General features: G+C 40.8%; 51 protein-coding genes (1 of these 51 only partly in view). 9 read left to right on the forward strand and 42 right to left on the reverse strand.

What is annotated here, in order from left to right:
- Window positions 1–549, forward strand: partial view of a gephyrin-like molybdotransferase Glp gene (glp, locus tag SULAR_RS09955; protein ID WP_008245628.1) — the end only. 669 nt of this gene lie to the left of the window's left edge; only the last 549 of its 1218 coding nucleotides appear in the window; its start codon lies off the left edge, out of view; it ends in the stop codon at window positions 547–549.
- Window positions 550–577: 28 nt separating this feature from the next.
- Here glp and SULAR_RS11385 read toward each other — a convergent pair whose 3' ends face one another.
- From SULAR_RS11385 to mnmG, 8 genes are all read right to left on the reverse strand, one after another.
- A complete protein-coding gene (locus SULAR_RS11385) occupies window positions 578–1138 on the reverse strand; it encodes a c-type cytochrome (protein WP_008245630.1) in 561 nt (186 codons plus the stop codon).
- Window positions 1139–1191: 53 nt separating this feature from the next.
- A complete protein-coding gene (locus SULAR_RS09965) occupies window positions 1192–1773 on the reverse strand; it encodes a 6-carboxytetrahydropterin synthase (RefSeq protein WP_008245631.1) in 582 nt (193 codons plus the stop codon).
- Between the two features lie 60 nt (window positions 1774–1833).
- Entirely contained in the window at window positions 1834–2592 is a 759-nt protein-coding gene (locus SULAR_RS09970; RefSeq protein ID WP_008245633.1) for a 7-carboxy-7-deazaguanine synthase QueE, read from the reverse strand.
- Window positions 2592–3569: a GTP 3',8-cyclase MoaA gene (moaA, locus tag SULAR_RS09975; protein ID WP_008245635.1), complete on the reverse strand. Its 978-nt coding sequence runs from the start codon at window positions 3567–3569 to the stop codon at window positions 2592–2594. The genes SULAR_RS09970 and moaA overlap by 1 nt, the downstream gene beginning before the upstream one ends.
- A 130-nt stretch (window positions 3570–3699) precedes the next feature.
- Window positions 3700–4686 carry a c-type cytochrome gene (locus SULAR_RS09980; protein ID WP_008245637.1) on the reverse strand — a complete coding sequence of 329 codons (987 nt, stop codon included), beginning with the start codon at window positions 4684–4686 and terminating at the stop codon, window positions 3700–3702.
- A 1-nt stretch (window position 4687) separates the two neighbouring features.
- Entirely contained in the window at window positions 4688–5917 is a 1230-nt protein-coding gene (locus SULAR_RS09985) for a cytochrome bc complex cytochrome b subunit (RefSeq protein WP_008245639.1), read from the reverse strand.
- Window positions 5918–5930: 13 nt separating this feature from the next.
- Complete coding sequence (locus tag SULAR_RS09990) at window positions 5931–6443, reverse strand: Rieske 2Fe-2S domain-containing protein (RefSeq protein ID WP_008245641.1); 513 nt, start codon at window positions 6441–6443, stop codon at window positions 5931–5933.
- A gap of 340 nt (window positions 6444–6783) precedes the next feature.
- Window positions 6784–8658, reverse strand: a complete 1875-nt coding sequence (gene mnmG / locus SULAR_RS09995; RefSeq protein WP_008245643.1) for a tRNA uridine-5-carboxymethylaminomethyl(34) synthesis enzyme MnmG — start codon at window positions 8656–8658, stop codon at window positions 6784–6786.
- 99 nt (window positions 8659–8757) lie between these two features.
- Here mnmG and ribE point away from each other — a divergent pair, with 99 nt between their 5' ends.
- Window positions 8758–9375: a riboflavin synthase gene (gene ribE, locus SULAR_RS10000; protein WP_008245645.1), complete on the forward strand. Its 618-nt coding sequence runs from the start codon at window positions 8758–8760 to the stop codon at window positions 9373–9375.
- The gene (locus SULAR_RS10005) at window positions 9375–9668 is read left to right on the forward strand and encodes a cupin domain-containing protein (protein WP_008245647.1); all 294 of its coding nucleotides are present in this window, start codon (window positions 9375–9377) and stop codon (window positions 9666–9668) included. Before ribE ends, SULAR_RS10005 begins: the two co-directional genes overlap by 1 nt.
- Here the strand turns inward: SULAR_RS10005 and SULAR_RS10010 are convergent.
- Genes SULAR_RS10010 through SULAR_RS10040 form a run of 7 tightly spaced genes read right to left on the reverse strand, consistent with a single transcriptional unit; the run spans window position 9648 to window position 17741 of the window.
- Window positions 9648–10430, reverse strand: coding sequence for a tRNA (5-methylaminomethyl-2-thiouridine)(34)-methyltransferase MnmD (locus SULAR_RS10010; RefSeq protein WP_008245648.1), 783 nt, complete (start codon window positions 10428–10430; stop codon window positions 9648–9650). The two genes, SULAR_RS10005 and SULAR_RS10010, sit on opposite strands and share 21 nt — an antisense overlap.
- 30 nt (window positions 10431–10460) lie before the next feature.
- On the reverse strand, window positions 10461–10976 hold the full coding sequence (luxS, locus tag SULAR_RS10015) for an S-ribosylhomocysteine lyase (protein ID WP_008245649.1): 516 nt from the start codon (window positions 10974–10976) through the stop codon (window positions 10461–10463).
- Window positions 10977–11023: 47 nt separating this feature from the next.
- Complete coding sequence (locus SULAR_RS10020; protein WP_008245651.1) at window positions 11024–11656, reverse strand: HAD family hydrolase; 633 nt, start codon at window positions 11654–11656, stop codon at window positions 11024–11026.
- Complete coding sequence (locus tag SULAR_RS10025; RefSeq protein WP_008245653.1) at window positions 11640–13262, reverse strand: ABC transporter ATP-binding protein; 1623 nt, start codon at window positions 13260–13262, stop codon at window positions 11640–11642. The genes SULAR_RS10020 and SULAR_RS10025 overlap by 17 nt, the downstream gene beginning before the upstream one ends.
- Window positions 13259–14629, reverse strand: a complete 1371-nt coding sequence (locus SULAR_RS10030; RefSeq protein ID WP_008245654.1) for an ABC transporter permease — start codon at window positions 14627–14629, stop codon at window positions 13259–13261. Before SULAR_RS10030 ends, SULAR_RS10025 begins: the two co-directional genes overlap by 4 nt.
- Entirely contained in the window at window positions 14626–15603 is a 978-nt protein-coding gene (locus tag SULAR_RS10035) for an ABC transporter permease (RefSeq protein ID WP_008245657.1), read from the reverse strand. Before SULAR_RS10035 ends, SULAR_RS10030 begins: the two co-directional genes overlap by 4 nt.
- Window positions 15597–17741, reverse strand: coding sequence for an ABC transporter substrate-binding protein (locus SULAR_RS10040; protein WP_008245661.1), 2145 nt, complete (start codon window positions 17739–17741; stop codon window positions 15597–15599). Before SULAR_RS10040 ends, SULAR_RS10035 begins: the two co-directional genes overlap by 7 nt.
- Window positions 17742–18016: 275 nt before the next feature.
- Here SULAR_RS10040 and SULAR_RS10045 point away from each other — a divergent pair, with 275 nt between their 5' ends.
- Both SULAR_RS10045 and SULAR_RS11270 read left to right on the forward strand, forming a co-directional pair.
- Window positions 18017–19489 carry an NAD(P)/FAD-dependent oxidoreductase gene (locus SULAR_RS10045; protein ID WP_008245662.1) on the forward strand — a complete coding sequence of 491 codons (1473 nt, stop codon included), beginning with the start codon at window positions 18017–18019 and terminating at the stop codon, window positions 19487–19489.
- A 47-nt stretch (window positions 19490–19536) separates the two neighbouring features.
- The gene (locus SULAR_RS11270) at window positions 19537–19695 is read left to right on the forward strand and encodes a hypothetical protein (protein ID WP_008245664.1); all 159 of its coding nucleotides are present in this window, start codon (window positions 19537–19539) and stop codon (window positions 19693–19695) included.
- Window positions 19696–19872: 177 nt separating this feature from the next.
- On the opposite strand, the gene rpsI is transcribed toward SULAR_RS11270, so the two are convergent.
- From rpsI to rdgB, 27 genes are all read right to left on the reverse strand, one after another.
- On the reverse strand, window positions 19873–20262 hold the full coding sequence (gene rpsI, locus SULAR_RS10050) for a 30S ribosomal protein S9 (protein WP_008245665.1): 390 nt from the start codon (window positions 20260–20262) through the stop codon (window positions 19873–19875).
- 2 nt (window positions 20263–20264) lie between these two features.
- The gene (gene rplM, locus SULAR_RS10055) at window positions 20265–20690 is read right to left on the reverse strand and encodes a 50S ribosomal protein L13 (protein ID WP_038000538.1); all 426 of its coding nucleotides are present in this window, start codon (window positions 20688–20690) and stop codon (window positions 20265–20267) included.
- Window positions 20691–20785: 95 nt separating this feature from the next.
- Complete coding sequence (locus SULAR_RS10060; RefSeq protein ID WP_008245669.1) at window positions 20786–23518, reverse strand: RecB-like helicase; 2733 nt, start codon at window positions 23516–23518, stop codon at window positions 20786–20788.
- A complete protein-coding gene (locus SULAR_RS10065; RefSeq protein WP_051002508.1) occupies window positions 23515–25872 on the reverse strand; it encodes a PD-(D/E)XK nuclease family protein in 2358 nt (785 codons plus the stop codon). Before SULAR_RS10065 ends, SULAR_RS10060 begins: the two co-directional genes overlap by 4 nt.
- 101 nt (window positions 25873–25973) lie before the next feature.
- Window positions 25974–26522: a FixH family protein gene (locus tag SULAR_RS10070; RefSeq protein ID WP_008245674.1), complete on the reverse strand. Its 549-nt coding sequence runs from the start codon at window positions 26520–26522 to the stop codon at window positions 25974–25976.
- A complete protein-coding gene (locus SULAR_RS10075; RefSeq protein WP_008245677.1) occupies window positions 26509–27138 on the reverse strand; it encodes a hypothetical protein in 630 nt (209 codons plus the stop codon). Before SULAR_RS10075 ends, SULAR_RS10070 begins: the two co-directional genes overlap by 14 nt.
- Window positions 27139–27245: 107 nt before the next feature.
- Window positions 27246–27482 (reverse strand): DUF4006 family protein, encoded by a 237-nt coding sequence (locus tag SULAR_RS10080; protein ID WP_008245678.1) that lies wholly within the window; start codon window positions 27480–27482, stop codon window positions 27246–27248.
- A gap of 10 nt (window positions 27483–27492) precedes the next feature.
- On the reverse strand, window positions 27493–28383 hold the full coding sequence (locus SULAR_RS10085; protein ID WP_008245680.1) for a c-type cytochrome: 891 nt from the start codon (window positions 28381–28383) through the stop codon (window positions 27493–27495).
- Window positions 28380–28598, reverse strand: coding sequence for a cytochrome c oxidase, cbb3-type, CcoQ subunit (locus tag SULAR_RS10090; RefSeq protein ID WP_008245682.1), 219 nt, complete (start codon window positions 28596–28598; stop codon window positions 28380–28382). The genes SULAR_RS10085 and SULAR_RS10090 overlap by 4 nt, the downstream gene beginning before the upstream one ends.
- Before the next feature lie 10 nt (window positions 28599–28608).
- On the reverse strand, window positions 28609–29277 hold the full coding sequence (gene ccoO, locus SULAR_RS10095) for a cytochrome-c oxidase, cbb3-type subunit II (protein WP_008245684.1): 669 nt from the start codon (window positions 29275–29277) through the stop codon (window positions 28609–28611).
- A 15-nt stretch (window positions 29278–29292) separates the two neighbouring features.
- Complete coding sequence (ccoN, locus tag SULAR_RS10100; protein WP_008245686.1) at window positions 29293–30759, reverse strand: cytochrome-c oxidase, cbb3-type subunit I; 1467 nt, start codon at window positions 30757–30759, stop codon at window positions 29293–29295.
- 249 nt (window positions 30760–31008) lie between these two features.
- Window positions 31009–31623, reverse strand: a complete 615-nt coding sequence (locus tag SULAR_RS10105; protein WP_008245688.1) for a tetratricopeptide repeat protein — start codon at window positions 31621–31623, stop codon at window positions 31009–31011.
- Between the two features lies 1 nt (window position 31624).
- Window positions 31625–32158 carry a hypothetical protein gene (locus SULAR_RS10110; RefSeq protein WP_008245690.1) on the reverse strand — a complete coding sequence of 178 codons (534 nt, stop codon included), beginning with the start codon at window positions 32156–32158 and terminating at the stop codon, window positions 31625–31627.
- Window positions 32159–32248: 90 nt separating this feature from the next.
- Complete coding sequence (locus SULAR_RS10115; RefSeq protein ID WP_008245692.1) at window positions 32249–33112, reverse strand: protoheme IX farnesyltransferase; 864 nt, start codon at window positions 33110–33112, stop codon at window positions 32249–32251.
- Entirely contained in the window at window positions 33109–34320 is a 1212-nt protein-coding gene (coxB, locus tag SULAR_RS11390; RefSeq protein ID WP_008245694.1) for a cytochrome c oxidase subunit II, read from the reverse strand. Before coxB ends, SULAR_RS10115 begins: the two co-directional genes overlap by 4 nt.
- 15 nt (window positions 34321–34335) lie before the next feature.
- Window positions 34336–34692, reverse strand: coding sequence for a cytochrome C oxidase subunit IV family protein (locus SULAR_RS10125; RefSeq protein ID WP_008245698.1), 357 nt, complete (start codon window positions 34690–34692; stop codon window positions 34336–34338).
- Window positions 34679–35407, reverse strand: coding sequence for a cytochrome c oxidase subunit 3 (locus tag SULAR_RS10130; protein WP_008245704.1), 729 nt, complete (start codon window positions 35405–35407; stop codon window positions 34679–34681). Before SULAR_RS10130 ends, SULAR_RS10125 begins: the two co-directional genes overlap by 14 nt.
- Window positions 35407–37062 (reverse strand): cbb3-type cytochrome c oxidase subunit I, encoded by a 1656-nt coding sequence (locus SULAR_RS10135; protein WP_008245706.1) that lies wholly within the window; start codon window positions 37060–37062, stop codon window positions 35407–35409. The genes SULAR_RS10130 and SULAR_RS10135 overlap by 1 nt, the downstream gene beginning before the upstream one ends.
- Window positions 37055–37849: an SCO family protein gene (locus tag SULAR_RS10140; RefSeq protein WP_008245707.1), complete on the reverse strand. Its 795-nt coding sequence runs from the start codon at window positions 37847–37849 to the stop codon at window positions 37055–37057. The genes SULAR_RS10135 and SULAR_RS10140 overlap by 8 nt, the downstream gene beginning before the upstream one ends.
- A gap of 286 nt (window positions 37850–38135) precedes the next feature.
- On the reverse strand, window positions 38136–39176 hold the full coding sequence (locus SULAR_RS10145; protein ID WP_008245709.1) for a D-alanine--D-alanine ligase: 1041 nt from the start codon (window positions 39174–39176) through the stop codon (window positions 38136–38138).
- Window positions 39177–39185: 9 nt separating this feature from the next.
- Window positions 39186–40304, reverse strand: coding sequence for a glutamine-hydrolyzing carbamoyl-phosphate synthase small subunit (gene carA / locus SULAR_RS10150; RefSeq protein WP_008245711.1), 1119 nt, complete (start codon window positions 40302–40304; stop codon window positions 39186–39188).
- Window positions 40304–40855 (reverse strand): DUF507 family protein, encoded by a 552-nt coding sequence (locus SULAR_RS10155; protein ID WP_008245712.1) that lies wholly within the window; start codon window positions 40853–40855, stop codon window positions 40304–40306. Before SULAR_RS10155 ends, carA begins: the two co-directional genes overlap by 1 nt.
- A 12-nt stretch (window positions 40856–40867) precedes the next feature.
- Window positions 40868–42118, reverse strand: a complete 1251-nt coding sequence (locus SULAR_RS10160) for an adenylosuccinate synthase (protein ID WP_008245714.1) — start codon at window positions 42116–42118, stop codon at window positions 40868–40870.
- Window positions 42119–42123: 5 nt separating this feature from the next.
- Window positions 42124–42969, reverse strand: coding sequence for an ATP phosphoribosyltransferase regulatory subunit (locus SULAR_RS10165; protein ID WP_008245716.1), 846 nt, complete (start codon window positions 42967–42969; stop codon window positions 42124–42126).
- Window positions 42970–44079 (reverse strand): alanine--glyoxylate aminotransferase family protein, encoded by a 1110-nt coding sequence (locus SULAR_RS10170; RefSeq protein ID WP_008245723.1) that lies wholly within the window; start codon window positions 44077–44079, stop codon window positions 42970–42972.
- Between the two features lie 130 nt (window positions 44080–44209).
- Entirely contained in the window at window positions 44210–46045 is a 1836-nt protein-coding gene (ciaB, locus tag SULAR_RS10175) for an invasion protein CiaB (RefSeq protein WP_008245724.1), read from the reverse strand.
- Window positions 46042–46635 (reverse strand): RdgB/HAM1 family non-canonical purine NTP pyrophosphatase, encoded by a 594-nt coding sequence (gene rdgB / locus SULAR_RS10180; RefSeq protein ID WP_008245725.1) that lies wholly within the window; start codon window positions 46633–46635, stop codon window positions 46042–46044. The genes ciaB and rdgB overlap by 4 nt, the downstream gene beginning before the upstream one ends.
- A 153-nt stretch (window positions 46636–46788) precedes the next feature.
- Here rdgB and SULAR_RS10185 point away from each other — a divergent pair, with 153 nt between their 5' ends.
- The 4 genes from SULAR_RS10185 to SULAR_RS10200 form a co-directional block, all read left to right on the forward strand.
- A complete protein-coding gene (locus SULAR_RS10185) occupies window positions 46789–48120 on the forward strand; it encodes an MFS transporter (RefSeq protein WP_008245726.1) in 1332 nt (443 codons plus the stop codon).
- Window positions 48120–48797: a hypothetical protein gene (locus SULAR_RS10190; protein WP_008245727.1), complete on the forward strand. Its 678-nt coding sequence runs from the start codon at window positions 48120–48122 to the stop codon at window positions 48795–48797. The genes SULAR_RS10185 and SULAR_RS10190 overlap by 1 nt, the downstream gene beginning before the upstream one ends.
- A gap of 234 nt (window positions 48798–49031) precedes the next feature.
- Entirely contained in the window at window positions 49032–50816 is a 1785-nt protein-coding gene (locus tag SULAR_RS10195) for a TonB-dependent receptor (RefSeq protein ID WP_008245728.1), read from the forward strand.
- A gap of 62 nt (window positions 50817–50878) precedes the next feature.
- A partial coding sequence (locus SULAR_RS10200; RefSeq protein WP_188084897.1) for a response regulator occupies window positions 50879–51154 on the forward strand: 276 nt, incomplete at its 3' end.

Genomic DNA, 51154 nt, shown 5'->3' on the forward strand with positions numbered 1-51154 from the left:
TCTTTGACAGCTGCTATCAGATCTGCGTTGAACGCGGATATCATTATCACATCCGGCGGTATCAGTATGGGGGACAGAGACTTTACCAAAGAAGCTTTTACAAACCTGGGTATGACACTGCACTTTGACAAAGTAGATATCAAACCGGGGAAACCAACTGCGTTTGGGACCATAGGAGAGACTGTTGTGATCAACCTGCCCGGGAACCCACTTGCATCGATGGTAAATTATGAGATGTTCGTACGTGCTGCCATACGTAAAATGTCAGGTATGAAGGCCCATTATCACCATACGATATCCACACAAATGAGAGATGACTTCACACTAAGGGCAGGTAAACATACCGTACGTCTAGGTATCTTTGACGGAGAGACATTTATGCCGTTCACAAAACAGCTTCCCGGAATGATCTCCCCCTTGGAACAGGCCAATGCCATGCTCATCACCACACCGGAGATCTCGGTGCTTGAAAAAGGCAGAATGGTGAAGATACTACCGATCAATTGGGAATTGACCGCTTCACAAAAGGAAGACTTTTTTACCTCTTAATGGCAAAAAGGGACTTGCCCTCTATAAGCTATTTGATTTGTGAAAGATACTCCGCTACTGCTTCGATCTCTTCATCAGACATCGTTGCTACTTGACCCTTCATAAGTGAACCCATACCCGCTACATTTTTGGTACCGGCTTTATACTCTTTGAGAGAAGTGATCAGTGCCTCTTTGTCTTGACCGGCTATGATCGCTGATTTACCCAGGGCTTTGGTCTTACCGTTTGCACCATGACACCCTGTACATTTTGCATAGGCTGCCGGGGCTTCAGGTGTTGCAGATGCTGTCATCGCTGCTGCTTTTTCCTCCACGACTGCCGCTGCCTCAGCTACTTTGGATGCCGCTGTTTCTTTTGCCACTTCTGCCTTTTCTGCTGCTATATCCGCCATCTCTTTTGCTTCGACTTTTGCTGCTTCCGCCACCTCAGTTATTTTGCTCTTCGCCGATTCTACAGCATTGATAGTATCTTTTTTCACTGCTTCTGCTACTTTGGTCGTATTCACTTCCGCTGCCACTTTTTGGGTCTCTTCTCCACATGCTGTAAACAACACTGCTGCTATAAGAGAAAGTAATGTACTATTCTTCATATTTCTTTCCTTCTTTCTTTCGTTCAGCTACTATTATAACCAAAAAAAAGGATCTACACTTTTTTTGGATTTTTAATGTGAATATGATTCAGCAGTTTTTCCCAAAGTGCACTGTCGCTCCATTCCTTTTGTACTTGAGGAGAGAATACGATATCTTCAAGCTTGATCGTTCCCATCAGTTCACTATGGGCATCTTCTTTGAACCCTTGTGCATATCCCGTGTCGGTCTCATGTACGATGATACTGTGAAGTTTTACTTCCCTCTCTCCATTTTGCATATCTGTACATGCCAAAACACGTTCCACCATCAGGTAGATCACACGGGAAAACTGTTCGGCCGAAGGGGAAACAGGCAGTTCCACCCATCTGTTGCTATAGGTTTTCATCGCTTCTACATACTTTGTATCATCTTTGGACCAAAGTGTGATCGCATGATCAAACGAGTCTATCAGCTCTTTGATAACCCGTTTGGTCAGTCCAAAATCATACACCATTTGTCCGGCATCAAGATAGTTTGACTCTAAAAGTACTTCAATTTTATAAGAGTGCCCATGGATATTTTCGCTGCAGCGCTGTGTGGTACAATCTCGTACAATGTGCGCATTTTCAAATTTAAAAAGTTTTCTGATCAACATCTTTCTTCCTCAAATAGGAGTATATTAATCTGATTTTAACCAAGCTAGCTAAAATTTAGGTTATACACCCTGTGTGGTATCAAAAACACGTATATGCAATCTGTCACTGTACCTAAAATTATGTCTCATACAGAATTCAAACACTGCTTTGTCATTTTTCCAAATCGTATTCCTGCTTTCACCCACAGGCATACAATAGACCGGAAGCTCAGGCAGTATCTGCCGGATGGATGCTATCTCATCCTCTGCGGACGTCTTGACCAGCTCCGCATCGATGGTGAATTTCAAAAAAGACTCTTTGGCATGATCTCGCATGGATCGAAGTGCCTGAGGGATGATACGCTTCTCTTCAGGTTCACCTGAATTGGCCAGTTTTAAAGAGAGGGCAAAGACACAGGAGCGATAGGCAGGATACGTTTCAAAATCTATCATGATCGTACCGTTGGTTTCAAAAGTGACCTCTATCCCCTCTGAAACCAGCCACTCAATGACTGCATAAAAGATTTTGTCACTATGATACATCAGGGGCTCACCCCCTGTAATGACCACATGCGGTTTATAGCCTATATGGGTGAATTCATTTTGAAGTTTGTCGATCAGTGTTTTGCTCTCATCTACTTTTATCCAGGATTTGGCATAGGCACTGTCTACAGCAAAATAGGTATCGCAGCCATAACGTACTTCACCGTTGACTTCATAACTGGCACCAAAACCGGGACAGTTCAAATTACATCCGCCTGTACGTAAAAAGTACGAAGGCACCCCGGCGTATTTACCTTCACCCTGGATCGAGAAAAACTGTTCAGTAAGGTAAAACATCAGCCACCAGTTTCATAAAAGGCACGTGAGGAGATCTCTTTCTCTTCATTAGGGTTCTCCTCACTCCAACGGTTCTCTTTGGGTTTGTCTTTGAGTACCTGGGCCAAGACATTTGCTGCACCGTGGATATCACCCTTTTTCACTGATTCTGCAATGCTCATCGCTTCATCAAAATAGAGACAGGGAATGAGATTCCCTTCAGCAGTCAAACGTATACGGTTGCAGCTTTCACAGAAATCATGCTTATGTGGGTCTATCAATCCAAACTCTGTACCATCTTCAAGCGCATAATTAAACGATGGACTGGCTCCTTCCCGTCCTAAGGCATGGATCGTATGCCTCTCTTTAACCTTCTCAAGTATCTCTCTACCATGCATACCCTTGAGTGCCTGATCCGCATGTCTGTTTTCCATATACTCTATGAAACGTACTTTGATGTTACGTGCTTTACAGTACTCCAGGATATCAAGGATCTCACCATCATTGATCCCTTTAAGGGGTACCATATTGATCTTCACTTTAAGTCCCACTTCTAAAGCTTTATCAATACCTTTAAGCACTTGGGGAAGTACATCTTTTCCTGCGATCTTCGCTGCCACATCCGCCTTCAGTGAATCAAGTGAAATATTCAGTCTTTTAAGGCCAGCATCCTTCAGTCTTTGTGCTGCTTCAGGAAGAAGATACGCATTGGTTGTTAATGCCAGATCGATATCGGGCTTATAATCAGATATCATCTTGATAAATTTATCCAGGTCTTCTCTGAGTAACGGTTCCCCACCGGTCAGACGAATCTTCGTTACCCCTCCATCAATGGCAACTTTGACAAATAAAAAAAGTTCTTCAAAGGTAAGTAAGTTCTCTTTAGGTACCCATGAAAAAGGTTTTTCCGGCATACAGTACTGACATCTGAAATTACAACGTTCTGTCACTGAGATACGTAAGTAGTTGACTGTACGGCCATGTCCATCTATAAGCATATAAAATCCAATGTATAATTTTTTAAAATTTCTTCAAATTTTTTCTTAGGGTACCTAAATGTAGATAAAAAAGGGATAATGTGTATAAAAAAAGTGAGGACAAGGAAGTTCCCTGTCCTAAGTTACTAAATTAGTGTAGATCTCTCCATTGTGATTTCTTCCACAACAACGCAAGAAGTGAGAAGAGGATAAAGAAACCGATCACGATCGGCCCGATCGCTTCTCTTTTTTCTTTACTTGGATCACCCACTTCAGTCAAGTATGCTTTGACCTTCTCATAGCCTTCATGACTTAATCCCACTCTAGGCATAGAGGTACCGGCCAATTGGCTTTGTGGATTTTCTATAAATGTCTCCATGAAGTGTTCACTTCTTGCTCTGATGATCATGGAAAGATCAGGAGGAAGTTTACCCATATAGGCTTTCACTGCGTCCTGTTCATCTATCACTTTTATCTTATAGGCAAGTGCCTCTTTTTCATGTTTAAATGCAGGTGTTTCACCCAATTGTGTCAGTTTCCCGTAACGCACGGCATGACATCTCATACATGCTTCCATATAAGCTTCTTTAGGGGTTACTTCACCTGCTTTGTTCTCAAGTATATAGGCTACCACATCTGCAATCTGCTGATCATCAGTCATCATAGACTTGATCGAACCCATAGGGTGCATCATCGTATCTGCATACTTATGATCCACGTTCGATGCCATAGCAGGATCTTTGATAAGTGCGATGAGATAATCTTTATCATAAATTGTACCTGCATGATCAAGATTTGGCGGTATTACACCACCCATGTTCATGTTTGCACCATTGTGACATCCCATACATAAACCAAAACCAGCTTCACCTGCTGCAGCATTTCCTTCAAGTTTAGCCACTTTTGCTACATCAGCCCAGAATGCTTCTTTTGCCGCCAGTTTAGAGGCATCACCTGCACGTTCTGCTTCAACGATGTCAGCTGTACCATCATAGATAAATCCATGACTCTCTGTTTTTATCTCATTTCCTTGGGCATCTACTTTCTTGTGCATTTCATGGTGTGCATAAGGCTCTACCAAATAATAGGTCAATAACGAAAAGAAGACAACAACGGCTAATATTTTCAACTCTCTCATGTTATGCTCCTTTCTCTATTTTTTTCTCAAACATAGTGATCACCACCAGGATCGGTCCAAGTGCCAGGAACGTCCATGCAGAGATCTTACCTAAAAGAGCAAATGTAGGATCTGTCGGTGGCAATTTCCCCAAAGCAGTCAGTGCGATCATATCGATCAATAATACCCAGAACCATACTTGGAAAAGTCCTCTTTTATGTGCCGGAGCCACATTTGGACTTCTATCGATAAATGGTAAGAAGAACAAGGCTGCCTGTGCAATACCAAACGCGATCAAACCGGCATCTTTTCCAAATGGACGCAGGATCTCATAAGACCACAAGAAGTACCACTCAGGATAAATATGTGCCGGTGTCTTCAATCCGTCTGCCGGATCAAAATTCACCGGGTCCATCGCGAAGTTAAAGTTATAGAACACCAAGTAGAAGAAGAGTATAAAATAGACACCCATTACAAAGACATCTTTACTCAAGAATACCGGAGAGAATGGAATAACTTTAGACTCTTTTTTCTTACCGGCTTTCCAGAGGTCAGCTGCTTCTTTAAAGTCGATCTCTGCACCTTCCTGATTGTTGACATGCGGAATTCTAAGCGTACCGAAATGCAATACGATAAGCCCTATGATCACCAATGGAAGCAACAATACATGCAACATAAAAAATCTTGTTAAGAATGCATCACCCGGGACATAATCACCACGTATCCACTCAACCAAACCATAGGCTTCAAGTGAACCGCCTGAGAAGAGGTTTGTAATAACCATACCGGCCCAGTAACTCATCTGTCCCCAAGGTAGCATATATCCTGAGAAAGCTTCTGCTGAGAATGCAACAAAGAGTCCCATACCCGAAAGCCAGATCAATTCTCTACCTTTTTTGTAGGAACCATAATAGATACCTGTGAACATATGAATGTAGATGATAAGGAATACGATCGATGCACCCACACCGTGAATATGTCTCCATAACCAACCATATCCTACTTCACTCATGATCGTATAGTTCACAGAATCAAATGCCAGATTTGTATCTGGTTTATAATACATCAGTAAGAAGATACCTGAAATCACGAGCATACCGAATGTTGCTGCCAGGACCATACCCATAGCCCAAAGAAAGTTTATGTCTTTTGGGATCCAGTATTCTGTATTGAGTACTCTTTTGAGTGTATTGATCGCTAAACGCTGATCCAACCACTCATTCAGACTGTTTGCTTTTTCAAAATGTGCCATAACTCCCCTCCCCTTATACTGTTAGACCGGCATCTAACATTTTCTGATATTCTGGACCTGTCTCACCCAGCACAAGCTTTGTGCCCTCTATTTTAAATGGAGGAATTTCAAGTGGACTTGGAGGAGGACCGAAAATTTGGTGTCCACTTGCATCAAACTCTCCACCATGACAAGCACACTTGAATTTATGCTGGTCTTTCTCATAGGCAGGAATACATCCTAAGTGTGTACAAAGACCTATAGAAACATGATATCTATCTGTACCAATCACAATATCTCTGTCATCTGCTTTCATATCTGCTGATTTTTTCAAAATAAAGATCGGCTTTCCTCTCCATTTTTCAACATTCAGTACATTTTCTTGCGCCATACTTAGATCGATCGTAGTAAATCCAGCTGCCTTGACACTCGGCAATGGGTCCCATGTGCGTTTTGCAGCATAAAGTGCACCTACACCCCCTACAGCAGCACATGCACCCAGTGCCATACCCATAAAGTCTCGACGACCTTTTTCGTTTTCTTTCATCTTTGATCCTCCATCAATTAAAACTATGTTTATATTGTATTGTACTTATGGTTAAATAAGAAGTGTAAAAGAAACATAAATTAAAAATATTATAGATTTAATTTATATTTATAATAATAAATTATTTTAATACTTTTATTATAATTAAAGTATATACATTTCTCTCGTTTCACTTACCCAAAGGTGGACTTATAGATAAAATGAGAATGGAATGAAAATCTATTTCGATGTTTGTATTTTGAATTGGAACAGGTTACACCTACAAAGAGGTGAAACCAGAAAAATGAGTTTGGAGTTGAGTGACAATGGTATAATATCCGTTTATTCGCTTACCGGTGCATCATTTTTTTTTGTTTTTCTGCGCCATTTTGATATGCACATGTATAATTTCCAAAGCCGCAGGGGTCACACCTGATATCTGTGACGCAGCGAACAGTGTAGGTGGCGTAGCAAGTTCAAGTTTTTCTACGATCTCATTGCTTAATCCTGCGATATTTCTATAGGCAAAACCTTCTGGAATTTTAATCTTAAGCATATCATCCATTTGCAGGATCTGCTGCTGCTGTTTTTCTATATAACGGCTGTATTTTGCTTCGATCAAAATCTGTTCTATCACCTCATCATCATACTTGTCAAATTCCGGTAGAAGCGTAATTAATTTTTCTCTGTTGAATTCACCACGCCCTATGACATCCATCATATAGGTTTTGTCATTGATCTTCATCGCCCCTATAGACTCGAGTTTGGCTAAGAACTCTTTGGTAGGCGTGGCATGATGGACTCTCAAGTAATCCAATGCCTCTTCAATATCGGCTTTTTTCTTTTCAAAGCGTTTGATATACGCATCATCCAAAAGACCCAGCTCTTTTCCGTAATGGGAAAGTCTCATATCTGCATTGTCTTCCCGTAAAAGAAGTCTGTACTCTGCACGACTGGTGAACATACGGTATGGTTCTTTGGTCCCCTTGGTCACCAGGTCATCTATCAGTACCCCGATATAGGCTTCATCACGTCTAAGAATAAAAGGTTCTTTCCCTTGTATGCTCAATGCAGCATTGATCCCTGCCATCAGCCCCTGTGCTGCTGCTTCTTCATACCCTGTCGTACCATTGATCTGACCTGCGGTATAGAGTCCTTTGATCTTCTTTGTCTCAAGCGTATGTTTTAGCTCTGTCGGCTGTATATAATCATACTCTATAGCATAACCGTAGCGGACGATCTTCGCATTTTCCATCCCTGCCACCGAGCGTACCATCTCAAGCTGTACATCCGTCGGTAAAGAGGTACTCATACCGTTGATATAATACTCGGTTTCATCGATCGTCTGAGGCTCTACAAAGATCTGGTGTCTAGGTCTGTCCCTGAATCGATTGATCTTATCTTCGATGCTTGGACAGTAGCGCGGTCCCACCCCTTCTATCTGTCCTGAGAACATCGGTGCTCTATAGAAATTACTCTCAATGATCTCATGGGTATCTTCATTGGTGTAGGTCACATAACATGGCAGTTGCTTGGGATTAAATGTCTTTTTATCCGTTCTGAAGGAAAAAGGCGGCGGTGGGGTGTCTCCCGGTTGTATCTCCATACCCGATGTGTCCACGGTCTTCGCATCGATACGCGCACAGGTTCCTGTTTTAAGACGTCCGATATTCAACCCCAGTCCACGCAGATACTCTGCCAGCTCTACAGAGGCAAATTCACCCTGTCGTCCTGCTGTTTGTGTTTTTTCACCTATATGGATAAGCCCGTTAAGGAATGTACCTGCCGTGATGATGACCTTAGGTGCCCTGTAAGTATTGTCCAACTGTGTCGTGACACCTTTGACCTCACCCTCTTCTATGATCAGACCTTCTGCGATCTCCTGTTTAACATCAAGATTCTCCGTATTGAGTACAACATTACGCATATAGATACGATACTCATCCATATCTATCTGTGCACGACTCCCTCTTACTGCCGGACCTTTGGAAGCATTGAGCGTACGGAACTGTATCCCCGTTTTATCTGTACACAGACCCATCTCACCACCAAGTGCATCGACTTCACGGACCAGGTGACCTTTGGCCAATCCGCCTATGGCCGGATTACAGGAAGATGCACCGATCTGTTCTGCTAATATTGTGATCATCAATGTTTTACTTCCCATACGTGCAGAGGCCAAAGAAGCCTCTATCCCCGCATGTCCGCCACCGATGACTATGACATCATAATTCATAAAAAAAACCTTACCTCCTGTTCACAAACCGAGGCTTGGAACAAGAAAAAATATATATTTTGCTATAATAATCGAATTATATCTAAAAAAAGAGAGTCTATGTTTACAGGTCTGATACGTGAAATCGCCACAGTAAAAAGCTACCAAAATAATATATTAACGATACAGTCTAAACATCCCGCAAAACTTGGTGATTCTATTGCTATCAATGGTGTCTGCTTAACGGTTATCAACCTGCACAGTGACGGTTTTGAACTTGAACTGGCAGATGAAACACGTTCCATCATCGATGAGAGTAAGCTCTCCGGTGCTGTGCATATGGAACCTGCGATGATGATGCATGACCGTTTTGAAGGGCACATTGTACAGGGGCATGTCGATTGTGTCGGTACGGTTTCACAGATCACGCCTAGAGAGAATGCCACGGACTTCATCATCACTGTGGATCCAAAATACATCGCTCATATCATACCTAAAGGCTCTATCACCATAGACGGTATCTCTTTGACCGTCAATGATGTAGGTGCAGATTATTTCAGACTCACCATCATCCCACACACACTCAAAGAGACCCTGATGAAAAATTATAAAGTGGGAACCAAACTGAATATAGAGACCGATATGTTTGCACGATACATCGACCATATCCTGGCACACAGAAATTCGAAAAAAAGTATGAGCTGGGAAGAGATTGACAGCTTGCAGATGACATACTAATGAATATTTATGACACTGTCACACCTCAAAGCGGTGAAACCTTTACCCCGCTTCTTGAACATAAAAATATCAAAATAAACCGTATCGTCAGCTCAGATGATTTAGTCGAAACAGAATATCTACAGGAAGAGGATGAATGGCTGGTCTTGCTCGAAGGTGAAGCAACACTGCTTTTAAATGAGGCAGAGCAAACACTGAAAAGAGGAGATACACTCTTCATCCCCGCAAACACACCCCATCGTGTGCTGTATACACAAAATGGTACACTCTGGCTAACGGTCCATATCTTTTAGATACGCTTCATCTTTCATACTGCGTGCCTGGGGATTACGCAGTTTTTTCAGTTCCATATCGATATATTCCAATCCATCTAACATCTTCAAAGAAGCGATCGTCGAAAAACGCATCATTTCAGCCCGGTGTACAAAAATAAAAAAATCATTTTCATACAGTCCCAAACGTACAGCTGCTGCTGTTGAGTAGGTGGTAAGCAGTGCATCCTCTTTGCAAAGTGCTCTTATATCTGCAAAGTGTTCTTTTGTCCAAAGCAGTGGATTGTGTGCGGGGCTGAAGGCATCTTGATAAATGATGTCTATTTTGTCTTCGATCTTTGGAATACTCTCTCTTGCATCACCCAGTAGTATCTCTATTTTGAACTGTTCATCTTCATAGTAAAAATCAGCACTGATCGCTTTTATGATCTCTCTGATACTCTCGAACTCGTCAGGGAAATCAAAAGTGTCCAAAGAGCGGACAAGCCCTTCATCAAACTCTGGAGAAAGTATGTGGACTTTTGTCTTTAAGCCCTGTGTTTTGATGTAATAGAGTGTGGCAAAGGTGTTATACCCCAGACCAAAACAGATATCCAAAATCGTCAGTTCACTCTTGTTTTGGCTGAAAGTCAATGCGGGTTTTACATGTTTCTCTAAAGACTCATGCAGTGCACCGTCTTTGGTAGAGTGGTAGGGTTCGTCAAATTCAACAGAAAAAAGCGTATGGGTACCATCTTCACACAGTACCAGCTTTTTATCTTCTCTTAACGATTTATTATACATCAAGCATATCTGCAGGTATCAGGCTGAACACTATTTGTTTGCCTCTTTGATCTGTTTTTTTGTCATTTTCAGTTTTCTATTGTCCATCACGCCTACACCTCTGTCCAATACCGTGTGTGCAATCGCTTGTGCTTCATCTAATGAATGCATTTTGTATGTGCCACACTGATACTTATTCAATTCCGGGATATCTTTTTTGCTTTCAACGCCAAGTACATCTTTCATCGACTTCTTCCACGCTTTGGCTACCTTTTTGGCTTTTGGTGATCCGAGCACTGACATGTAGAATCCTGTACGGCATCCCATAGGAGAGACATCTATGATCTCCACATCCTTACTGTTCAAATTGTCTCGCATAAAACCTGCAAACAGATGTTCTAATGTATGGATACCTTTTTCCGGCAATGCTTCCTGATTGGGTACACAAAAACGCAGGTCGTAGACTGTAATATCATCTCCGCTTGGGCTACTCATCTTTTTAGCCACACGTACCGCAGGTGCGATCATCTTCGTATGGTCTACAGTAAAACTGTCTAATAATGGCATAAAATTTCCTTCAAACTATTTTTTTGATTATAGCGTTTTAATTTGTATTATAATTGAGTAATGAACTTCACAGCCTCAAGTGCACTCTTAGAGACATTATCCGTATGCTCCAGTAGTAAGGTTTCATCTGCATATCCGCATGTGACTGCCACACTATTGATCTTTGCCGCATTGGCTGCCAATATATCCATCGGTGTGTCACCTATCATCCAATAGATATTTCTTTCACTCTGCAATTTGGACAACGCTTTAAAGATAGGTTCGGGATGCGGTTTGGGATTTTCCACATCCTCTCTGCCTACCAATACATCAAAATAGGTCATCAACCCCATATGTTCCAAAAGCTCTATGGAGTATTTGGCCGTTTTGGTCGTCACAACCCCAAGCCTGGCATGCTGACTTGCTAGTTCCACCGCTTCTCTTGCTTCAGGAAGCAATACGGTCTTCGCACATGAGATCTTTCTATAGTGCCTCTTATAGGCCTGCACATGTGCATCCACATAAGATGCTTCAACGCCCAATGTTGCAAACATCACATCCAAAGGATGTCCTATCTCTGCTTTAATACGTTCCTCATCCGGTACTGCTGTACCAAATGTTTTAAATGCAACATCAAAACTCTCTAGTATCGCTTCTGTTGAATCAATCAGTGTTCCGTCTAAATCAAATAGTATTATCATCTTCTCTTTCTTTATGCATTAATTTTGGTGCTGAAGCAAGTAATTTTTGTGTGTAAGGATGCTGAGGATCTTCCATCACATCTTTCACTAACCCTTGTTCGACTATTTTACCCTCTTTCATCACAGCCACCTCATCGGCTATCATAGGGATAATAGAGAGATCATGTGTGATAAACAGATACGAGACCCCTGATTCTTTTTGCAATCGGCTCAGTAAATCCAGAACCTGTGTCCGTACAGTGACATCCAGTGCTGAAGTAGGTTCATCACAAATGATCAGTTCAGGTTCTACTGCCAATGCTCTTGCGATACCTATGCGTTGACGTTGTCCTCCTGAAAACTCATGCGGATAACGATGCATGTGGGCAGCTTCCAAATCCACTTTTAAAAGAAGTGCCGCAATATACTTATCTTGTTCTCTTCTACTTTTTGGTCCCACATCCAAACTTATCATACCTTCTCTGATGATATTGGCTATGGTCATCCGGGGGTTCAGTGCAGAAAAAGGATCTTGAAACACCACTTGTATCTTACGTCTGTATGGACTTAAAGCTTTTTTATCCAACCCAACCAGATTTTGGTTCTCAAAACGCACTTCTCCATCTGTCTCATCCAGTAGTGAGAGTATTGCTTTACCGATGGTACTTTTACCGCTTCCGGATTCTCCCACCAGTGCCAGGGTCCTTCCCTTTGCAATAGAAAATGTGACATCATCTACTGCCTTGACAACCCCTGTTGTTCTTTGGAAAAAACCTTTTTTGATGGGAAAATGTACTTTTAGCCCTTCTACCTCAATTAAGGGTTCATAACCTTTTTCTACTTTGGTGTAGGCTTTTGTAGTCCTGGCATCTGCCAACAAGCGCTGCGTATAAGCATGTTGTGGATACGTAAAAAAATCTTTACACGCTGCTTGCTCGACTATCTCTCCTTTTTTCATGACTGCAACCCTGTCAGCCATTTCTGAGACGACGGCCATATCATGCGTGATGAACAAAATAGAGAGATCTCTTTGCTTACATATCTTTTTGAGTAACCCGAGTACTTGTGCCTGTATCGTAACATCCAATGCTGTTGTAGGCTCATCAGCAATAAGCAGGTCAGGTTCACAGGCCAGTGCTATGGCTATCATCACTCTTTGTTTTTGTCCACCAGAGAGTTGATGCGGATACCAGTGGTAACGTTCTTCAGGATCTTTCAATGCCACTTCCCTAAATAGGGAGAGTACCTTCTCTTTGATCTGCTCTTTTTTGAGCCCCAAATGCACCTTGAGTACTTCTGCAACTTGCGAACCTACTGTCATAACCGGGTTCAAGGCGGACATAGGTTCCTGAAAGATCATCGCTATTGATTTACCTCGTACTTTTTGCATCTGTGCTTCTGGCAGGGTAAACAATGCACTATCTTTTAAATAGATCTCTCCTGAACGCACAGCTATGACCTCAGGCAGCAGTCGCATGATAGCCAATGAGGTTAAAGACTTACCGGATCCGGACTCGCCCACTAAAGCAAAGATCTCTCCGTGTTGAATCTCAAAACTGATACGATCCAACAAGATGTCACTCCCCACACTCAACGACAGATCTTTAATGGTTAAGATACTGCTCATACTTTATTCCTAGGGTCCAGTACCGTTTGAATACGGTCAGAAAATAGATTGGCTGCCAAAACCAAAATAAACATGAATACAAATGCCGAAAAGAGTGACCACCACACCATAGGTTCTCTCGCCATCTCAAGTCGCGCCTGATTGATCATGTTTCCCCATGAGTGCATCGTTGGATCGACCCCTACACCCACATATGACAGTACCGCTTCAGCCAGTACCAGGCCAGAGAAGTCCAACACCACAGAGATAAGAATAATATGCATGAGATTAGGCACTATATGACGACGGATAATCGTAAGCTTGCTCACGCCAAATGCTTTGGCTGCGGTGACAAACTCCATTTGGGAAATCTTAAGCGTCTCAGCCCTAAGCAGTCTACATAAACCTGTCCATGAAGTGATCCCAAGGATCAAAATAAGAAAGAGCAAACGCAGATCAGAACGTTCAAGAGTGGTTTCAAACCATGTGGGATGGTTGCTCATCATCACCTGCATAGAGAGTACCCCTGCTGCGATCAGCAGTACACCCGGGATCGAAGAGAGTGTTGTATAGATATACTGGATCACATCATCTACCCAACCGCCAAACAATCCTGCACTTACACCCAGGATCACAGCTACAGGTAACATGATCAGTGTGGTAAGTATTCCGATGAGGACCCCGGTACGAATGCTCTTGAAACTTTGATAAAGCACATCGTTGCCTACTTTATCTGTACCCAATACATGATAAGAGTAGCTCAGCATATAAAGCCAGGTAAATGCCATCACCAATACGATGAATGTCACATAAGCCGTACGCCACGGCAAATCACTCTCTCCTTGCCACATCTCTTTCCATGCAAGCATAAATCTTGATCGCTCTCTCCACCAGAGATGCAATACGACCAGTGACAGACTCACTATCAACCCCACACCCAATGCGAACAAAGACTCTTGTAGAACGTTATCTTTTGTGGAAACATGTTTTAACGGCAGGTGTACCTGTTTGGTCATACCATTTTCATCTACCATGATGGAACTTGTATACTCCACCGTGGCAAAAGGTGCAGAGTAGGTACGCTCTGTATTTTGAATGTTATGTTCAAAGATCAGATCCAGAAGGGAGACCATCTCAGATCCATACACGACCTCCTGACTTTTTTGTCCTTCAAGAGGCAGTGCCAAACGCAAATGTACAGAGTCAAGCAACGTGAACAATAGATAGAACAAAAGTACCGTCGAAGAGGCCATCGCGATACTGGATCTAAAGATCGCATGCCACTGTGCTTTAATTTGAGGAGAACGCGAGATCACCCATGACCCCAGAAAAAGTACTATCATCAATGACCATACCAAGATGTCTGTCCAAAGTAATACCAATTTCATGAGAGCTTCACCCGCGGATCAAAAAGTGTATAGGAGATGTCTGTCAAGATCAATCCCAGGATATAAAGGACCGAACCTAAAAAGACCATCGCTTTAACGATAGCAAAATCTTGCGAATTGATCGCATCGATCGTGTATGAACCAAGTCCGGGAATACCAAAAAAGGATTCCATAATAAGACTTCCCATAAAGAGTGAAGGAATGATCACCACCACCCCTGTCAAAATAGGAAGCATACCGTTACGAAGCACATGTCCGAACAATACTTTGATTTCAGAGAGTCCTTTGGCCCTTGCGGTACGTACATAATCCTGGTTGATCTGCTCTAAAAAGATACTCCTGTACCAACGTACACCTGACCCTATACCCGAAAACACCCCTATCATCACAGGCAAGAGAATGAACTTTATACCATCCCATCCACTCTCATAGCCCGATATAGGTACCCAGTGCCATATTTTGGAAAATAGGACCTGCCCTGCAATGATATAAAAGAGACCGGAGACCGACATGATCATCACGGCAATGATCATCATACTCGTATCTAACATGGAACCTCTAAAAAGTACCAAAAGCAATGCCAGACTGATGTTGGTGATCAGTGCGATCACAAATGTAGGTAAAGCAATGGAGAGACTGGGCATCATCCGCTCTTTAATATCCGATCCTATATCACGGTTGCTGTCCGAAAAACCAAAATCAAAGGAGAAAAGTTTGAGTGACTCTTGTACAAAAAGGGTATCTGACATCTGTGACAGGCCTTCTGCTTTGGTATTGACAAAAAGAGGTTTATCATAGCCTCTCTGCTCTTTCCATGACTGTATAAGTTCAGGTGTGACCTGTTTCGCACCTAACTGTACCCTTGCCATGTCATCGGGACTATTGACCATAAAGAACAACATAAAGGTAATAAGGTTGACCCCTATCAGTATGGGTATCGCATAGAGTATACGTCTAATGATATAGGCTAACATCTACCCTCCTCTTGAAAGATCACCCTGTTTTGTCTGTTTCTGTAAATACGACGAAGTGAAAATGCCATGATCACCAGAAACAATACCATGATGAACAGTGGCATCACTGCAGGCTGATTCCATTTTTTTTGTTTTTCTACCCGCAAAGCAGCATCGATACGTTTATACTTCAGTGTATTGTTTGCCATGGCATTGGGAATTACATTACGGTACCATGCATGAGACAAGGCCAAAGACTTAGGATGAATACCCCACACCCAAGGTGCATCCTCTCTTGATATGTTTATCATTTGACGTATAATTTCCATTCTCTCAGGTGTATTCTTCATCGTTTTCATTTTTTCAAAGAGTGTGTCAAACACCGGGTTTTTATAATTTGAGGAGTTGATCCCCACACCATTGGTATCAATAGAGGCATTTCCTCCATAGAGCAAAAAGAGGAAGTTTTCCGGATCCGGATAATCTGCATTCCAGCCCCATGAAAATAGTTGTGTTTTTCCTTTACGTACTTTATCTTGAAAGCGATTATAGTCAGTCGCACGTATCACAAGCTGTATCCCCAAACTATCAAACTGTTTACGATACCAGTCCATCAAAGCTCTGTCATCAGGACCCGTAGCAGTCGTATCATAGTGAAGTTTCAAAGGCTTTCCTGTTTTTTTTGAAACACCATTTGGGTATCCTGCTTCCGCCAAGAGCTGCTTGGCAAACGCCAATGACTTGCGTACTCTCTTGCCGTCAACCCAATCATAGACCACACTATTTGTACCTTCTTCCCCCTCTTCATAGCCAAAAATACCAGGGGGGATCACACCTTGTGCTGCTATCCCTCTTTCATTCATAAAGATAGAGATATACTCTTCCTGATCAATGGCAATACTAATAGCTTGTCTTAATTTTCTAGCTGACTCTGTATATCCGCCAACAATAGGATCTACCATATTAAAGGCCATATAGTAAATGGAAGGCTGCACAGATCCGATCAAAGATATACCTTTTTTCTGCATCTCTTCACTTAGCCCCATACTGCCCGATGAAGAGATCTGTACCGCTTGGTCAAACGCTTCTGAACTGATGCCTGAAGCATCATAATACCCCTGTAAAAACTTGTTCCATAAAGGTATACTCTCTTTTTCCAGTGCATAAATGATTTCATCTATAAAAGGTAATTTATTCCCTGTATCCTCATGATCTGAACCGGGATAGACCTCATCATGAAAATTTGGGTTTTTCACCAGACGCATCTGTTTATTTGGATTGTTCTCTGCCAGATAATAGGCTCCTGTACCCACAGGATACCAATTGAGCGTCAGATTTTTAGCCACTAAACCCTGTTGCTGGTAAAAGATATCTGCCTCCCAGGGGATCGGTGCAAAGAAATTCATCGTAAGCCAATAGAGAAACTGCGGGTATTTTCCATGTATCTCTATGACCAGTGTGTAATCATCTACAACCTTTACACCTGCAATATCATACGCACGCAGATCAAGTACTTCCCTCTTTGCTTTCTTCTTTTTTACTATCTTTGTAATGGCACTCGAATATGACTTTAACCCCACAATATAGGTTTGCATAGTGTCCAGAACGGGAGAATGGTTCTGCCTTACCCCCATACGCTTTATGGCATAGGCATAATCTGCTGCCAGTAAATGACGTGTACCCTTCTTTGGAAAATCATCCAATGTCTCTATCTTTTCAAGATCTTCTTGGCTCAATGCTGCATAAAGAAGGTCCCCTTTTTCATCTTTCGCAAATGCAGGATGGTTTTGATACATAACATCTTTTCTCAAGTCCAGACGGTATTCAGTGAATGCCACACTCTTATCATTTTCATCTACTTCTTCTCTCTCTTTGTTCAAATACCGTATTGTTGGCATTTCCATGAGTGTCAGTGGTTCAAGCATATAAGGTCTTTGAAGATAATTATACTGTAACGGAGGTTCATAGATTTGACCGATGAATGCCCACTCATTAGCATTATAGGAGACAACCGGGTCCAATCTCTTAGGAGGGAGCGAAAAAGAGCTAAAAAGCGTATTGGAGGCACTCTTTTTCTTACTGTGAGGATTATTCCAAACATCTGCCTGGAGCAATGATACTATCATCAATAAAAAGATCTGTATCCTAACCATCTGCATCTATTTGTATCTTCCCTTATCGTGAACTGCTTCTAAATTATATCAGAGCTAAAATAGTAGCATACTTTAGTCATTTTAGGCTAATTCGTACTTATGGAGACTCAATATGATCAATAATATTGATTTATGTAGCATCTGTTTTTGGTGTATAAACTATAGGTATTCTACGTCAGAAATAAGTTTTTATGATATATATCATTAATTTTATTGATTTTAATTCTCTTTTAAAAATTTATTTCCTAGAATGGGTACATACAATTTATAAAAGGACGAAGATGGCACGATTGGTAGTAATGGGTGGTGGCGTTTCAGGACACACTGCTGCAACATTTGCAAAAAAATGGCTAGGAAAAGCGCATGAAGTGGTGGTAGTGACTCCAAATTCTCATTGGAACTGGATCCCATCGAACATTTGGGTAGGTGTAGGAGAGATGACAAAAGAAGATGTTGTTTTCCCCCTCGCACCGGTCTATAAAAAAGCAGGGATCGACTACAGACAGGCCTTGGCAGTCTCAATCCATCCAAATGGTAAAGCTGAGAGTGATGCTCCGTACATCATTATAGCATCTACAAAAGAAGAATCGAAAGGCCAAACAGAAGAGTTGACCTATGATTATCTTATCAATGCCACTGGACCTAAACTGAACTTCGATGCAACACCGGGATTAGGTAATGGTAAAGGTGGTTTGGGAGAACATACTGTTTCTGTTTGTACGGCAGACCATGCAGTACATGCAAATGAAGCATTGGAAAAAGTGTTTGAAAAAGCAAAAGCAGGTGAAAGACAAAAACTTCTGATAGGTACAGGCCATGGTACATGTACCTGTCAGGGAGCAGCCTTTGAGTATATTTTTAACATCGAACATGAAGCCAGAAAAGCGGGTATCCGTGATATGCTGGATATCAAATGGATCTCAAACGAATCCTTTCTAGGTGATTTTGGTATGGGTGGTCTGCATATGAAAGTGGGAGGGTATACTGTCAGTTCCAAACTTTTTGCTGAATCTCTTTATGCGGAAAGAAATGTCCCATGGATCATCGGAGCCCATGTCAATAAAATTGAAGCAGGTAAGCTCCATTATGAACTTTTGGATGGATCCATGGGCGAAGAAGAGTTTGACTTCTCTATGCTGATCCCGCCATTTTCAGGTGTGGGGCTCAAAGCGTATGACAAAGATGGTTCAGATATCACGGATACCCTCTTTGCACCAAACGGTTTTATGAAAGTCGATGCAAAATATGATGCAGGCACCTATGAGAACTGGAAAGCATCTGACTGGCCAAGAACCTACCAAAACCCGTCATTTAGTAATATCTTTGCATGCGGTATAGCCTTTGCACCGCCACACCTGATCTCTAAGCCGATGAGTTCTCCAAACGGTACACCGATCAACCCTACTCCGCCAAGAACAGGTATGCCTGCAGGGATCATTGGAAAAGCCGTTGCCCACTCTGTATGCGATATGATCAAAAATGGAGACAACGCTCATCTCCATGAGGCTTCTATGGCAGAAATGGGTGCTGCCTGTGTTGCAAGTGCCGGCAAAGGTCTTTTTGATGGTCAGGCTGCAGCCATGACAGTCTACCCTGTGGTACCGAATTTTGAAAAGTACCCTGGAACAGGCCGTGATACAGACTATACCTTTGGAGAGATCGGTCTTGCAGGTCACTGGATCAAACATATCCTACACCATATGTTCATCTACAAAGCAAAACTCAAGCCAGGTTGGACATTGATCCCGGAATAAAAAAGTCTCAACTAAACGTGAAAAATACTATAAAAAAAGGAGTTAACATGAAAGAAGAAGAAGTAAATTTTCAAAATGAACAATTTAACTTGACAATGATCCCGGGTAAATTTGCAAGAGCTATGCGAACCTGTAAAATTTGGCAATTCATTCGGTTTATTGTAATTAACATTAAAATGTTGATCGTTGTACGTAAAAGCCACTAAAATATCTGTCTATTTTGGTGCATATTGGGGCGATAGATAAAAAGTAGGGAGTGTATCATATGTAGATTTTGCAAGAGAAATGCTCTTGCAAAAAGTACCAAGGAAAAACCTTGGGGAAAGTAGTCGAAATATATCTCCGAAGAGATTTTCCAAAGACAAGCTTTGAGAAAAGATCGACTATCTTTTTGAGAACTGTGGAGATCTTCTCGCTTTTTTCTTACCTGGTTTCTTTCTTTCAACGACTCTTGAGTCTCTAGTAAGAAGTCCCATTGGCTTAAGGATCGCTCTGAAAGATGGTTCAAACTCTACAAGTGCTTTAGTGATACCATGTTTAAGTGCATCTGCTTGAGCAGCATAACCACCACCAAGTGTCGTAGCTTTAATGTTCATAGACTCAAGTTGCTTTGTTGCTTCAAGTGGAAGTCTCACTTTCATCTTCAATGTTTCGTGTCCACCTAGCCATTGGTCAAGTGTTTTACCGTTGATAAGCATTTCACCATTACCTGGAGTCAACCAAACTTTAGCGATCGCTGCTTTTCTTTTTCCTGTTGCGTACATAGTTGCCATGCTTACGCTCCCTTATTGATTTGCGCAGTGTGTGGGTGTTCAGCACCTGCATATACTTTAAGCTTTTTCAGCATTGCTCTACCAAGAGTCGTCTTTGGAAGCATACCTCTAACAGCAAGCTTATAAAGTTTCTCTGTATGGTTTTCTAACATATCATCAAGTTTTTTACTTTTAGTAGAACCAAAGTAACCACTGTGAGTAAAATACTCTTTCTCTTGAAGTTTAACCCCTGAGAACTTTGCTTTTTCAGCATTGATGATAACTACGTAATCACCACAATCTACATTTGGTGTAAATGATGGTTTATGTTTACCTCTAAGAATCGCCGCTACGTCAGTTAAGATACGACCAAAAGTTTTACCTTCTGCATCGATCAGAACCCAGTCACGTTGTACTTCAGAAGGTTTAAGAACTGATGTCAATTTCATGAATTTTCCTTGTTTAAATAGAACACTTTACACTGTAAATATTCTTTTGTGGACGGATTGTACCCACTTAAACTTAAAATTTATTTAAATTAAGATTAATTTAAGTTTTTTATCTCTATTTCTTCTTCTAACAGATAAAGGATCATTCCTTCTGTTCTTTTTCCTGTAATATTGGCTATGGCTTTTTGATAATATCTCACCTGATTTTCATGTTTCAGTGCATACTTCTTTGAACTTTTATAGTCTATGACCACACAGTGATCCTCATACTCCAGTAAAAGATCTATCTGTTTCAACTCCCCCTCAAAACTAAGAGACTGCTCTTTTCTGACCTTGGCACCATCGAGGATCTGTTGGAAGGCTTGATGGTCTATCAAATTTCTGATACGATTTTCTATCTGTGCCATACTTGGATCAGTCAACTGCTGTCCATAACGATTTTTCAATGACAGTATAGCCAATTCCAAACTCTTTTCATCAAAAGAGCCTAGCATCTCCAAGGTATAATGCAATGCCGTACCAAACAGAATAGCCTCGTAATCTTTCTCTTCTTCCTCATCAGCAGAATTCACCTCTTGTGTACCGTAGTTCGAGATAACGACAGATGTATCTTCGTGCTTTGTGAATGCCTCACGACTTGATGTTTCATGCACCTTCAATGTACCAATGCACATTGTCTGCATGCCTATTTCATCAAAAACAGAGTCTTTAGGCTTTCGAATAACGATCAGCCCTTCCACTGCACGGGTTAAAGCCACATAGAGTACATTTTTACTGTCTTTTAATGCAGAAGCTTTTCTTTCTTCCATGATCTGCGCATACGCCTCATCAAAGTTTTCTCTGCCTTTGGTTCTATAAAGGATTTTATCGATGTAAAGGTTATCATTGTAATGATATATCAAGGCCGACTTGTCAGAATTTTTACGTGTCAATTTGTCCAAAAGTATGACATACTCGAACTCCAAACCTTTTGATCCATGTACTGTCATGATCTTTGCACCGTGTACGGAGTTAGATGCCACTGCAATACTCGAACTTTTAAACTCTTCTACAAATGTAGGTATATCTGAAAAAGCAGAAGCAAATTCCAATAGTTTTAAAATATTCATATCATCATCAAAATACCCAAACTCTCTTACCAGTCTGTCTGTCACCTGTAAAGGAGACATAAAGGCAGAGAACCAGGAAACATCTACCTCTTCCAAAGTTTTACCTACCTTGAGCATCATTGCCTGAGCATCTATTTTCTCACCAAAGAACAGATACTCGCACATGGCAACCAAAGCAGCAATTTTAGGCATGTTTTTTAATGAAGAGGATGTTTTTAAAAGTGTGTGTATCCCTTCATGTTCACACGCTTCTTGTAAACTCTGTCCATCTTTATTCGTATGTACCAAAAATGCGATCTCATCTATATCTACACCCATCTGTAAAAGTTTTTTAGCCTGTGTCACGGCATCCTCTATGAGTACTTCAGACTCCAGTACTTCAACATACCCTTCAGATGCTCCGGGTCTGCTCTTTTGGGCCGTGTACCCTTCCATAGTGGTCTCAAACCAACGGTTGACCTGCTCTACAACATTTCTGGAGCTTCTGTAATTCGTATCCATAGGCAGTATCTCTACTCCATAGTTTTGGGCCACTTTGTCAAACAGCTCTTCCACCCCGCCGCGAAAACGGTAAAGCGACTGTTTGGTATCTCCCACATAAAAAAAGCTCTTAAATTCACTCTGCCCATATCCTGAAAATATCTCATCGATAAGCGGTTTCAGCAGTAAAAACTGTAACGTAGAAGTATCCTGAAACTCATCAAGCAGGATATGTTTGAACTTGGAGTCTATCTTGAAATACAGAAACTCTTTGCTGAGGCTTTCATGTAACAATCGGTAGGTAAAATAGGTCAGATCATCAAAACTTAGAACACCCGAGGACTTTGCATTGGTGATCGTTGCATTTTTATAATAATCATATATCTTGAAGATATTATGCAGGATGATGGCCTCTTTCACTTGTGACCAATGTGCCAACTCTTTTTTGAGAAAAGCATAGAGTCCTTCTATCTCATCATTGGCTACTTTATTGAACCACGTGTGTTCTCCCAATGTTTCTTTTTCAAAAAGAGATTTACCAAATAACTCTTTGATACTCGTTGTGTCAAACTGTTTCATGCAGCGTGCCGGGGCCCCTGCATCGCTAAGCGCTTTGATCATCTTAACTCTCAAGCTTTCACATGCTTCTTCCTGTCTGGCTAAAGCAAGAGTTCCCTCTTCTTGCTTTGGCAATAAAGGGTCTACCTTATAAAAGTTTTGCATCAGATCAAAGATCTTCATAAAACGTTTGTCTTCGATATCCATAGCCAACTTCACTAAATTCGAAAGTACCCCCTCTGCCTGCACCTCTTCGAGGAAATGTTTTTCCAGCGCATCTTCACCCTGCTCTTTGGTGACAAAGTCCGGTTCAAGTCCTATCTCCAAAGAGGCCGAACGCAAGATGGAAGAGAAAAAACTGTCAAGTGTAACGATGTAGGAACTGCTCGCAAGGAACCGCGCCAAAACCTCAGGCTGTTTGCGTAAAAGTTCCTCACGTGAGAGTTCTGTCTGTACACAGATCGCATCCGTGAATGCTTCATTGTTTTTGTCGGCCAAGCCACGTAAAGAATCGACCACCCTTTGACGCATCTCTGCTGCTGCTTTGTTAGTAAAAGTAGCTGCCAAAATAGCACTCGGAGATTCTCCCATGAAAAGGAGTGAAATGTACCGTACAGAGAGTGCAAATGTCTTACCAGACCCTGCAGAAGCTGAGTAGGCCAAAAAAGGTTTGAAACTCATAGATACTCTCCTCTCTCACACATCAAAGTAAATTCGCAGTACTTGCATTTTTGCAGATCCTCACACTTTTCAGCCGTAAAAGAGTTGGTCTGTTTGAGGTCTATGATATGTTGGGCCAGGATTTCATTTTTCTCTTCAAGTGCTGTGATCTCCTCTATCCTACCTCCCTCCAGTATCTTGACGAAAGCCAAAGTGATATTTTGGTATTTTTTTGTAAGCATATGATGGTAGATGCTCATCTGAAAATCTACGAGATTCTCGAGATTCTTGGTTTTGTTGGCTTCAGCAGTTGAGCCGCTTTTATAGTCAAGTATCAGTGTATCTGTGGCGTTCTGGTCTATGCGGTCTATGCGTCCTTTGAAATGGAGACCTCCAATCTCTCCATGTACTTCCACTTCTCTCTCCACCACGCTCCAATCACTCTTGAAATGCTCTATCTGAGACGTGACGAATCCTTTTAATTTCTCTTTCCAGAGCAGTTTTTTGTATGCCGTTTGAGAATCATCAAAAGGAAGTAACTGATCTAAAAGAATATCTAACTTTTTTTGCATCTCATCAGCGTTTTCATAACTTGCTTTTTCTCTATATAAGTGATCTAAAAGCAGATGTAAAAAAGCACCCTCATTCAGCTCTTCTTCTTTTTTTGCTTCTATCTTTTGTATATACCGATAGTAGTACTTTCGCTTACACTCCAGATAGGTTTTCAGTCTTGAAGCAGACCAAGTGATTGCTTTTGCATTGAAATGCTCTACGTGCGGATCTTTTTCCTCTACACACTGTGAAGGTTGGTCATAAAGCAGCATAGTCTGGACCTGTGTCGGTACTGCACCTTTAAGCCCCAGTTCATACAGGAATTTTGAGGGGAGTTTATTGTCACTGCTGCTGTAGAGTATGGCTACCTCTTTGGCTTGTTCGAGTAAGCGTTTATAATACTGTTTTTGCAACGCTTCTCTGTCATTTTTAGTAGGGAGATTGGCAAAAGCCCGGACTGAAGAGTTAAGAAACTGGTCTTTACTTGAAGCTGCGGGGACAACCCCTTCATTAAAATCGACGATGACCACACCTTCAAAACTCACACCCCGGGTCTCCAACACACCCATCACCGTGACCATGCCGCCCCGAACATCATCGATAGTGATCTTGGAAAGTGCTTTAAGCCAGAAGAAGAGCCACTCTTTTAAACGCAGCTCTTCTTTTGCAAATATTTTCAGAAAGTGCAGATACTTTTCATAGACACGCTCATTCATCTTCTTTTTATTTTCACCGTCAATCAGTGGGCACTCTAACAGTCCCAAGCCCTCTATCACATTAAAAAAGTGTCCTACGTTACAGCGTTGTGTAGAAGAGAGTTTCTCTACCGTTTCAAGATCAAATACATACCGTTCCAACAGTTGTCTGTGTTCACTCTCAAAGCTTTGCCAATATCTATACAGTGCTTCAAGTGATTTGTAGATACGGCCGTTAGCATAATCATACCCCATCGCAAAGTTCAGATTATTTTGGGTATCAAATAGGGTAAAGTGCTCTTTAAAGCTTTCATCAGGCAAAATAAGCACGATCTCTTCGGGAGGTATACCGGAACGGACCATCTTTTCTATCTGGACAAAAGCAACCGCTATTTGTTCTTGTCGTTCCTCCACAGAGAAAACATTCGCATTGATCTTTGCATCATTGGGCCGTGTCGAAACTATTTTTTTATCGCTTAGATCAAAACTTACGATTGCATCGTTTTCCAAAGTGATACACAATGCTTCAAAACGTTCCTGCATCTTCACATTAAATGGGCTGGTTGTGTAATGTATGATAAGCTGTGTGCGCTTGGCTATTTTTTCGATAAGCTCCAACTCAAAGTGGCTCAAATATCCTTCTAAATGTATCTCTATATTTTCATACGCTTGTAAAAATCCCTCATTGATTCTATAGGTATGGGGAATCAATGCTTTGTCTGTAAAACCTTTTGCATCAAGCAGTCTTCTATAGTTCTCAAAAAGTTGTTCCAGGATCCCAAGATGTGTTTCAAACTCTGCATAGGCATCTGCCTGAGCCAGAATATCAAAGCTTATCTGTTCAGCAGCCAACTCTTCAAAAAATTTGAAAAGTGCATCACTCTTGGTAAAGAACCTTACCAGCTCAAGATTGAGATTCAACGATTCAAAAGCTTGAAACGAGGCTGCTTCACGTAAAAGAAGGATACGCTGTAGCGGATCTATCTGTACTTTATCATCCAGAAGAATAGCACGCTGTTCGAACTCATCCATCCGCATGAGTGCCGGTAAAAAACCATCCTGTTCTTTCTGTGCCGCACTTACGGTTCTTAATGCTCTTGATGTGGGATAAATATGGAGTTGATTCATGCTGAGTAGTATAGCATAGAGTGGAGGATAAAAAAACAAAATCTGTCATATTAACAGAAAAAGAAGTTGACAAGACTATACCTTGTCAAAATGTTTAGATTTTATGGTTTGAGATAAGCGGATATTTCAGAGTAACCTATCGTATCGCCGACTTCTGCTCTAAGCTGCAAGGTGTATCTTCCCGCTTTAGTGATCTCTACATCTCTGATTTGGTATTTTCCATCCTCATACGGAACATTGTTAAAAAGTTTATCTTCTTTTCTACTATGGGGCTGTGTCAGTAAAAAGGTGACATTTGCATCAGAGACTTTTGTACCGTCTTTGGTAACCACCTCATAAGAAAATGCATTCATACCCTGTAACAATTTCACAGGATTTGGTTGAGGACGGTTACTGTTCACATTATCTGTCATGACCATGGTTTCCACATTTAATAGATGGATGGCATATGCCTTATCAAAGGCTATTTTTTTCTCCATGATCTGATTAATATTCATATCAGCCATCTGGTATTTGAGCATATATTGATTAGACTCTTGTACCGGTATCGATGATGCTGATTTTACTGTCCAGTAACTGAGTGTGATCCCGAGTACAAGAAAGCCAAGTATCATATGTGGCCAGTATGTTTTTGCGCTATTTTTTGCCATTTTTTATCCTCATATATAGTGGTCTGATTGCAAATATCCAGAGTACTAAGAATGAACCGATGTAGATCAAAACACTTAACCCCCATACCATATGCCGCGTCTCATTCGGTATTGTCTTGGTCAGTTCAACCCCTTTTGAGCGAGCAATGCCTTCTGCAAGCTCTGAAAAAGCCTGCAGTACACCGATATTATGTTTATCTTCATCTGAGTTACTGTCTTTGGAAGAGACAATATCCACTGCAGCATCCCTTACATCATTATAGTCATAGAGAGTGCGAATCGCATCAGATGAAGGGATCAATCCTACCCTACCCTTTGTATCTGTCTGCTCTGTGATCCGTGCCTGTGGTGCAAATATAAATAAGACATAAGGCTTGCTCATCTGCGCTTCATACTTCTTGCTATACTCTACCAGATTGAAACCTACAGGAAAGTGTTCATTGGTTGCTATCACATATCCATTGATACCTGTTTTTGAAAAAAGTTCATCACCCATCTCATTGATAAGTTGTGCAGCTTCAATTTTTAGAATGTCATCTTTAAGTATATGACCAGCGTTTAGAAGAAGAGGAAGTACCAAAGCAAGCAAGGTTGCCCTTACTTTTGCTTTGAACATATTTTATCCTACGTATAAAAGGTTGCCACTCAGTGACAAATAGAGTGCCGCAGCTGCAGCAAAAGCCATACACGCGATAAGTACTTTATCCATATATTTAATCATTATTAATCCTTTTTCTCTGCATCTATAAATGAATACTGCTTATTCTCTACATCGATCATTTTTACATTCTGTATATCTCTGATCTTAGTTGGATCATAAGGCTTTACCGCTGCATGTCTTTGTACAACAACAACCATGAGCATCAAGGTAATCAAAATTGCAAGTAACCCTACGATCGAGATCAAAACCCCGAATATTCCATGTAGTCCAAATAAACTTCGTTTTGTATTTTCTGCCATATGAAACTCCTTACTTTGACAATGACTGAATATATACAGTCAAAGCTTTCTCTTGTACTGGTGTAATAAGTGTCTTAAATGATGGCATTTTACCGATCATACCCTTTTTACCATTCTGCAACGTATGATTCATCAATGCAGCATCATAAGATACTAGGTTTGGTGACATACCATTGTTGCCTTTACCATCCATTCCATGACAAGAACCACATGCTGCAAATGCTGCAGGCTGCTCACCTTTCATGCCACCGGCAACATACGCTGCAATCGCTTCAGCATCTGCACCTTGTGCCATACCTCCAGGCATTGCACCCATAGGATACCCTAATTGGTTTTGACCATTATTGATCACATCCAATACTTGTTCTTTACTCATTCTTGCAGTAAAGTCCTGTGCTTTACCAGAAAGACCATCTCCTGTCACACCGTGACATTGCTGACACTGTACCAAAAAGATAGACTCTCCCATCTCTTTAAGTGTTGCCTCATCTGCATTTTTGTGTATTTCTTCAAACTTCTTATTATAAGCAATCACATCTTCATTGTACTCACCAATCTGACTGTAGGCATTCACAGGATACCCTATAAGTCCATACCACATGGACCAAAGGAAAACAGCCAAGAATGAATATGCCCAACCTGAAGGAAGTTCATTTTCATATTCACCGATACCATCCCAGTTTTCCTCTGCCAGTTTACCAGATGCTGTGTCTGTTTTCATTTGATTGACATATTTAACCGCAACCGATGCTGTGATCGTAGCGACTGCTATTGCTCCCCCCATTGTTATCGCATTGACTGAATCTGCAAAGATATCAATATCCAAACTCGTTACAACAGCTATCGTTGCAATGATCAATACCGCTGCAAATGCCAATGCTTTTATCATTAATGCATTCATTTATTCTCCTCCTTATATTCTCTTTCTGACGCGGGTTTATCTTCTACAGGTGTACTTGTGACTTCATCATCCAGTGCAATATTCCCGTATTTTTCATAATCACGCTCACCTTTTTTTTCACTTCTGTACAGGTGTATGATATACCCATACAACATCACTACCAAAAAAATGGTCATAAAGAAACTGGCATAGCCTTGAAGATCCCTAATGTCCATTTTTGCCTCTTTATTTCAAACTGTTAAGGTAAGCAATCAGTGCTACGATCTCAGGTACTTCACCTCTCGCAACTGCTTCTTTAACATCTTTGTTTTTCATATCATCAGCAATCGCTTTCGCGTCTGCAAGAACTTTTGGTTTGTGTGCTTCCCATGCAGCTCTGGTTCCTTTAAACTCAGGACCATATGGCGTATGAAATGCATTTTTAACTGTGACCGCTTCTGCATACGCAGTTTCAATATCAGCCAAGTTTGTAAACTGATGTTTATATGCCGGCATGATAGAACCTGGTACGATCTCAGCAGGATTCAGCATGTGATTTTCGTGCCAATCTGTTGTTCTGTAGTTTCCTACACGGTGAAGATCCGGACCTGTTCTTTTAGAACCCCAAAGGAATGGTCTGTCAAAAGCATACTCACCTGACAATGAATAATCCCCATAACGATCCGTCTCTGATTTAAATGGACGAATAAGCTGTGAGTGACATGACATACAGTTATCTTTAATATAGACATTTTTACCTGCAAGTTCAAGTACAGTACGAGGTTTAAGGTCTACTACCGGTCTTGCCGCCTTCGCGAAGTTCGGTACGATCTCAATAAGTCCTGCAAATGCGATAACGATCGAAATCCCCGAAGCAAAGAAGAATGGATTTTTTTCTAACCAATGAAAAAACATAATAAACTACCTCCCTTATGCCATAGGTGTTCTAAACTGTGGTTCTTCTGTAATCTCTTTAGCAGAAGTCATAGTTTTATACATATTGTAAGCGAACATAATGAAACCAATAAGGTACATTACACCTGCAAGCGCTCTAATCGTGTAGTAAGGATGAAGTACATTGACCGTATCGATGAAACTATACATCAAGTTGCCATACTCATCTACCGCTCTCCACATCATACCTTGTGTAATACCTGCGATCCACATAGATGTAAAGTAAAGCACAACCGCTGTTGTTTGAAGCCAGAACTGTGTCTCCATAAGTTTTCTAGAGTAAATCTCTCTTTTAAACATACGTGGAGCCATATGGAACAGTGATGCCATGATCATAAATGTCACCCAACCAAGTACACCATCATGCACGTGTCCAGGAATCCAGTCAGTAAAGTGTGCAATGGCATTCACTGATTTGATCGCTTGGATAGGACCTTCGATCGTTGATAACATATAGAATGTAGATGCAAGAACCATAAATTTGATCAGCGGATTTTCTGTTAACTGATTCCACTCACCTTTCATCGTAAGAAGCATGTTGATCGCTGAACCCCATGATGGCAAGATAAGTACTACAGAGAACGCAGAACCCATTGTTTGCATCCAGTCTGGAACTGTTGACCATAATAGGTGGTGAGACCCTGCCCAAAGGTAAACGAACATCAATCCCCAGAAAGAGAGTAAAGAGAGCTTATAAGAATAGATAGCCTGTCCAGACTCTTTTGGCAGGAAGTAGTAGATCATACCAACGATAGGCACTGTAAAACCAAATGCAACCGCATTATGACCATACCACCATTGTACTAGTGCGTCATTCGTACCTGAATACATAGATACAGAGTGAGTGATCGCACCTAGACCCTCTGTTGCGAAATAAGTAGGAATTGACATATTGTTGAAAAGGTAAAGCATAGCAATACCAAGGAAACATGCAAGGAAATACCATACAGAGATATAAAGTGCTTTCTCTCTTCTAATTCCTATAAGACCCATGATACCAACACCCCAAAGTACCCAGATTACAACAACAACAAGATCAACCCACCACTCATACTGAGCATACTCTTTACCACTGGAGATACCCAATAGTAATGATACTGTTGCTATCAACGCACCCACAAAGTATAGCCAAAACTGAATGTTTCCGACCACCATCAAAAACTTCGATTCTGCCATAGATACTTTAAGGACTCTTTGCCCTATATAAAACCAAGTAGCAAAGATTGCTGAAACCGTAAATCCAAATACTACGGTATTTGTATGAAGTGGTCTGAGTCTTGAGAATGTCCCGTACTCACCCAATAGATAGTTTAATTCAGGAAATGCCATTTGTGCGGCAATAATCGTACCGATCAACATTCCTAAAAATCCAAACAAAATAGTTAAAAAGGTAAACTTTTTTGCTAATGAATAATCATATTCCAATGCTGCATTTGATTGCATACATACCCCCTTGAATAAATTCTATGTTATAAAATTACAACACTCAATAATAATTATAATCTTATTTGATTATATCTGTACTTAAAAAATTATTTAATGTAAATATATGTAGGGATAGGTTACATTTGACGTAAATTTGTAGGGATTTAAAGCATCAAAAGAGAAATTAACTCCTGTTTAATCTATCAATTTTATTGATTTTTTTAGGAGTAATACACTCCTAAATATACTTTGAGGGGGAGAAGAGAGTTATTGAAACCAGCTTTTGATCGTCGTCCAGATCCCGGTTTCTATACCTTTATCTTCGTTATCCAACTCAACAAATCGATCACATCCTGCTTTCAATCCAATATCACAACCTTTTTTGTAATATTCTTTTTCTTTTGTTCTGTTTTTTTCTACACCGAAACCACCACGATAAATAATAGCCACATTGAAACATGCATCACCACTTTTTAATTCACACGCCTTTTCATAAAACACTCTTGATTTCACATCATCAGGTCTTACGTCATGCCCGTCACGATAGATCGTTCCCATCGCCTCGCATGCTGATTTTATACCTCTTGCACATGATTTCTCGAGATACGGTATTGCCGCACCGTAATTCGTGTCTTTATAATAGTTATCACCCATGATATCACACGCTATCTCTTCACCAAGTGAACAAGCTTTACGTATATAACTCAACCCTTCTTCTTTAATATCCTGTACCTTCGCATTCTCCCCAGTGACCATAGGGAGTCCGTGCTCATAACAGGCTGTTGTATTATTATCACTACATAGAACCTTTAAAGAAATGCTCTGAGATGCTGAAAGTGTGGATAGAATAAATACACTGAATACCATGAGATGCTTTAACATACTATTTACCTGCTCTTTTCTCTTTATCTTTTTTCATCGCCTCAACAAGATGGGTGTTTTCAGATTCCATCTGCTGGAATGCTTCACTCATTTTATCTTTGAGGGCCTCTTCTACCAAACCATCACTGAGTGCAGCTTCATAATATTTTTTAAAATCCATATAAGGTGTGACCCCCGAAGAGAGTATCATTTTAAAATCAATACCAGGAAAGTACACCTCCCATGCTTTGGTAGCTGTTTTTACTACCTTCTTATTGTTAAAGTAAGAGACTGCCACAACGATCTGCATAGCAAATACAAGCAGTATAATGTAAAATACAATGGCCTGTGCGATACCCAACGCTTTAAAAGATGCAGGATTGAATATAGCGGCATACATCGCAAACGGTAAAATAAGAAATGCCAATTTGATCCACTTGCTGCTCAGCCCCCCGAACAGTGCATTATCATAGATAAGTCTTTTTTTGATCTTGTAGTTATGTTCTTTAAAAACACTCTGTATGATCGTTTGAATTGTATATTGGTTTTCTTGCATCTTTGTTCCTTAGAATGTCACTCATATAAGTGTAGTAAGTTTAAATAAACTGTAGTTTAATAGCAGAAAAAATCTGCTATTGAAATATCATTAGAGATGATGTTTTACATACTCATCGATACTAAGAAGTATAATAATACCTAAAAATGCTGCATTGATCTTCCAGAAGATCCCACGTGCATCTGTAAGTTTAAACTCTTTTTTGAGCAGTTGCAGGGATGTGATAAATGCCCATACTCCAAGTGCTGCAGAAAGAACAATTGTAACCGTTAAATACACATTAAATGTATAGACCAGATAGATACCTGCATGTATGGTCAGTATGAGCCACACAAATGTAAGTCTCTGCAGTGTCCCTTCCCCAAACAGACGCATAGCTGTTGGATAACCACCGTCTTTGTAATCTCCATGAAAGAGCATCACCAATAACCAGAAGTGCGGCACCTGCCAGATAAAATAATAGACCGCTAAAGCATAAAACTCTAACTCAAACAGAGTATGACCGGCTGCTAACCACCCGATAGCCGGCGGGATAACACCCAATATCGCTCCGGGGACCACGGCAACGGCAGATCTTTTTTTCAAAGGGGTATACATAAGGTTATACCAAATGAATGCAAACCCAAAAAAGTTTATCCCTGTAAGGCCTAAGAGTGAATAGATAAACGCAAATGAAAGCAGGATCAATACCACTGCAATGATGATCCCTGTGCGAGGGGACATACGTCCCGATGCGATAGGACGATTTTTCGTTCTTTCCATCTTGGAATCTTCTTTGTACTCTTGTACTTGATTAAGAGTAGAAACTCCCATCGCTACTAAAAGTACAGAGAAGGTAGCAATAAACATATCTACACCAATCTCTCCCTTTGCCATGATATAGGCAAAGAGTGCAGATAAACTAACTGCAAAGGAGAGAATAAACTTGGTAACGCTAAAGAAATCTTTTATCATTTAGCGTTGTTGTCGAGATATTCAGCAATTGTTGAAATCTCTTCTTCCGACATATCAGGGTATGCTGGCATTCCACCATTCATACCTTTTTTACCATTCTTGAATACATGACTCATAAATGTTGCATCGTATCCTACAAGACTTGGAGCCATACCAAACTGACCCTTACCATCTTCACCATGACATGAAGCACATGCAGCAAATGATGCAGGTTTTTCACCTTTCATGTTACCAGCTACATACGCAGCAATCTCTTCAGCATCTGCACCTGTAGCCAAACCAGCTGGCATTGGTCCCATATCGTAACCAAGTTGAGCTTGACCATTATTGATCACATCCAATACTCGTTCTTTTGTCCATCTAGATTTAAGAGAAGGTCCAACTATAACTTTATCTGTTTCAATTGCATGACATTGTGTACATCCATGTCGTTGTACTAGTGCATCACCACCTTTAGCATAATTACCTTTTGGTGTATTCTCTGTACTGTTAAACCATGCATCATACTCCGCTTTTGGAAGTACTACTACTCTAGAGTACATATATGAGTGGTCCGTACCACAGTACTCGGCACACTCTACATCATACTCACCCACTTTAGTTGCATGAAACCATTGTTTTGTTGTACGCCCAGGAACCACATCCTCTTTCATACGGAATGCAGGGATATAGAATGCGTGAATTACATCATTCACCGGTGCAGTCATCTCTAAAATGACATCTGTATCAACCGGTACATAGAGTGCAGTGATACCCATCGTACCCTCTTCTGTCACCTTACCATTCTCATCCTTAACAGGTTTTTTGTATGCCCCACCAATTTTGTGTACATAGCCATCTTTATTTGCAGGATACTCATATGCCCACTTCCACTTAGAACCTTCAACCTTAACTACCACAGTGTCATCTGTAACTGTTGGAAGTGTTCTGAACATTTGTAGTGTCGTATTACCATAGTAAAAGAAAACCATCACCGCAATAATTGGAATGATCGTCCATGCCAATTCCAACCCTGTATGGTGTGTTAAGTTACCAATATCTTCATTTTTGACCTTATCTGCACGATACTTCCATGCAAAATAAAGCATCGGTGCAACTACTGATAAAAATAGTGCAACTGAAATCCATACATGCAGCCAGAACGCAAATTCATGATCTGCGTTGAAACTCGATGCATTTGTACTAAATCCTTCTAATGTATTACTCATATAATAAAACCTCTCTTAGTGTACTGCAGGGGCAGTAGCAGTATTTGTAACTTGCGGCGTAATAAAACTTTCAGCCTCAAATTGGAAATTGGCAACATCAATACCAATAACGATAATAAAGAAAACTGCGACCAATGATAATGAAAACCATACCATAGCCCCAATCAGTTTCTCACCTTTTAAGTGCATGTAGTAGATTACAATAAGCCAAGCTTTAGCAACTGCAACAAGCATTTGTGCCAAAAATGTTGATTTTGTCATAAATAAACCTGGTTGTACAAATGTTACTGCTGTCAATAATAATAAACCTATAAGTACTTTGTAATATACTTTTTTCTCTTCCTGATAATTTACTGTATTAGTGGTGCCCATTTGTACCTCCTCCAAAAATCATACTAAAGTCTGACATTTGAATACCGTCAGCTCCGATCATATAGTAGTAAGGGAATACGAATACCCAAATAAGGTGTACGATATCCCAGTATAGTGCGATGTTCCAGTGTAAAATATGATGCTCTGGGCTTACTTTACCTGCATTGATTCTTTTAAGTAACCAAAGCATAAGACCAATACCAATGATAATATGGAATCCGTGAAGTCCAGTCATTGAAAAGTAAAGACCATAGAATAATTTCTGACCAAATGGTAAAGATGATTCAGGTAATAGCTTGTCATGCATCAAGAAAATACCGTGATGATACTCAGCTGTCCATTCGAATCCTTTGATCACCAAGAAAGCAACTGCCAAAATAATAGTTGCCCAGATCATAAGCTTAGCACCTTTCACATCACCTGCTCTCATTCTAAGTAACCCCAGCCCCATTGTAAGTGCAGATACCAGTAGAATCACTGTATTCGTACCACCCAATAGTCTATTTAAAGCTGCAGAAGCATCTAAAAAGTCTTGAGGGTGTAGTGAATTATAGTAAGCAAGTGCAAGGAACATTGCTCCAAACATCATTACTTCTGTAAGCATAAACAGCCAGAAACCTAGTTTCCCGCCGTAAAAATCACCTTGCCAACCTTGTACTTCATGTTGATTCCCATCGCGATCTGTCGCGATCTCAGGTACGTATTCGTGTCCCATTAGTCTATCCTTTGCATCGTTTCATAATTAAATTTAACCACTGGCTCACCATGTTTATACTCATATGGATCAAAATCAACATATGGCACTTTAGAGTGGTTCTCTAGTGGTGGTGGTGATGTTGGTAAGTGCCACTCAAGTGTTGTAGCATTCCATGGATTAGGCGTAGTTGCCTCACCTTTTGTCCAACCTTTAAAGAATACCCAGAACATATAGATCAGACCAGCAATAAAGACAACTGCTCCAACAAATGAGATTTGGTGATAAATTTCAAATTCCGGCAAGTAGTCAAAATAACGTCTTGGCATACCGTAGTAACCAGCGATGAACATTGGGAACCATAGTAGGTTAAATCCGATAAAGTTAAGATAGAAAGCGATTTTTGCTTTTGTTTCGTTATACATTTTACCTGTTACAAGCGGGAACCAGTAGTGCATACCGGCAAACATCAAGAATACAACCCCACCAAGAATTGCGTAATGGAAGTGTGCAACTGTGTAATACGTATCTTGTAAGTGAACGTCCATACCGATCATTGTAATAGTAACACCAGTGATACCACCGATAGCAAATGTGATAATTGTTCCTAGTGCCCAGATCATTGGTGTTGAAAGTACGATCTTACCTTGATACATTGTAGCAACCCAGTCATAGAACTTTACACCTGTTGGAATCGCAACAAAGAAAGTCAGGAATGAGAATACTGTTTTGGCGATATCTGACATACCTGATGTATAAAGGTGGTGACCCCATACAAGATAACCGATACCTGCAATTGATGCTGAAGAAAGAGCGATCGTTCTGTATCCAAATACCTCTTTTCTTGAGAAAGTAGGAATGATTTCAGACATAATACCGAATGCCGGAAGGATCATAAGATAAACAGCCGGGTGAGAGTAGATCCAGAATAAGTGTTGGAACAATACCGGGTCTCCCCCTTTAGCAGGATCAAAGATACCAATACCGAAATATTTTTCCAAAATAGCCAATACAAGCGTAATACCAACAACCGGTGTTGCAAGAAGCTGGATCCATGCTGTTGCGTAGATACCCCATACAAAAAGTGGCATTTTAAAGAAAGTCATACCCGGTGCTCTTAGTCTGTGGATCGTAACAAGGAAGTTAAGTCCAGTAAGAATAGATGCAAAACCAAGAACAAATGCAGCTACAAGCGCCATAATAACGTTTGTTCCTGTATTCATAGAGTATGGTGCATAAAATGTCCAACCTGTATCTGCTACACCTTCACCTATAAATAGTGATGCAAGTGCAATACAACAACCTGCAATGTAAAGCCAGAACGTAAACCAGTTCAATCTTGGGAAAGATACATCTTTCGCACCGATCATCAATGGCATAACAATGTTTCCGAATACCGCAGGGATCCCCGGGATAATAAAGAGGAAGATCATAATTACACCATGTAGTGTGAAGGCCTGGTTGAACGTGTTCCCATCCATATATTGCCCCCCTGGTGCAAACAGTTCAAGTCTCATTGCAAATGCTGTAAATACAGCTACAAAAAAGAATACAAACATAACAGCTGCATACATAATACCAATTCTTTTATGGTCAATAGTAAGCATCCACTGCATGAATGTACTCTTAGGGTGCCCAATGGCACAGTGTGTTTCGTCGAAATAAGTTTTACTCATCTATGTCTCTCCTTTGGTTTAGATGTTCTTCTTGATCTCTTCTTCCTGCCTTGATAAGCCAGATAAAAAAGATAATTGTAATCGTTAATATTACTGTTGCTGCTATCTTCTCCCAGGCAAACACATAGGTTTTGCCTTTTGGATCGTATGCGAAACAATACAGTAATGTTTTAGCTATGGTCGGTCCAACCTTTCCTTGTGCTGACTCCAACACTGCCATTTTCACGTCAAAAGGAAGTTGTTCGATACCGTTAAGGTAACGTGTGATCTTTCCTTCTGGTGAAATGACTATCAATGATGCAGCATGGATCCACTCAACCACACCTGCTTTGGATACTTCCTTTTTATACGTAAATCCAACTTTGTCAGCCAAAATAGCCGAAGAGTTGTTTTCACTGAGTAAAAAGTGCCATGCATCCTTCACGTAGGGTCTGCTCATTGCGTCTAGCATCGTTTTTCTTTTCGCTTTTGCCAATGGTGGTGTTTCATCCGGTGCAAAACTGATAGTCAACACTTTGTAGTCAGTATTTTCAGCCAAGTCAAGTTTAGACAACATTTTTGCCATATCTTCTAGTTGTGGTGTACAGATACCTGCACATCTAAAGTAGTTCAAAGAGATGATCGTTGGTTTCCCATCCATATACTCTTTGAGTGTTCTACTTTTGCCGTCTTCGTCTATAAATGTCAAATCAAGCGGAACGTATTCCCCTAACTTTTCATTTACGCCTAAAGACTCTGCTTGTAGTACAGTTAGAAACAGTAATACAAGCATCACAATTTTTTTCATCTACACTCCCCTGTTTTGTCTATATTTGTAAAAATACGAACAATTCTATGGCACAATCACTTAAATGGCAATGAAAAAATATTGATTAAAGTGTATTTGATTGATAAAAAAGACTTTTAAGTTACAGAAAGTAATTTTTTTAATTATATATAAGATTTTTTAATTTTTTACATTAGATTAAGTAAACTGAATATGGGTAAGGATTATTTTAAGGGAAAGTGTATGCTTTCCCTGATGGATATGATAGAATAAAGAATGGTACTATAACACTTATAGTAAGAAACGTTTAGGCTTTGCCTTTTGCACTTTGGATAGAATGTATGTATTGGTAATCTACTGCTATATTTTGCTCTTTAGGGAGATGTTTTGAAAGTCTCTCTACCAACCCTTCAAAATCTTCGAACAGATAATTCGCCATAGAACCCGGGATAGGGTTGATCTCGTTCAGAAGTACTTCACCCTCAACAACAAAAAAGTCACAACGGATGATACTCCCTCTGAAAAGAGGGTCATAGATCTTTTTGAAACTCTCTTGGATCTTCGCTTTTAGCGCATCTGAAATATCCGCTGCCAAAACTTGAGAATCTCTCGAAAAGTCCATGTATTTTTTTTCAAAATCCAGGAACTCCTCTTTGTGAGGTTCTTCTACGATGGACAGTTCCCAATCATTCGTGTATGTCCCTGCCTGGTTAAACTCTTTCACCCCTTCGATAAAAGGTTCTATGATCACATCGGTGTCAAATTCAAAAGCGACATCAAGCGCATAATCAAGCTCTGAAGCGTCTTTTACAATACTCACACCTATGCTGGAACCCAAACGGACCGGTTTGATAATAATAGGGTATGGCATAGAGATCTTTCTCTCATCATTTTTAGAAAGATATTCGTAGGCTACTGTTTTGACACCTACACTTTCTGCTAGAAATTTCGTATAGAGTTTGTTATAAGAGAGTGCCGAAGCTTCTATTCTAGGGGAAATGAAAGGAATCGTGTAGAATTCCATCAGTGATGCGATCTTCCCATCCTCTCCATCTCTTCCATGGATAAGATTCAGTGCTACATCAAAATCGATACGCTTGCTTCCAAACATACCATCTACTTGGAAACCGCCATTTTTAAGTGTCAATTCTTTGGATTTTTTATATTCACCTGATGAAAAGAGTTTAGAATTGATCTTCTGCGTATCTATGAGATAAAATTTTCTGTCACTGCTTACAAAGATATAGACCAGTGTAGCGTTTTTTAAAACTTTTTTCATTGTAATGGCAGACACAATGCTTATCTCATGTTCATAACTGGATCCACCAAACAATATCGCTATTTTCATCTCTCGTCCTTAAAGCATTTTGGCAAATTCGCCAAAGATATAGGCACTTTCATGCGGTCCAGGGCTAGCTTCTGGGTGATGCTGTACCGACATGGTTGGAGAATCATTGTATTTGAGGCCCTCTATCGTATTGTCAAAAAGGTTTATATGTGTGACAGTCGCAACTTCAGTAATGTTATCAGGTACATTATAGTTGTGGTTTTGTGCCGTGATCTCTACTTTACCCGTTACCACATTACTCACAGGGTGATTTCCACCATGGTGTCCGAACTTCAGTTTATAGGTATCATAACCATGTGAGATAGAAAGTAATTGATGCCCAAGACAGATACCAAAAATCGGTACTTTGCGAGCGATCAGTTTTTTGATCTTCTCATGTTCCTCTGTTAAAATAAGTGGGTCGCCGGGTCCATTGGAAAGGAATACCCCATCACACTCTTTTGCATCGACTTTGTCAATGATCTCTTCGGCTGATATGGAGTTTGGTACAACCGTGACTTCCATACCTGCATGTGTCAATTCATTAAGAATATTTCTTTTAATACCAAAGTCAAGCGCAATGATCTTTTTTGTGGTATTAGGTGCCTCATACTGGAATGTATCTGTATTGTAACGCCCTTCAGGATGGATATAACTCTCTTTTGTACTGACCTGTTCAATGTAATTCACTTCCTCAATACGCGGGGAAGAGTCCAGTACTTTTTTCAGTGCATCCTGATCATGTATCTCAGTAGAAGCTACCATCATCATCGCACCTTCGTCTCTGAGCATTTTTGTCAAAAATCGAGTATCTATCTCAGTAATACCAAGTACATTCTCTCTTTTGAGCAACTCTGACAACGTCTCTTCACATCTAAAGTTAGAAGGTCGATTCTGATAACTGCGTACGATGATCCCTTTACAGTAGGCACCTTTACTCTCCATATCTTGAGCATTGCACCCTACATTACCTATCTCAGGTGTTGTGAATGTCACAAATTGTCCTGCATAAGAAGGGTCTGTCGTGATCTCCTGGTATCCTGTAGTGGATGTATTAAATACGATCTCTCCTACAGACGTACCTTCTGCACCAAAACTTTTTGCTTCAAGCATCAATCCATTTTCAAAATACAAAGATATCTTATTCATTACAGCATACCTCTTTTCGATAGTTCTTCCTGATACAATCTTTCATAGAGCAGTTCATAATCCTGTGAACCAGGGATCACTTCTTTCTCCATACCTTTGATCTTTGTATAAACAATATCATCTATCTCATCATAGGCATCTGCAAAGGTTTTGAAAGATTTAAAGATCACATTCTTCACCTGGTTTTCATTCACTGTATATTCTGCAAGGTAGTTTTCATACAATTCATCCAAGATCAAGTGTGCTAGGTCATTGTATCTGTCATCATAATTCATGATCACACCATGCTCAGGAGCCATTTTCTTTTTGATCATGAAAAAGAGTTGTCTCTCATCAGCATGTTGAAACTCTATCTCATCATAATTCTCTTCTATGATCTTTTTGACTTTTTCATCAAGCGCACGTTCTTTTTCAAGATTTTCATCAATGATCTTTTTGGCTGCAGCCACTACTGCTTCTCTTCCTTTTGGTAGAGTAATAAAAGGTGCATTGGCTAGATCTATCCCGATTTTTGTTGCTACATATCCTGTTTGTTGTGGTTTTAGTCTCATTGCTACCCCTTATTATCGAATTATTGTGTCTTCACGCTCTGGACTTGTCGAGATGATCCCCATCTTTGTTCCGATCATCTCTTCTAGTGCCAAAATATATGATTTGGCTGTTTCAGGCAAGGCATCGAACTCTCTCACACCTTCTGTTTTGTCCCACCCCGGGAAGCTTTTATATACAGGTGTTGCATCATCAAGCTCATACGGTACATAGTCGATCTCTTTGCCATCTACTTCATAAGCCACACATACTTTTACCTCATCAAAACCATCCAGTACATCCAATTTCATCAGTGCTACCTGGTCTACACCATTTACACGTACCGCATGACGCATCGCTACTGCATCGAACCAGCCACATCTTCTCGGACGTCCTGTTGTTGTACCGAACTCATGTCCATTTTTACGAAGCGTGTCACCCTCTGCCCCAAAGTCTTCACTCGGGAAAGGTCCGTTTCCTACTCTTGTACAGTATGCTTTTGCGATACCTGTAACTTTCCCAAGGTCTTTTGGATTAATACCAAGACCAGAACAGGCACCGGCACTTACCGTTGTTGAAGAAGTAACATACGGATACGTTCCATGATCGATATCAAGCATCGTTCCCTGTGCACCCTCAAGAAGTATCTTCTTATCATCATCCATAATTTCCCACATCATTTGGGTGGTATCTGTAATAAAAGGCCCAAGTATGGCTTTATACTCTTCTAGCTCAGCTATAAGTTCTGCCTCAACAGGTGCATCTACACCCATAGCATCAAATACAGGTTTGTTTATACTAAAGAACTCTAAGATTTTAGCTGTAAGCTTTTCAGGATTTAACAGTTCTCCCAGTCTATGCCCTACTCTAGCGATCTTATCCCCATAGGCAGGTCCGATACCTTTACCCGTTGTACCGATGGCTTTGTCACCCTTCAAACGCTCTTTGGCTTGGTCGATCTGTGCATGGTAAGGCAAAAGTACATGTGCTTTGTCTGAAAGGAAAAGTCTTCCTTCCAGGTTATCAAACTGCTTCATCTCTTTAATAAAATCTTTTGGAGAGAGTACCACACCGTTCCCTACAATATTTTTCGCTTTGGGATTAAGTACACCGGAAGGAATAAGATGAAGCGCATACTTCTTGTCACCTATGACGATCGTATGCCCGGCATTATGGCCACCTGCAAAACGACATACATAGTCATGTGTCTGTGCCATATGGTCTACGATCTTTCCTTTTCCTTCATCCCCCCACTGGAGACCTACGATCAAATCTGCTTTACTCATCTACCTTATCCTCTGTTCATTTTATTACTGATACACTCATCTGTATAGAGTGCAAATCCTGCTGCTTCTACACCGTCTATGGTGTATATCCCGCCCATTGCCAAAAGACTGTTGTCTTCAAACATTCTGAATGTCAAAGAGTCATAGTATCTCATCTTCGCATAGAAGAGTGGAGAGATAACCATGTTGCTGTACGCTACGTTATCTGTGGCTTCTTTGATCTTTTCAAGTTCCGCTTTGATGTCATCAGGGAACGGGCTCAGATCTTCAAGGTCACTGACCGCATTGATTCTTACAAGCTGTTCGATCCAAGGCAGATCTGCCGCCATGATCTGTTCCACATGCATCGATTTTAATACATCTAAAGAGACCCCGTATTTTTCATTTAAAAGATGCGGAATACGAATATTGGCTATCTGCATCACAGGTTCGGATCCTATCTGCTTTAAAAGCGTTGTCGTTGTCTCTGCGATGTCTTTAAAGGTACCATCAATCACTTCTGCCCCGATCTGATACTGCTCTTTTGTCGGGAACGTCACTGTTGGCTGGATATAGAACCACTTTTTTGACTCTGTACTACGCCCCAATCTTTTGGTCACGATACGCACCACATCTGCCGTGGAGTCTGCACGTAACGTGACTTCGTGATTTTCTGCATCATTCAGTCTGACCAAGAGCTTTTGGTCTTCGAAACATTCATGCTGGTGGTAAGAGAAGAGCGGTGTAACGATCTCTTCAAATCCAAGCGTCTCCAATGTTTCACTTGCGATACTCTCTATCTCTCTTTTTATCTTGGCACTTTGTCCAAAATAAAGCCTACTCCCACTAGGGATCTCGTGTTCAAATATCATTTAGTTACTCTTCTCAAAATACGTTTCGTTAAAGACACGGCCTGCCGTACCATCAAACGCTCTTCTACCGAGGTCAGCCAAAGCCATCTCAATAGCATTCACTACCCATGCAGACTCATAGACAGGGATAAGACCCATTTGGTTGATACGGAATATCTTACCTTTGAGGTGGTCTTGCCCACCTGCCATATTTACACCATACTTTGTTTTGAGTAGTTTACGTATAGGTTCAGCATCTTCATCGAACACTGTACTCATAGATGGTGCCGGTGTTTGAGGATACATGGAAAAACCTATCGCTTCCAGTGCTGCCTGTGTTGCACATGCTCTTGCTGCTGTATTTGCATATAAAGCATCGACACCCTCTTCCTCGATCGCATCGAAGATAGCATTGAGCCCTATGATCAGTGTTGTTGCAGCCGTATATGCTGTCGTGTTCTGCTGCTGTTTTTTGATCTCTGAAGCAAGGTTGAAGTAGTAGTCTTCCCCTTTACCTATCTTCTCTACAGCTGCCTGTGAAAGACCGATCATCGCAAGTCCAGGAGGGAGCATCAACGCTTTTTGGCTTCCTGTCACCAATGCATCGATATTCGAGATATCAATACGCTCTACACCTACCGCCGTGATACCATCTGCTACGATCATAATATCAGGGTTGATCTCTTTGGCTCTTTTCGCAATCGCTTCTACAGGATGGCGAAGTCCGCCGGCACTTTCACACACCTGTATAAAGATCGCATCGATATCCGCATTCTCATTCAAAGCATTCTCAACATCGGCAACTGAACAAGGGGTATTCCACTCATAGCTGAGCTCCACTTTGTCTCTTCCCATTGCATCAGCGATCTTCCCGAAACGCTCACCAAACTTACCGGCATTTACCGTCAAAGCCTTGCTCTTACACAGGTTTAACATACATGCTTGCATTGCACCTGTGCCTGAAGAGGCTATCATCACACACTCATCCATCCCAAGAAGTTTTAAAAGTCGTTCACGGGCTTCTTTAAAAATAGCTTCAAATTCTGGTGTTCTATGGTGTATCGTAGGTGTTGCCATAGCTTGGCGTACAGACTCCGGTACTGGTGTAGGTCCTGGGGTAAAAAGTAGCATAAGTATCCTCGTTTTCACCGTTCTAATGACGGCATAGTTACGTGGATTATATCCAAAATGAGGTTAGAGAATGGTGAAGGAAAATAATTAAATAATGGCAGAAGAGTAGGAACTCCCTGCTGCTGAGTTCTTAGGAAAGTGTAATCGTTTGCTGACCTATCTCTTTATATCTTGCATAATAGTGTTCAACAAATGATCTTATCTCCTCTTTTACCGGTAGATATACACCATTTTCTTTACGCGCATACGTATTCAAATAGAGCGTTGCATCTACTTTTGAAAGATAGTTTTCTGCTAAAGTTCTATAGGCATTTTGATAGGATTCTTTCATCTTGTCATACTTGCTGTAGTCGATACGTATCTCTCCGTCATAGGTAATAACACCTGAGCTGAAAAGGATATCAAGATGGATCAATCCTTCACAATAATAGGGTAAAACTTCACCGACCTCACGCCAGGCCATAAGGCCCACTGCCCGTGAAACCACATCGTCTACAATGTGTGTTTTCAGCGCTTCACGCTCATTAGAGAAAAATGCCATCAGTCCGCCTGCCGTAGCTTTGAACTCTTCGATATTTTTAAACTGTCCCGAGCGGTTCATCTTTTTTTCCGTCTCTTCATCTATCCAAAGGATGTGACCGTACTCATGTCCTACTGTAGAGATATCGTAGATCTCTTGCCAAAGGTCAGGATCCGTATCTATAAGTTCTCTTTGTTTCTTCACAAAATCTTCACCCATAGTTTCGACTGAAAGTTTCATAATGGGTTTGGATTTTTTGGACTCCATGACAAAATCGGCATAGGCAAAGATCTTTTTCCCAAGTTCTGTTGAAACCTGTTCATCATTCGGTACGACCTGTGCCGAGAAAAGACCGTTGAACTCTGCTCCATAGTAAAGGACAGGTTGACCTATATAAAGCTGGGTTTCATCCACCTGTAAAAGATTCTTACTCATCGTATGCAAGGCTTCTTTACCAAAGTTTTTTGCCATTTCATAGGCAAAAAGTTTAATGTTGTTACGTGTACTTGAACCCTCTTGCAATTTGGGATTGACAATACGCAGATCCCATTCCAGAGCCACAGCTTTTCTGTAATGATCTTCATAATACTCTAAGGGATGCCCTACCTGCAATGGTGTCGTTATAGCCATCCAACGTCTATCAACATCTGCCCATTTACCTATGAGTTCATCGGTTTTCGTATGTGTAAAAGCCACTTTAAGCGCCGTAAAATAGGCGATCCATTCTGATTTTTGATCAAAAACATCATCTTTATGTTGGTTCAAAAGAGCAATGAGCTGTTCAAGTGCTGTAGTCACTTGTGCCACCTCTTCAGAAAATGCTTCCGCATAAGCAATGCTTTTATACCCAGTGTCCTCTTTTTTAAGTACAGAGTAAGATCTGTCTCCTATATATCCGCTCTCGTCTCTGTCTAACAGAGACTCATTCTGAAGCATCTCAAAGACTTTTGCATCATCACCGTGAAACATCTCACTGAGCTCAAGGTTCACAGAGTAAAGAATATGATCTGTCCAGTGGCTTTGCCAGACGCTCATAGCAAGACCAACATGATGTACACCCAACATCAACGCACGATAAAAGGGTGTAAGAAGCTGCTTCTCCTCTACCCATGCAATGAAATTTTCATGCCGGTTTATGTGCATCGTACTCGTAAATCCATAGGCCAACTCTTTTTTCACTGCTATCTCTTCTTTAGAACAGCCCTGCTTCTCCAACACTTGTTCCAGCGCATCTTCACGCAGATTCACAAAACGCGTAAGCGCTGCCATTTCAGAGTCTTTATTTCTCGGTAATCCAAGAAGCGTTAAAAATGCCTCTACGCTCTTATCAGCTTGATCGTGCCCTTTTGTTTCATCCAATAGTTCATAGTATTGGTTGAGATCGGCCTGTCTGCTCTGTAGTTCGTCATAAATGACCTGCAGATCTTCCATAAACTGTTTTTTCATGCTTTACCCTTTAACATTTTTATGATCGGTTTGGCCAACTTCAATGCTTGTGCTCTGTGTGAGATCGCTTTTTTAACACCATCATCCAACTCACCCAAAGTCTTGTCAAATCCTGCAGGAATGAAGATCGGATCATACCCAAACCCTTTGTCGCCCCTTACCTCATCTATGACATCCCCATGCATCCATCCATGCACCACATACTCTCCATATTTGGAGACAATAGCGATCGCTGCCGTATAATATGCCGGTGTAGACTTCAAACCTTTTTCTTTCACCGCTTCTATCAGCTTATATAGGTTCTCTTTGTCTGTGGCACCCTCTCCTGCATAACGTGCGGAGTAAATACCCGGTGCCCCGTCAAGTAGTGGCAGAGAGATACCACTGTCATCAGATATCACTAGATACTCTTCACCCAGTTTTTCATAGATCTTACGTGCTTTAATGAGTGCATTGGCAGCAAATGTATCACCGTCTTCTACGATATCAAATTCACCTAAAAGTTCAGAAAAAGCAACCACTTCATCTTCACACATCTGTTTGAATTCACGTAGTTTTCCTTTGTTCCCTGTCGCTAGAACGATACGCATTTCAGTCTCCTTTTCACAGAGTGAAACCGTGTGGAAATCCCTTCCACTCAGGCTTCCTCTTTTACATAAGATGACAGATCTTCACCTATATCATCTACTCTTAAATATTTCGTTATATAATGAGAGAAATTTTATCTAAATAGAGGTATCACTATGATTAAACAGATCATGCCGCTCAGTCTCATCGTGGGATTGAGGTTTTTTGGACTCTTTATCGTTCTTCCTGTTCTCTCCATCTATGCACTTGACATGGAAGGCGCAACACCTTTCCTTGCAGGTCTTGTCGTAGGGGGTTATGCACTTACACAAGCCGCTTTTCAAGTACCTTTTGGACTGGCAAGTGACAAAATAGGACGTAAAAAGACCCTGCTTTTTGGTCTGATCATCTTCATTATAGGTTCCGTGATCGCTGCAATGAGTGACAATATTTACATGCTTCTTATCGGACGTTTTCTACAGGGTGCAGGCGCCATCGGTTCTGTGGTTTCAGCGATGGTTGCAGACCTGGTTAAAGAGGAGCAGCGTGCCCATGCTATGGCCATCATGGGTGGAACGATCGCGCTTAGCTTTGCCGCAGCGATGATCATTGCACCTGTCGTGGGTGGTCACTGGGGGATAGACAAACTCTTTTGGCTGACTGCGATTCTTTCGGTGATGGCGATAGGTATTTTATTTACAGCCGTGCCTCAACCTCCAAAGATCGTACACAGTTACGAAGAAGAGGAATCCAAGATGCTAGAGGTCTTTAAAGACAGATCTCTGACACGTATGTACATTACGTTTCTTTTCCATTCCTCTATTATGACCATGGCATTTTTTATCATTCCGGTCGTGATGACACAGGGACTCACTGAAGGCGGCTTTGGTTGGGAAAAGTCTGAACTCTGGAAAGTCTATTTCCCTGCGATGATCTTTGGTTTCTTTGCTATGGCACCGGCAGCGATATTTGGAGAGAAGTACGGTAAGGGGAAACAGGTCTTTATGATCTCGGTTTCTGTGATCTTCTTTGGTTTTCTTGCGATGGGATTTGCCAGTGCTGCATGGGTCTTTGTCGTGGGTGTCGTACTTTTCTTCATAGGGTTCAATATGTTTGAGCCTCTCCTACAGAGTTTTGTGGCTAAATTTGCCAAAGTCCACCAAAAAGGTGCGGCACTGGGTGTAGCCAATACTTTTGCCTATGTAGGTATCTTTCTGGGTGGTCTGCTTGCAGGTTGGCTCATGCAGCACTATGACAGAGCAACACTTGCCGTTGTGGTGGCAATCATTTCTGTAGTATGGTTCATTTGGGTAGCGACCATGCCAAACCCAAACAACAGAGGGAATGTCTATCTTTCTCTAGATATTTTTGACCGTGAAAGGGTGGCTTCCCTGAAGAGTCATGAAGCAATTGTAGAGAGTTATGTGAATGAAACAGAGAACATCGCTGTTATCAAATATGAAAAAGACCTCATAGATGAAGATGAGATCAGAGGGATGTTGAGTTAATGCTTACACCACTTATTAAAGAGCTCCAGGAGGCACTTAGACATACGCCTTCGAATATACAGATAAAAGATGCATTACATCTGCTCTTTAATGAGAGTCACTATGGATGTCAAAAAGACTATCCTGTCGCTGTAGTCCATGAAAAAACCAGGATCACCGACCCCTCATCTCTTAAGTTTTTCACACAAAACAACCTGATAGATACAGAGGGTTTTACCCCTGGTGACTATGACGATACGCAGATTGAACAGATTGTTTCACATGCACCTGATTACATCCAAAGGGTCAACTACATCGTTACCCATAGTAAAGCCATTCCTCAACCAACATTTTTCAATAAATTCAAACATGACTACTGGAAAAAAATTCAAAGTGTCAATGGTCTGGAAGCGCTTATCGATGTCACTCTATTGTCTCACGATACGACAGAGTGTGAAGCGGAAGCCTCTTTACGTGCCATCATCCGAAAAAGAAAAGAAGTACATCAGTTAAAAAAACTGACCTTTATCTGGATAGCAGAGACAAAAGGTCAAAGTACATCCATAGAAACCGTACTCAATCATTATTTTAAAGAAGACTATAGTGTTATAAAAAATGCAGAAAAAACCTACTGCATAGGATGGAGCACACCACTGCAAAGTATCAATATGAGATACTTCGTCTGCCCTCCAGAATAACTACCTGTTTTTTCTTCAAATTCTTTGACACAAATGGTGACAGAAAGTACTTTATATCACTCATAACAGGAGCTAAAAACCAAACATAATACAATTAAATATAAACTTATTTGCATGAATGCATTTAACATAATTATCCTACTATCATTTTTAAACACTTTTCTCTGGGCTGAAACCATCACACTTAATCCTATAAACGTTCTAGAAACGGATCTTAGTTTAGGAACAGTCCTAGTGAGTGAAGATGAAGCTAAGGAAACCAATACTATTACACTTCAAGAGAGGCTTGAACGTGATGTCTCTTTTAGTACGCTTGCAGGGGGTAATGTTGAAAAAACGATCTCTTTTAGAGGATTAGATTTTAAAGCGACTGAGTATGTAGAAGATGGCATACCTTTATATCGCAGTGTAAATGGTTTTACCGATCCAAAATTTACGATGACCAATGCAACGCTTCAGATAAATGATGGCTCAGGTACCTCTACCTTAGGTGTTTCTCCAATGGGTGGAGAAGTACAAATCAATGCAACTTTTCCAAAAAAAGCATTTGAGAGTACTCTGTATACCACTATCTCAAACAATGATGAATATTATCATGCTTCTGTTGGAAGTCTTGAAGACAACGTCTATTTTCAGGCAGATACCAGCTACTATCACAGATCCGACTTTACACTTTCCAATGATTTTGTTCCTACTTCTCTTCAAGTGACAAAAAAACGTGTCAACAGTGATAACGATCAGAAAAACATCTCTGTAAAAAGCGGTGTTTACCTCGATGATGAAATCCATCTTGCCGCAAAAGCGAGTCTGACCAGGGCAGAATATGGCATACCGCCAAATGTATATACAAACATAACTGATCCAAATGCTATTGTGGTATGGGATGCTTACACCCGCATAGACCGTAAGGATCTGAACAGTTTCTACCTCTATGGTGATTATGATACAGAGGATCTACAGTTAAGTATCCGTGCTTATTATGATGATTATGAAGATATCTTTAAAGTCTATCATGCCCCTGAGTACCGATCACACTTACCGGTGGTCACTTATGATGATGCGCGTTTGGGAACTGTGTTTAAAGCTATCAAAACCCAGAATGATCATAGTAGTACCTTCATTTTTCAAGCAGAAGAGAATGAACATGTTAGAAGAGGTGGAGGATGGGATACTGCAGAGTATCAAGCTGATACTTTTAAACTAAGTTTACTACACTTATGGAAGTTAAATAGTGCATGGCAAGTTGAAGGTGGGATGTCTGCTACATTAATGAATTCAAAAGAGGCTGCAGAGGCAAATGCCATACAATCACCTGAAAATAAAAAAACATTTGATGCACTACTGAAAGCAACATATACAGATGAACAGCATACGGTCTATGGTAGTATCGCAAAAAAGAGCCGTATGCCAGCGATGTCTGAAATGTTCACTTTTTTTCCCTGGGACAATGCAAATCCTGATCTAAAGCCAGAAAAAAGCATGCAGTACACCCTTGGTTACAAACGTAACTTTACAGAAAAAACACTTCTCAACCTATCACTCTATTACTATGATATAAAAGATCTTATCATATATCGTACTAAGACGTATATCAATCGTGAAGAGGCAGAGAATTATGGTGCAGAACTGCGTTTAGAGAGTACCTACTTTGATAAACACCTGTTGAGTGCTTCTTATGCATATACCCATGCCTGTGACAGTGAAGGTGAAGCGTTGGAATTCATCCCTTTGCATCAACTCAAAATAGAAGATAGCCTAGACATCACCAAAAACTTGAAAGTGTACTTAGGGTATCAGTATATAGGGAAAAGATACAGTTCAAACTCAGCTACCTACAGTGATGAACAGATGAAACTCTCTGCTTATCACCTTGTAGATACTCAAATTTCTTATCAACTCTCTAACTCTATGCAGTCCAGAGCTGGTATAAAGAATCTTTTTGATGAAGCCTATGAATGGAGATATGGCTATCCATCAGAAGGACGTTCCTATTATCTCTCTTTGGAATGGAAACTATGATCTGTAGCATCTAATGTGACATAGATGTGACATGATTTATACTATACTATCGCATGAAAGTTTTGATAATAGAAGATGATACCCAACTAAACACTGCCATAAGTGAATTTTGTAGGATCAAAGCATGGGATGTCGTAAGTAATAAAGATGGGTTAGATGCCATTTATACAATAGACAGTGAAGATTTTGACCTCTATATTATTGATATCAATATCCCTCGTATTAATGGGTTGGATCTACTTAAGCACATTAGAAAAACGGATCTAGATACTCCTGTCATCATCATTACTGCTTCTTTAGAGATACAAAATTTTGCCTCGGCGTTTGAAAATGGGTGC

Origin of the sequence: Sulfurovum sp. AR (assembly GCF_000296775.1) — a bacterium.
Lineage (GTDB): Bacteria > Campylobacterota > Campylobacteria > Campylobacterales > Sulfurovaceae > Sulfurovum > Sulfurovum xiamenensis.

Bases quoted from the DNA above. Each gene is read 5' to 3' on its own strand.
- SULAR_RS11385 (WP_008245630.1), bottom strand. From the start codon at position 1,138: ATGAAGAATAGTACATTACTTTCTCTTATAGCAGCAGTGTTGTTTACA.
- SULAR_RS09965 (WP_008245631.1), bottom strand. From the start codon at position 1,773: ATGTTGATCAGAAAACTTTTTAAATTTGAAAATGCGCACATTGTACGA.
- SULAR_RS09970 (WP_008245633.1), bottom strand. From the start codon at position 2,592: ATGTTTTACCTTACTGAACAGTTTTTCTCGATCCAGGGTGAAGGTAAA.
- moaA (WP_008245635.1), bottom strand. From the start codon at position 3,569: ATGCTTATAGATGGACATGGCCGTACAGTCAACTACTTACGTATCTCA.
- SULAR_RS09980 (WP_008245637.1), bottom strand. From the start codon at position 4,686: ATGAGAGAGTTGAAAATATTAGCCGTTGTTGTCTTCTTTTCGTTATTG.
- SULAR_RS09985 (WP_008245639.1), bottom strand. From the start codon at position 5,917: ATGGCACATTTTGAAAAAGCAAACAGTCTGAATGAGTGGTTGGATCAG.
- SULAR_RS09990 (WP_008245641.1), bottom strand. From the start codon at position 6,443: ATGAAAGAAAACGAAAAAGGTCGTCGAGACTTTATGGGTATGGCACTG.
- mnmG (WP_008245643.1), bottom strand. From the start codon at position 8,658: ATGAATTATGATGTCATAGTCATCGGTGGCGGACATGCGGGGATAGAG.
- ribE (WP_008245645.1), top strand. From the start codon at position 8,758: ATGTTTACAGGTCTGATACGTGAAATCGCCACAGTAAAAAGCTACCAA.
- SULAR_RS10005 (WP_008245647.1), top strand. From the start codon at position 9,375: ATGAATATTTATGACACTGTCACACCTCAAAGCGGTGAAACCTTTACC.
- SULAR_RS10010 (WP_008245648.1), bottom strand. From the start codon at position 10,430: ATGTATAATAAATCGTTAAGAGAAGATAAAAAGCTGGTACTGTGTGAA.
- luxS (WP_008245649.1), bottom strand. From the start codon at position 10,976: ATGCCATTATTAGACAGTTTTACTGTAGACCATACGAAGATGATCGCA.
- SULAR_RS10020 (WP_008245651.1), bottom strand. From the start codon at position 11,656: ATGATAATACTATTTGATTTAGACGGAACACTGATTGATTCAACAGAA.
- SULAR_RS10025 (WP_008245653.1), bottom strand. From the start codon at position 13,262: ATGAGCAGTATCTTAACCATTAAAGATCTGTCGTTGAGTGTGGGGAGT.
- SULAR_RS10030 (WP_008245654.1), bottom strand. From the start codon at position 14,629: ATGAAATTGGTATTACTTTGGACAGACATCTTGGTATGGTCATTGATG.
- SULAR_RS10035 (WP_008245657.1), bottom strand. From the start codon at position 15,603: ATGTTAGCCTATATCATTAGACGTATACTCTATGCGATACCCATACTG.
- SULAR_RS10040 (WP_008245661.1), bottom strand. From the start codon at position 17,741: ATGCAGATGGTTAGGATACAGATCTTTTTATTGATGATAGTATCATTG.
- SULAR_RS10045 (WP_008245662.1), top strand. From the start codon at position 18,017: ATGGCACGATTGGTAGTAATGGGTGGTGGCGTTTCAGGACACACTGCT.
- SULAR_RS11270 (WP_008245664.1), top strand. From the start codon at position 19,537: ATGAAAGAAGAAGAAGTAAATTTTCAAAATGAACAATTTAACTTGACA.
- rpsI (WP_008245665.1), bottom strand. From the start codon at position 20,262: ATGGCAACTATGTACGCAACAGGAAAAAGAAAAGCAGCGATCGCTAAA.
- rplM (WP_038000538.1), bottom strand. From the start codon at position 20,690: ATGAAATTGACATCAGTTCTTAAACCTTCTGAAGTACAACGTGACTGG.
- SULAR_RS10060 (WP_008245669.1), bottom strand. From the start codon at position 23,518: ATGAGTTTCAAACCTTTTTTGGCCTACTCAGCTTCTGCAGGGTCTGGT.
- SULAR_RS10065 (WP_051002508.1), bottom strand. From the start codon at position 25,872: ATGAATCAACTCCATATTTATCCCACATCAAGAGCATTAAGAACCGTA.
- SULAR_RS10070 (WP_008245674.1), bottom strand. From the start codon at position 26,522: ATGGCAAAAAATAGCGCAAAAACATACTGGCCACATATGATACTTGGC.
- SULAR_RS10075 (WP_008245677.1), bottom strand. From the start codon at position 27,138: ATGTTCAAAGCAAAAGTAAGGGCAACCTTGCTTGCTTTGGTACTTCCT.
- SULAR_RS10080 (WP_008245678.1), bottom strand. From the start codon at position 27,482: ATGGCAGAAAATACAAAACGAAGTTTATTTGGACTACATGGAATATTC.
- SULAR_RS10085 (WP_008245680.1), bottom strand. From the start codon at position 28,383: ATGAATGCATTAATGATAAAAGCATTGGCATTTGCAGCGGTATTGATC.
- SULAR_RS10090 (WP_008245682.1), bottom strand. From the start codon at position 28,598: ATGGACATTAGGGATCTTCAAGGCTATGCCAGTTTCTTTATGACCATT.
- ccoO (WP_008245684.1), bottom strand. From the start codon at position 29,277: ATGTTTTTTCATTGGTTAGAAAAAAATCCATTCTTCTTTGCTTCGGGG.
- ccoN (WP_008245686.1), bottom strand. From the start codon at position 30,759: ATGCAATCAAATGCAGCATTGGAATATGATTATTCATTAGCAAAAAAG.
- SULAR_RS10105 (WP_008245688.1), bottom strand. From the start codon at position 31,623: ATGTTAAAGCATCTCATGGTATTCAGTGTATTTATTCTATCCACACTT.
- SULAR_RS10110 (WP_008245690.1), bottom strand. From the start codon at position 32,158: ATGCAAGAAAACCAATATACAATTCAAACGATCATACAGAGTGTTTTT.
- SULAR_RS10115 (WP_008245692.1), bottom strand. From the start codon at position 33,112: ATGATAAAAGATTTCTTTAGCGTTACCAAGTTTATTCTCTCCTTTGCA.
- coxB (WP_008245694.1), bottom strand. From the start codon at position 34,320: ATGAGTAATACATTAGAAGGATTTAGTACAAATGCATCGAGTTTCAAC.
- SULAR_RS10125 (WP_008245698.1), bottom strand. From the start codon at position 34,692: ATGGGCACCACTAATACAGTAAATTATCAGGAAGAGAAAAAAGTATAT.
- SULAR_RS10130 (WP_008245704.1), bottom strand. From the start codon at position 35,407: ATGGGACACGAATACGTACCTGAGATCGCGACAGATCGCGATGGGAAT.
- SULAR_RS10135 (WP_008245706.1), bottom strand. From the start codon at position 37,062: ATGAGTAAAACTTATTTCGACGAAACACACTGTGCCATTGGGCACCCT.
- SULAR_RS10140 (WP_008245707.1), bottom strand. From the start codon at position 37,849: ATGAAAAAAATTGTGATGCTTGTATTACTGTTTCTAACTGTACTACAA.
- SULAR_RS10145 (WP_008245709.1), bottom strand. From the start codon at position 39,176: ATGAAAATAGCGATATTGTTTGGTGGATCCAGTTATGAACATGAGATA.
- carA (WP_008245711.1), bottom strand. From the start codon at position 40,304: ATGAATAAGATATCTTTGTATTTTGAAAATGGATTGATGCTTGAAGCA.
- SULAR_RS10155 (WP_008245712.1), bottom strand. From the start codon at position 40,855: ATGAGACTAAAACCACAACAAACAGGATATGTAGCAACAAAAATCGGG.
- SULAR_RS10160 (WP_008245714.1), bottom strand. From the start codon at position 42,118: ATGAGTAAAGCAGATTTGATCGTAGGTCTCCAGTGGGGGGATGAAGGA.
- SULAR_RS10165 (WP_008245716.1), bottom strand. From the start codon at position 42,969: ATGATATTTGAACACGAGATCCCTAGTGGGAGTAGGCTTTATTTTGGA.
- SULAR_RS10170 (WP_008245723.1), bottom strand. From the start codon at position 44,079: ATGCTACTTTTTACCCCAGGACCTACACCAGTACCGGAGTCTGTACGC.
- ciaB (WP_008245724.1), bottom strand. From the start codon at position 46,045: ATGAAAAAACAGTTTATGGAAGATCTGCAGGTCATTTATGACGAACTA.
- rdgB (WP_008245725.1), bottom strand. From the start codon at position 46,635: ATGCGTATCGTTCTAGCGACAGGGAACAAAGGAAAACTACGTGAATTC.
- SULAR_RS10185 (WP_008245726.1), top strand. From the start codon at position 46,789: ATGATTAAACAGATCATGCCGCTCAGTCTCATCGTGGGATTGAGGTTT.
- SULAR_RS10190 (WP_008245727.1), top strand. From the start codon at position 48,120: ATGCTTACACCACTTATTAAAGAGCTCCAGGAGGCACTTAGACATACG.